We start from the raw sequence: 55978 nt of genomic DNA on the forward strand, positions 1-55978 counted from the left end.
GGCCACCGTCGAGGCGATGGCCACCAGCCGGTCCATCGTGGATGGCATCGAGGCCGCCGGCCGTCCCGTGTACGGCGTGTCGACAGGTTTCGGGGCCCTGGCCAACACGTTCGTCGCCCCCGAGCGCCGAGCCGAGTTGCAGCACGCGCTGATCCGGTCACACGCCGCCGGGGTCGGCGCGCCGATGCCCCGGGAGGTGGTACGGGCGATGATGCTGCTGCGGGTCCGCTCGCTGGCGCTCGGCCATTCCGGGGTACGGCCGCTGGTCGCCGAGGCCCTGGTGGACCTGCTCAACCACGAGGTCACCCCCTGGGTACCCGAACACGGCTCGTTGGGTGCCTCCGGGGACCTGGCCCCGCTGGCGCACTGCGCGCTGGTGCTGCTCGGCGAGGGTTGGGTGCTCGGCCCGGACGGCGGGCGGATGCCTGCCGTCGACGCGTTGCGCCGGGCCGGCCTCGCCCCGGTGGAGCTGGCCGCCAAGGAAGGGCTGGCGTTGATCAACGGCACCGACGGCATGCTCGGCATGCTGCTGCTCGCCATCGACGACGCCGCCCACCTCTTCACCATGGCCGACGTCACCGCCGCGCTGGCGATCGAGGCGATGCTCGGCTCGGAACGGCCGTTCCTACCGGAACTGCACGCCATCCGTCCGCATCCCGGGCAGAGTGTCTCGGCGGCCAACATCCACCGGTTGTTGCAGGACTCGGCGGTGATGGACTCGCACCGCGACGACCTGGCCCACGCGGTGCAGGACGCCTACTCGATGCGCTGTGCGCCGCAGGTGGCCGGCGCGGCCCGGGACACCCTGGACTTCGTCCGGACGACCGCCGCCCGGGAACTGGTCTCGGTGGTGGACAACCCGGTGGTGCTGCCCGACGGTCGGGTCGAGTCGACCGGGAACTTCCACGGCGCGCCCCTGGGCTTCGCAGCGGACTTCCTGGCCATCGCCGCCGCCGAGGTCGGCGCGATCGCCGAGCGTCGGGTGGACCGGCTGCTCGACGTCACCCGGTCCCGGGACCTGCCGGCGTTTCTCTCCCCCGACGCCGGGGTCAACTCCGGGCTGATGATCGCGCAGTACACGGCCGCCGGGATCGTCGCCGAGAACCGCCGGCTGGCCGCACCGGCCTCGGTGGACTCGCTGCCCACAAGTGGCATGCAGGAGGACCACGTCTCGATGGGCTGGGCGGCGACCAAGAAGTTGCGTACGGTGCTGGACAACCTGACCAGCCTGCTCGCGGTGGAACTGCTCGCCGCCGTACGCGGATTGCAGTTGCGGGCGCCGCTGGCTCCGTCGCCGGCCGGGCGGGCGGCGATCGCCGCGCTCGGTGAGGCCGCCGGCGAGCCCGGTCCCGACGTCTTCCTCGCTCCGCTGATGGAGGCCGCCCGCGCCGTGCTGGCCGGCCGCGACCTCCGCACCGCGATCGAGCAGGAGGTCGGCACCCTCGGCTGACGCGAAGGCCGACGCCGAGGCGGGCGACTCAGGCGGCCGGCGGGAGCACCTTGGCGACCAGGGCGGCCAGCTCGCGCAGCGCCTTGCCACGGTGGCTGATCGCGTCCTTCTCCTGTGGGGTCAGCTCGGCGTTGGTGCGGTCCTGGCCTTCGCCGAGGAAGATCGGGTCGTAGCCGAACCCGCCGTCGCCGCGCGGGGCGCGCAGCAGCCGACCCGCCTGCCGGCCGTCGACCAGGTGTTCCTTACCTCCGGGCAGCACCAGCGCGACGGTGCAGACGAAGGAGGCGCCCCGGTGCTCGTCCGGCACGTCGCCGATCTGGTCGAGCACGAGTTGGAGGTTGGCCTGGTCGTCACCGTGCCGCCCGGCCCAGCGGGCGCTGAACACGCCGGGCATCCCGTTGAGCGCGTCGACCGCCAGCCCGGAGTCGTCGGCGATCGTCGGCAGCCCGGTACGCCGGCAGCCCTCCCGGGCCTTGATCAGCGCGTTCTCGCCGAAGGTCAGCCCGGTCTCCGGCAGCTCCGGGTACGCCTCGACGTCGTCGAGCCCGATCAGCGCCACCCGGTGCGCGCCCAGCGCCCCGTCCAGGATGCGCTGCAACTCGATCAGCTTCTTCTGGTTCCGCGTGGCGAGCAGCACCTTGTTCATGGGAGTAGCGCCTTCCGCTGGGCTTCGGCCAGGTCCAGACAGCCGACCACGGCCAGGTCGAGCAGGGCGTCGAGCTGTTCGCGGGCGAAGACGCCGGCCTCGCCGGTGCCCTGCACCTCGACGAAGTCGCCGGTGCCGGTGCAGACCACGTTCATGTCGACCTCGGCGGCTACGTCCTCGTCGTAGCACAGGTCCAGGCGCGGCTCGCCGGCAACGACGCCGACACTCACCGCCGACACCGATCGGTGCATCACCTTCTCCGGCTTCCCGGTCAGGGCCTTGCGGGCGGCGAGCCAGTTCACCGCGTCGTGCAGTGCCACGTAGGCGCCGGTGATCGCGGCGGTCCGGGTGCCGCCGTCGGCCTGCAGGACGTCGCAGTCGAGCACGATCGAGTTCTCGCCGAGCGCCTTGAGGTCGATCGCGGCGCGCAGGCTCCGGCCGATCAGCCGGGAGATCTCGTGGGTACGCCCACCGACCCGGCCCTTGACGCTCTCCCGGTCCGACCGGGTGTTGGTGGCCCGGGGCAGCATCGCGTACTCAGCGGTGACCCAGCCCAGCCCGGAACCACGACGCCAGCGCGGCACCCCCTCGGTGACGCTCGCGGTGCAGAGCACCCGGGTGCCGCCGAATTCCACAAGCACCGAGCCTTCGGGATGGGTGCTCCAACCGCGGGTCAGGGTCACCGGTCGAAGTTGGTCGGGTCGCCGCCCGTCAGGTCGCGCCATGCCTGCACCCTATGTGGTGCGCTGATCGAACCCTCCCCGGGTGTCCGTCGCACCCCCGGCCGGGCGGCCGGGATCAGCGATCGGCGTCGGCACCGTGCGCGCGGAGCAACCCGGCGACCGCCGCCGGCCAGCCGAACTGCTCCGCCCGGTCCCGGGCGGCGGCCCGCCGCCCGGCCTCGGGACGCGACAACAGCCGGCGGACCGCCCCCGCGATCGCCGCCGGGGTGCCGTCGGCGGCGAGCCCGCCCGAGCCGATCACCTCGGGCAGCGCGCTGGCCGCGTTGACCACCACCGGCGTACCGCAGGCCAACGCCTCCAGCCCGGCCAGACCGAAGGTCTCCACCGGGCCCGGGGCCAGGACCACATCGGCGCTGGCCAGCACCGCCGCGAGGGCGCGACGGTCAGGCAGGAACCCGGTGAAGGTGACCGGCAGGCCGGCCGCGCGCTGCCGCAGCGCGGTGCGACGCGGGCCGTCGCCGACCATCACCAGCACCGCCGGCACACCGGACCGGCGCAGCTGCGCCACCGCGTCGACGGCCAGTTCGGGCCGCTTCTCCACCGACAGCCGCGCGCAGTGCACCAGCAGCACCTCGCCCGGGTCCGCGTACCGGGCCCGGACCGCCGGGTCGGCGCGGCCAGGTTGGAAGGTGCCCAGATCGACGCCGAGCGGTACCAGGTCGACGTGCGGCACGCCGATACGGGCGAACTCCTCGGCCGCCCATCGGGTGGTGCAGACGATCCGGTCGTAGCGGCGGGCCGTGTCCGCGTTCAGCCGGTCGGCGAGCCGCCGCCCCAGCGTGGCGGGCACCCCCCAGGCACCCAGCAGGCCGCTGAGCGACTCGTGCGAGACCATCACCGACGGCACGCCGTTCGCCCGGGCCCAGTCGCCGGTCCAACGCAACGTCGATCGGTCGGACACCTCAAGCCGGTCGGGTGCGAGCGTGGTCAGCAGCCGGGCGAGCCGGCGTCGGGCGGTGAGCAGCCGGTAGCCGCCACTGTGCGGCAGCGGTGGGCCGGCCAGCGTGATCACCCGGCCCCACGGGTGTCGTTGGTCGTCGTCGCGTCGGCCGGGGACCACGAGCACCGGTTCGTGTCCGGCTGTGCGGTAGCCCTCGCCCAGGTGTTGCAGGGCGGTGCGCAGCCCGCCGGAGGTGCCGGTGACGAAGCTGGCCAGCCGGACGATCCGCAGTGGGCCGCCGGACGTACCCGCGACCTGCGTCGCGGTGGTGGTGGTCCAAGACGTGCTGGTGCCGTGCGGGTGGGTGCCGGTCACGACGCCGCCGGCAGGTCGACGGCGGGCGTGCTGGCGCGGGCGGCCCGGTAGTGCCCGACGAGTTCGTCGCCGACCGCCGCCCAACTGCGTCCCCGCACCGCGGCCCGGGCCGCGACGCCGTACGCCTGCCGGCGTGCCCCGTCGGCGGCCAGCCCGGCCACCGCTTCGGCGATCGCCATGTCGTCCTCGGGTGGCACCAGTACGCCGGTCTCCCCGGGGGTGACCAGATCGACCGGCCCGCCGCTGGCCGGCGCGACCACCGGCACCCCGCTGGCCAACGCCTCCTGGACGGTCTGGCCGAACGTCTCGTGCGGACCGGTGTGCACGAACAGGTCGAGACTGGCGTAGAGGCGGGCCAGGGCCTCGCCGTGCTGGACGCCGAGGAACCGCACGTTTGGCAGCTCCCGTTCGAGCTGGCGGCGGGCCGGGCCGTCACCGGCGACCACGACCCGGACACCGGGCAGGCGGGCGGTGGCGGCGAGCAGGTCGACCCGCTTCTCCGGGGCGAGTCGCCCGACGTAGCCGACCAGGATCTCGCCGCCGGGCGCGAAGGCCCGACGCAGGCTCGGGCAGCGCTTGTCCGGGTGGAACCGCTGGGCGTCGACGCCCCGGCCCCACAGCCAGATCCGCTGCACGCCGTGCGCGGCGAGATCCTCGGCCGCCCTGGTGGACGGGGCGAGGGTACGGCGGGCCGAATTGTGGATCTCCCGCAGCCGCCGCCAGGCCGCGGCCTCTCCCCAACCGACCCGGTATGCCCGGGCGTAGGCGGCGACGTCGGTCTGGTAGACGGCGACGGTGGGCAGCCCGTGCCGGGCCGCCAGCACCGCCGCCCGGGCCCCGAGAATGAACGGACTGGCCAGGTGGACCACGTCGGGCGCATGCTCCAGCAGCACCCCGGCCAGGCGGTTGTTGGTCGGCACGCCGAGCCGGAAGCCCTGGTAGCGCGGCAGCGGCACGCTCGGGATGCGAACCACCGGGTAGGGATACCGGTCGGTGGCGCGGCGCAGCGTCCCCGGCGGGGCGGGTGCGATCACCAACGGCTCGTGGCCGCGGGCGACAAGGTGCTCGGCGGCGCGCACGACCGAGTGTGCGACCCCGTTGACGTCGGGCGGGAACGACTCGGTCACCATGGCGATCCGCATGCCCTCACGGTGGTGGTGGCAGCGAAGGTCCAGGAGACGTCCAATTGACCGCCCGGCGAACAGTGCCGCACGAACCCGCGCCCGGCGGGTCAGACCTCGTAGGTGGCGCCGGGCCGGACCACTTCCAGCGGGCCGGCGTACGCGGCGGAGGCAGCCGCCACGGTGAGCGCCTCGCTGCCCCAGGCGGGGACCAGATGGGTCAGCAGCAGCCGCCCGACGTTGGCCTTGGCTGCCGCCTCGCCCGCCTCGCCGCCGGTGAGGTGCAGATCCGGCGGGTTGTCGACGCCGTCGAGGTAGCTGGCCTCGCAGAGGAAGACGTCGGCGTTCTGGGCCAGGCGCAGCAGCGCTTCGCAGGGTGCGGTGTCCGAGGAGTAGCAGAGCACCCGGCCGCCGTGCTCAAGGCGTACGCCGTAGGTCTCCACCGGATGCAGCACCCGGTCGACCGTGACGGTGAACGGCCCGATCGGGAAGGTGCCGGGTTGCAGCGCGTAGAACTGGTAGACGTCCTCGACGGTGCTGTCCTCCTGCCCGTACGCGGTGGCCAGCCGGTCCGGGGCGCCGGCCGGCGCGTAGACCGGCAACGGCGGGTACGGCCCGTCCGGGGCGTACCGCCGCACCACCACGTAGGTCGCGGCATCGAGGATGTGGTCGCAGTGCAGGTGGGTCAGGAGGATGGCGTCCGGGGCGTGCAGCCCCGCATAGCGTTGCAGGGTGGACAGTGAGCCCGAGCCGAAGTCGACCAGGAGCCGGAAGTCGTCGGCCTCGATCAGATAAGCCGAGCAGGGGGACTCTGGTCCGGGGAAGCTGCCCGCACAGCCCAGGACGGTCAGTCGCATCGAGTTGTCTCGCTGTCACGGTAGGTAGTGATCGTGCCGGCCGCCGCTCCGGCGGTGATCACTACCGACGCGTACGCCACGCTGGGCAGCCTACGCCCGCGCATGCAAGCGCAAGAATGATCTGCTGGAAGTTGTCATCAACGTGACACCGGTTTCGCCCGTCCGATCGACCACCCGTCACCGAAGTGGTCGGCTCGGGCAGACCGACGCGACGAGGGCCACCGGCAGCGCGCCGGTGGCCCTCGTCACATGCTCGATGGTGCCGCAGGTCAGGCCCAGAGCTGACCGTCAAGCGCCTCCTCCGCGTCGGCGAGCGTCCCGCCGTACGCCCCGGTGCTCAGATACTTCCAGCCGCCGTCACTGACCACGAACGCCACGTCGGCCCGGCGGCCGGCCCGCGCCGCCTCGTGCGCCACGGCGAGCGCCGCGTGCAGGACCGCGCCGGTGGAGAAGCCGACGAACAACCCCTCGACCTCCACCAGCTGCCGGGTACGCAGCACCGCGTCCCGGGTGCCGACGGAGAAGCGACGGTTCAGTACGGTCGCGTCGTAGAGCTCCGGGACGTACCCCTCGTCGATGTTGCGTAGCCCGTAGACCAGCTCGCCGTAGCGCGGCTCGGCGGCGACGATCTGGATGCCCTCGACCTTCTCCCGCAGGTAGCGCCCGGTGCCCATCAGGGTCCCCGTGGTGCCGAGCCCGGCCACGAAGTGGGTGATGGTCGGCAGGTCGTGCAGCAGCTCGGGCCCGGTCGTCTCGTAGTGCGCCCGGGCGTTCGCCTCGTTGCCGTACTGGAAGAGCATCACCCAGTCGGGGTGCTCGGTGGCGATCTGCTTGGCCGTGGCCACCGCCTGGTTGGAGCCGCCCGCCGCCGGCGAGAAGATGATCTCCGCGCCGTACATCCGCAGCAGCTGCACCCGTTCGGTGGAGACGTTCTCGGGCATCACACAGACCAGGCGGTACCCCCGCAGCTTGGCCACCATGGCCAGGGAGATGCCGGTGTTGCCGCTGGTCGGCTCAAGGATGGTGTCGCCGGGCCGGAGCCGGCCGGCGGCCTCGGCGGCCCGGACCATGAACAGGGCGGCCCGGTCCTTGATGCTGCCGGTGGGGTTCCGGTCCTCAAGCTTCGCCCAGAGCCGCACCGGCGGTGCGCCCTCGGGCACCGTCGGCGACAGTCGGGGCAGCCCCACCAGCGGTGTCCCGCCACAGGCGTCCAGCAGGCTGTCGTACCGCGTCATCGCGGCCGCCTCAGCTCGCGGTGACGCGCGTCCGGCCGTCGGCCGGCGCGGCCGCGACGTGCTGCGCCATCGCCGCCGCCGCGGCGAAGCCGAACGCGCCACCGGCCACCGCGGGCAGGATGGTCACGCTGTCGCCGTCGTTGAGCTTGGCGTCCAGCGCGCCGAGGAAGCGTACGTCCTCGTCGTTGACGTAGACGTTGACGAAGCGGTGCAGCGCGTCAGCCTCGGTGACCAGCCGGCCGCGCAGCCCGGCGTGCCGGGAGTCCAGGTCGGTGAGCAGGTCGTTGAGCGTGTCGCCGCTGCCCTCGACGACCTTCGCGCCGCCGGTGTAGCTGCGCAGGATGGTGGGGATGCGAACCTCGATGGCCATGGTGTCGTACTCCTCGATCGGGTGGACTGCTCGGTGACGGGGGAAAGGGCGTGCGGGGAGCTGAGGGTGATCAGCGGCCCGAACACTCGTAGTCGACCGTCGCCGGGCTCTGCCCGAACATGTATGACTGCACGGCGTGCGGATCCACCCCGGCGTCGAGGATCCGCACCGGCTCTTCGGTCACCACGCCATCCACGATGCGGAAGGAGCGGATCTCCTCCGTGTCGGGCTCGCGCGTGGAGACGAGCAGATAGTGCGCGCCGGGCTCGCCGGCGAAGGAGATGTCCGTCCGTGACGGGTACGCCTCGGTGGCGGTGTGCGAGTGGTAGATGACCACCGGTTCCTCGTCCCGGTCGTCCATCTCGCGCCACACCCGCAGGTGCTCCATCGAGTCGAACTCGTAGAAGGTCATCGAACGGGCGGCGTTCTCCATGGGGATGTGCCGGGTCGGCGTGTCACTGCCGACGGGACCGGCGACCACACCGCAGGCCTCGTCGGGGTGATCCCGACGGGCGTGGGCGACGATCGCGTCGACGATCGACCGGTCGATGCTCAGCACGTCGCCAAGGGTAGCGCCCGACTGCGGTCAACCGCGAGGCGGTGCCGGTCACAGTCAGTCGATCAAGGCGTTGAGCAGGGACTCCTGGAGATAGCCGAGATATGCGTAGACCGAAAGCTGGAACACTCGGCTGGAACTCGGGTCGTCGGCGACCGCGTCGTCGAGTTCCGCGCCCAGGTCCGTCCCGTCCTTGATCTCCAGCCGTACGCCCATCGCCAGCCGGGCGTCGTTGAGCGCGCGCAACCACGCCTCCGCCGCCTCGGCGTCCAGGCGTACCTCCCCGCCGCTGTCGCCGGGCAGCGCGGCCAGGATCGCGCCGGCCTGGTCGATCTTGGCGGTCTTCAGGTCGCCTTCGGTGTACCGGCGGAACTCCGCAGTGCCCACCGCGTCCTCCGGGTACGCCTCCGGGAAGAGCCGGCAGACAACCGGGTCAGAGTGGTCGAAACCGTCGGTGAGCAGGCCGACCACCTCGGAGGCGACCTTACGGAGCACACGCACCTCGTCCACCGCGAAGGTGGCGACGTACCGGTCACCGCGGCGGCGGAACATGCTCACGACCGGTCCACCGTCGCCCAGAGACCGTACGCATGCAGCTGCGAGGCGTCGTGCTCCATGCGTTCCCGGGCCCCGCTGGAGACCACCGCCTTGCCCTTGTGGTGCACGTCCAGCATGAGCTGCTCGGCCTTCTCCCGGCTGTACCCGAAAAGCTTCTGGAACACCCAGGTCACGTAGGTCATCAAGTTGACCGGGTCGTCCCACACGATCGTCACCCACGGTCGGTCAGCTGCCGGCACCTCATCGGTGTCCGGGGTCTCGACCGGTGCAACCTGCGGAGCCGCCATGCCCCCCATCGTGCCACCGGATCCGGGGAATCGAGGAACCGGAACGCCGGACCAACCCGGATCACCAGCCACGGCCCCGCCTACGCCCCGACTGGTCCTGTCCCGGACATGCGCGGATGCCCCACCGGCACCGCCGGTGGGGTGCGTGGCGGCCCGGTCAGGCGAGCAGGATGCCGTGTTCGGCAGCATCGGACAGCACCGTGCCGAGCGAGAGACGGACCGCCTCGAACCGACGGGCGACCTCCCGCGAAAGCTCCAACTCGATTTCCCGCAACGCCCGCTGCGCCCAGGCCCGCGCCGCGCTCGGGTCGTTGTTGCCGGGCGAACGCCAGTGCTGCCAGCAGCCTCCCGACAACGCCACGACCACTGGCGGAAGCACCGCGGTGCGGGGCGGTGCGGGGTACGCGGACAGCATGTCGATCGCCGCCGCACCGGTAAGCGAGGTCACGCCCGCCGCACTGGTGACGAGGAACGCCCGCTCCAACTCCTGCCCGGTGGGGTCGTCCAGCACGCTCCAGCGGACCGCCGTGTCGATGCGCCGACGGATCCCCTGGGGCAGCGGCGCGCCGAAGAGCCGACCGGCGGCGTCATCGACGAGTTCGCCGACGTGGTGGTCGCACTGGGCCGTGGCCAGCAGTGACAGCGCCGCCATCTCCCGGTCGAGCAGTTGGGGCAGACCGGCGCAACCGACGCCGAAGACGATCTCCTGCACCAGACGCATGTGCATGTTGGCCAGTTCCAGGGCGAGGTGCTGGCGGATGCTTCGGGCGGCGGTGCGGGCCTGCCGGTCGAGCTGCTCCGACCATTCGCCCGGTTCAGCCAGCACCGGCACCCGGCCGCGTTCACCCGGCAACTCGGGCGGCTCCAGACTGCCCCGCCGGAGTTCCTCGCCGGAGGCCCAGTCCACCAACGCCCGCCGCAGGTCGGCCTCGCCGCCGGTGACCATGGGGAACCAGCCGGCATCGGCCAACCCGGGCACGGCGGCGAGCAGCGCGGCCCGGTGTGCCTCGACGGTGACCGTCACCGGGTCGACCACCGAGTCGCCGGACTCCCCCGACCCCCGCACCGCCGCCGTGCCCTCGCCGGCCGCCCAGCCGTCGGCGCCCGGCGTGACCGCGAAGAAGACCCGGACCGGTGTCCCGGCGAGGTCGGACAGCAGAGTCAGCTCGGCGGCCGTGAACGACTGATCCGCCGCGATCACGAACAGGAGAGCGCCGGCCCGGCCCACCGCGTCACGCAGGACGCCGCAACCGGCCGGACCCAGCGTGGCGATGTCCGGCGTGTCGACAAGCACGAAGCGTTTCACCAACGGCTGGGGCAGGCTCAGCTCGACCCGGCGTGGCGGCCTGGCCAGCGCCGGCCCGGCTGCCGGCAGGTCGGGCCGGTACGAGTGCGGCGTACGGTAGCCGGGCACGTAGGCGGCCCGGGTGGGCTCGGCGCTGTGCCGTGCCACCAGCCAGCTGCCGCTCGGGACGGCGAGTAGTCCGGAGTCGAGTTCCAGCAGCGTGGCGAGCACACCGGTGCGGCCGGCGTCGGCGGGACCGGCCGCGACCACGGCGACCGGTTCGCGGGCACTGGTGCTGGACACGCCGAGCCGCTCCGGGAAGGGCCGGCGACCATGCGGCCCGGCCGCGTCATCGGGCGTACCGAGATGGTGGAGCGGGCCCGGCTTCATCAGGGGGCGGCCTCCGAGGCAGGGCGACCGGTGACCCGGCCGCAGTGAGCATCCGGTGTCGACACTCGGATTCCGGAAGGGTAAAGGCGCGAGCGTCGGGATCGGGGCGATTGCGATACTCAGCGGTAACTCTACAACTACTCAAGTTCGCCCTCGCGCGCTGCCGTGCGGGCCACAGTTCCGTCGATATGCTGCGCGAATGAGTCGGTGGAGCTTCGTGGGCCGGGCTGAGCAACTCGACCGTCTCCGGATGGCGGTGGCTGGCGTCCGTGGCCGGGGGATCCTCTTCACCGGCAGCGCCGGCATCGGCAAGAGCCGGCTGTTGCACGAAGGTGTCGACACGCTGCCCGGTGAGAAGTACGCGGTCTGGCGGATCGCGGCCAGCGCCACCACCTCCGCCATGGCCTTCGGCGGACTGGTCCAGGTGCTCCCGGAGCAGCCGCCGGGTCTGTCCCCGGCCGGCATCCTGCGCTGGGCCGTCGACGTGTTGCAGCAGCAGGCCGCTGGCCGGCGGATCGTCCTCGCGGTCGATGACGCGCACCTGCTCGATCCGCCGTCGGCCGCACTGGTGCACCTGGTGGCCCGCGCCGAGAACGCCTCGGTGGTCGGCACCCTGCGCGACGGGGAGCAGATCCCCCTGCCGATCCGCGCACTGTGGACGGACGGTCTGGTCGAGCGGGCCGAGCTGGGCCCGATGACGCCGGACGAAACGGCCGCCATGCTCACCGCCATCGTCGGTGGCCAGGTGGACAGCGGCTCCACCGACCGCCTGGGTCGGCTCAGTGCCGGCAATCCGCTGCTGCTGCGCGAGCTGGTGCACGCGGCCACCAACAGCGGCGAACTCGTCGAGAAGTACGGCGTCTGGACCTGGACGGGGCGGCTGGAGCTGGCACCCAGCCTGACCGAGCTGATCGACATCCGGATCGGCCAGCTCACTCCCGGGGTACGGGCGGTGGTCGAGCTGGTCGCGTTCGGCGAGCCGCTCGGCCTGCGGCTGCTGCACCAGGCCGTGGAACAGCACGACGTGGAGTACGCCGAGGAACGCGGACTGATCACCATGGTGGAGTCCGACCGGCGGCTCGACGTCCGCCTGGCGCACCCGCTCTACGGCGAGGTGGTACGCCGGCAGTGCCCGGTGAGCCGGACCCGTCGGTTGCAGGCGCACCTGGCGGACCTGCTGGAGAAGGTCGGCAAACGGCGGCGGGAGGATCTGCTGCGGGTGGCGCGGTGGCGGCTGGCCTCCGGCACCGCGCAGGACCCGGCCATGCTGATCGCCGCGGCTGGTGAGGCGTTCGCTCGTTACGACGTACCCCTGGCGACCCGGTTGGCCCGCGCGGCGCTCGACGCCGGCGGCGGGTTCGACGCGGCCGAACTGCTCGCGACCATCCTGATGTTCGCCGACCGGCCGGCCGAGGCGCTCGGCGTGCTCGACGCCGTCGCCACCGACGCCGGCCAGGAGGAACGTCTCAGCCGGTGGCTGACCGTACGCGGCATGGTCAGCTACTGGGGGATGAGTCAGGCGTCCACAGTGGAGGAGATCGCCGCCGAGGGCACGAAGCTGACCGACGCCGCCGCTCAGGCCCGGGTCCGCGCCTTCGAGGCGATCATGCGGCTGCACCGGCTGGACGCGCCGGCCGCGCTACGGCTCGCGCAGGGCGTGCTGGACCGGCCGGCGGCCAGTGTCGCCGCCCGCGAGCTGGCCCGCTGCACGATCGCACATCTGCAAGCCGTGCAGGGACAGCTGTGCCGCAGTGCGACCGCGGTCGACCTGGTGCAGGCGAAGGTGGCCAGCTGGCGGGCCGACATGCCGTACCTGCAACTGGCGGTGGAGCTGGCCCGGGGTACCCGACTGGCCCTCTCGGGCGATCTCGCCGGCATCGACGCGCTGGTCGCCGACGAGTTCGCCGACCTCGCCGACGCGGGTGACTTCCGGCTCGGCACCGGCTACCTGGCGATCCTGCGGGCGTACGCGGCGCGGCTGCGCGGGCGCAGTGACGCCGCGTTGCAGGCCGCGCTCAGTGCCTGTGCGGTCCTGGCGACCAGCCGGGTGTACGCGGGACTGGCACAGTCGGAACGGGCTCAGGCCGCCGCGCTGCGCGGCGACGCCCGGCAGGCCGTCGAGGCGATGGCCGAGGCCGATCGGCTCCACTCGCCGAGTATGGGTGTGCTGTACCCGTGGCTGGAGCAGGCCCGGGCGGCGACGCTGGCGGCCGGCGGTGACCTCTCTGCAGCGGTGGGCCGGCTGCACGGCCTGGTGGACCGGCTGCGTGCCGACGGCTTCGCCGGACACGAGGCACTTGTGCTGCATGACCTGGTGCGGCTGGGCAAAGCCGGGGCGCAGACCGGGCCGAGGTGTTCCGACGGCAGCCGCCGTACCGTCGCGCAGCGCTTGACGGAGCTGTCCGAGCAGGTCGACGGGGAGTTGCCGCCGCTGCTGGCCCGGCATGCCCGGGCGTCTGCCGACGGCCTGCCGGAGGGATTGCTCAACGCGGCCGACGGCTTCGCGGAGCGCGGGCTCGACCTGCTGGCCGCCGAGGCTGCGGCGGGGGCCGTGCACCTGCTGCGTCAGCGCCGCGCGCCCGATGTCGGGCACGCTCGGCAACGGCTCGGCGCGCTGCTCGCCAGGTGTGACATGGTGCACACTCCGGCGCTACAGGCGGCCACGCCGACGCTCACCGACCGGGAGTGGCAGGTGGCTCGGCTCGCGGCGGTCGGCGGCACCAGTCGCGCCATCGCCGAGCAGCTGTTTCTCTCCGCCCGCACGGTGGAGAACCACCTGCAACGCGTGTACACCAAGCTCGGCGTGACCAGCCGGGCGGAGCTGCGGGTGGCCCTCGGCACGATCCCGGGGCACGACGGCACGACAGCGATGTGAACCCTACTCTGAGGGGGTGCACACCTCTCGTCCCGCGCTGCTGACCGATCACTACGAGCTGACCATGGTCAGCGCCGCCCTGCGAGACGGCACGGCTGACCGGCGCTGCGTGTTCGAGGTGTTCAGCCGTCGGCTTCCCGCCGGCCGCCGGTACGGCGTGGTCGCCGGCACCGCACGCCTGGTCGAGCTGATCCGCGAGTTCCGCTTCGACCCGGCCGACATCGAGTTCCTGCGCCGCACCGGCGTGGTGGACGAACCGGGTGCCGAATGGTTGTCCGGGTACCGGTTCACCGGCGAGATCGACGGGTACGCCGAGGGGGAGCTCTTCTTCCCCGGCTCACCGATCCTGACCGTCTCCGGCAGCTTCGCCGAGTGCGTGGTGCTGGAGACGCTTGTGCTGTCGGTGCTCAACCACGACTGCGCGGTGGCTGCCGCCGCGGCGCGGATGGTCACCGCCGCCCGCGGCCGGGCCCTGATCGAGATGGGGTCACGGCGGGCGCACGAGGAGGCGGCGGTCGCGGCAGCCCGGGCGGCCTACCTGGCCGGCTTCCGCTTCACCTCCAACCTGGCCGCCGGCCAGCGGTACGGCATACCCACCGCCGGCACCGCCGCGCACGCCTTCACCCTGCTGCACGACGACGAGCGGGCCGCGTTCGCCTCGCAGGTCGCCACGCTGGGCAAGGACACCACGCTGCTTGTCGACACGTACGACATCAGTCAGGGCATCCGTAACGCGATCGAGGTGGCCGGCCCGGAGCTGCGGGCGGTTCGGATCGACTCCGGGGACCTGGCCGTGATCGCCCAGCAGTCGCGGCAGCTGCTGGACTCGCTCGGCGCCACCGAAACGAAGATCATCGTCTCGGGCGACCTCGACGAGTACGCCATCGCGGCGTTGGCCGCCGAACCGGTGGACATGTACGGCGCCGGCACCGCCGTGGTGACCGGCTCCGGCGCGCCTACCGCCGGGCTGGTCTACAAGCTGGTCGAGGTCGAGGGCCGTCCGGTGGTCAAGCGGTCCGAGCAGAAGGCCACCATCGGCGGACGCAAGGTCGCCGTCCGTCGGCACAAGCCGACCGGCACGGCCACCGAGGAGATCGTCGTACCGCAGGGGGTGCCGGACCATCGCCCCAACGACCGGCTGCTGCAACGCTCGTACGTCGTGGATGGTGAGCCGGTGGCCCTGCCGACGCTCGACGAGTCGCGGGAGCACCTGCGGCAGTGCCTGATCTCGATCCCGTGGGAGGGTCTCAAGCTTTCCGCGGGCGACCCGGCCATCCCGGTCACCGTGGTACCCGCCGAGTGAGAGGAGTGGAGTCGGTGAGCAACGCGCTGATCATCGTGGACGTGCAGAAGGACTTCTGCGAGGGCGGCTCGCTGGCCGTGGCCGGCGGGGCGGGAGTCGCGGCCGGGATCTCCCGGCTGCTGGCCGCCGAGCCGGACCGTTGGGATCACGTCGTGGCGACGAAGGACTACCACATCGACCCGGGCACGCACTTCGCCGACTCACCGGACTACGTGAGCACCTGGCCCCGGCACTGCGTGGTCGGCACCCCCGGCTCCGAGTTCCACCCGGAGCTGGCCACCGACCGGATCGAGGCGATCTTTCACAAGGGCGAGTACGCCGCCGCGTACTCCGGCTTCGAGGGGCGCGCCGACGACGGCGAGGGTCTGGCCGAATGGTTGCGGCAGCGTGGCGTGGAGCGGGTGGACGTGGTCGGTATCGCCACCGACCACTGCGTGCGGGCCACCGCGCTGGACGCCGCCCAGGAGGGTTTCGCCACCACCGTGCTGCTGGACCTGACGGCGGCCGTCGCGCCGGACACCACCGACGTCGCGCTGCGCGCCTTCGAGGGGGCCGGGATCACCACATTCGGTGCCCCTGTGATCAAAGCCGCATGAGCCGTTAATTCGTTGGCAGCCGTAGCTCTGCCGGTCGAGGATGTCCGGCGGAGGTACGGACCGACGTGAACATGAAGCCTTACCGGGAGGCACTCGCCCTGCCCGGTCTGCGGTCGCTGCTGCTCGTCGCGGTGCTGGCGCGGGTTCCGCTGACCGCCACCGGCGTCACGCTCACGTTCTACGTCGTGCAGGACCTCGGGCGCGGCTACGGTGCGGCTGGTCTGGTCGGCGCGGCGATCACCGTCGGCGCGGCGGTCGGTGGACCGCTGCTCGGCCGGCTGGTGGACCGTCGTGGCCTGCGGCCCGTGCTGGTTCTCACCGCCGTGGCCGAGGCCGTCTTCTGGTCGACCGCACCGATGTTGTCGTACTACCTGCTGCTGCCGGCCGCTTTCCTGGCCGGTCTGCTGGCGCTGCCGATCTTCTCGGTGATCCGGCAGTCCATCGCCGCGCTGGTGCCGCCGGAGAAGCGCCGACCGGCGTACGCGCTGGACTCCATGTCGGTGGAGCTGTCGTTCATGATCGGTCCGGCCCTGGCCACGGTGGGGGTCACCACCATCTCGGCCCGCCTCACGCTCTACCTCGTCGGCGTCGGCATCGTCGCCGCCGGAGTGGTGCTGTGGCTGCTCAACCCGCCGGTACGCAGCGCCGCCGAGGCGTCGACCGGGCCGCAGCCGCGGGTCGCCCGACGGCAGTGGCTCACCTCGCGGCTGGTGGCCGTGTTCGCGGTCAGCGCCGCCGCGACCCTGGTGCTCGGCGGCACCGACGTGGCGGTCATCGCCGTGCTGCGGGAGAACGGCGACGCCGGTTTCACCGGTGCGGTGCTCTCCGTCTGGGCGGTGGCCTCGCTGCTGGGCGGGTTCGCCTACGGCGCGGTCCGCCGCTCGTTCTCGCCGGTGGCGCTGATGGGCCTGTTGAGCCTCTGCACCATTCCCGTCGGGCTGGGCGGTTCCCACTGGTGGCTGCTCTGCCTGGCGTTGATCCCGGCGGGGGCACTCTGCGCGCCGACCATCGCGGCCACCTCCGACACCGTCAGTCGGCTCGCCCCGGCCGGCGTCCGCGGTGAGGCGATGGGCCTGCACGGCTCGGCTGTCACCGTCGGCATCGCCGTGGGTGCCCCGCTTGCCGGCGCGGTCATCGACGCCTCGGCTCCGCTGTGGGGGTTCGCGGTCACCGGCGCGATCGGTGCCCTGGTGGCCCTCGCGGTGCTGCCGATCGAGCTGCGCCACCGCCGCACGGACAGCGCGGCCACCACCCGGCCCGGCGACGAGCACACCGCGACCGCCCTCACCCCGTCCGCCCCCTGACCCCACCCCGACGCAGCGCGATCCCGTGCCTCGCCGTCGCCCCACCACGCTCCCGGCCCCGCCGTCCCCACCTCGGTCCGGATCGCCGCTGCCCGGACCACGTCGCCGCTCCCGCCCCAAACGTTGGGTAACCGTCCACGCCACCACACCCTCTCCCCTGCGCTCCCTTTGCTCTGCTTCAACCCACGCAATGGAATACGCTCCGTGTCACACCGGCCGACGCACCCTTTGTCCGGCCGCCACATCCCAGCAGGTCAGCTGCTACTTCGTGGGTTGAAGCAGAGCAAAGGGCGGCAGGGGTAAGAGGTCGACCTCGGCCAAGGCATCGCGCAGAGTGAGGTCCGCACCGAAGGGTGCTCATCACCGAAAGTGACGGCGTGATGGTGGTGCGGATGAGGTTGCGGAGCTGGCACCAGCCACCAACCACGGCAGCCGGGCAGGCACGGCGGCCGGCGGACCGGCAGCGGGGAGTGGGCAGTACGAGACGGGCGCCGACCCCCGGCATGGGGATCGGCGCCCGGCGTACGACGCGGTGGGTCAGCGGCGGTCGGTGTCGCTGGCCACGTCCTCGGTGTAGCTGGCACCACCGTCGGATTCGCTGGTCAGCGGCTTGGAACCACCCTCGGGCGGTCCGGCGAGGGTCTGCCCGGCAGCCAGCTCGGGGAACTTGTGGTCGAAGGCCGGCCGCTCGGAGCGGATCCGGGGCATCCGGTCGAAGTTGCGCAGCGGCGGCGGCGAGCTGGTCGCCCATTCGAGCGAGTTGCCGTGGCCCCACGGGTCGTCGACCTCGACCACCGGGCCGGCCTTGTACGACTTCCAGCAGTTGTAGAGGAACGGCAGCGTCGAGATACCGGTGATGAACGCGCCGATCGTCGAGATCATGTTCAGCGTGGTGAATCCGTCGTCGGGCAGGTAGTCGGCGTACCGCCGAGGCATGCCCTCGTTACCCAACCAGTGCTGGATGAGGAACGTGGTGTGGAAACCGATCATCGTGAGCCAGAAGTGAATCTTGGCGAGCCGCTCGTCGAGCATCCGGCCGAACATCTTCGGGAACCAGAAGTAGATCCCGGCGAAGACCGCGAAGACGATCGTGCCGAAGAGCACGTAGTGGAAGTGCGCCACGACGAAGTAGGAGTCGTGCAGGTGGAAGTCCAGCGGCGGGGCGGCCAGCAGCACCCCGGTCAGGCCACCGAAGAGGAAGGTGACCAGGAAGCCGATGGAGAACAGCATCGGTGACTCGAAGCTGATCTGCCCCCGCCACATGGTGCCGATCCAGTTGAAGAACTTCATGCCGGTGGGCACGGCGATCAGATAGCTCAGGAAACTGAAGAACGGCAGCAGCACCTGACCGGTGGCGAACATGTGGTGCGCCCAGACGCTCATCGACAGACCGGCGATGGCGATGGTGGCGGCGACCAGGCCCTTGTAGCCGAAGATCGGCTTGCGGGAGAAGACCGGGATGATCTCGCTGATGATGCCGAAGAACGGCAGCGCGATGATGTAGACCTCGGGGTGACCGAAGAACCAGAACAGGTGCTGCCACAGCATCGGCCCGCCGGTCTCCGGGCTGTAGACGTGCGCACCCAGCAGCCGGTCGGCGGCCAGCGCGAACAGCGCGGCGGCCAACAGCGGGAAGACCAGGATCACCAGGAGGCTGGTGACCAGCATGTTCCAGGTGAAGATCGGCATCCGGAACATGGTCATGCCCGGCGCGCGCAGGGTCAGGATCGTGGTGATCAGGTTGACCGCGCCGAGGATGGTGCCCAGACCGGAGATGGCCAGACCGACCACCCACATGTTGGCGCCGACGCCCGGGGCGTGCTCGCTGGTGCTCAGCGGCGTGTACGCGGTCCAGCCGAAGTCGGCTGCTCCACCGGGGGTGAGGAAGCCGGCGGTGGCCATGGTGCCGCCGAACAGGTACAGCCAGTAGGCGAAGCTGTTCAGCCGCGGGAAGGAGACGTCGGGCGCACCGATCTGGATGGGCACGACGTAGTTGCCGAAGGCGAACACGATGGGCGTCGCGAAGAACAGCAGCATGATCGTGCCGTGCATCGTGAACAGCTGGTTGTACTGCTCCGGCGACAGGAACTGCAGCCCGGGCCGGGCCAGCTCGGCCCGCATGATCAGGGCCATCAGGCCACCGATCATGAAGAACACGAACGCGGTGACCATGTACATGATCCCGATCTGCTTCGCGTCCGTGGTCCGCAGCAGCCGCGCGATGGCCGACCCCTTGACCGGCTCCCGGACCGGCCAGGGCCGGGTCACGACCGGCTTGGGTGCGACGGTGGTCACGAGTGGCCTCCGGTTCTGGGTTGTCCCGCTCGGCACGCGCTGACTCGGCGGGCCGTCATCCGCAAGGAGGATAGTCCCCGGCAGGTGACAGCACCGCGTGGGGTCGCCCGGGGGTGGATCACAGCGGGCCGAGAAGCAGCCGGTAGTGCTCCCCGAAGATGCGGTCGCCGCGCCCGCGCAGCAGCGGGTCGCGGAGCGCCGGCGGCACGTCGCGGGTGCGGTTGCGGTCCCGGGTCCGGTCCTGCACCCATCGGGTACGCGGGCGACGGCGGCTCTCGTACGCGGTAAGTGCCGCCTCGACGCTGCCCGCCGCGTGCAGCGACTCGGCGAGCACCACGGCGTCCTCCAGGGCCATCGCGGCGCCCTGGGACAGGGTCGGCGCGGTGGCGTGGGCGGCGTCGCCGACCAGCACCACCCGCCCCCGGAACCAACGCCCGAGCTCGACCTCGTCGGTGGTGGTGGCGTGCACCCCGTCGAGCGCGTCGAGCACCTCCGGCACCGGTCCGCCGTACTCGCCGAAAAGCTCGCGCAACCGGCCCAGCGGGTCGGCCGGCAGGTCGGTGCCGGCCTCGTCGGCGTAGCAGTGCAACCGGCCGGCGCCGATCGGCACCACGAGGAAGCCGCAGCGCTGCCCGAGCAGGGCGGTCCACTCGTCGACCGGCGGACCGTCACGTACGACGCCGCGGTAGACCACCTGCCCGGCGGGGCGGGGCGGTCCGCCGAGCGCGGCCAGCGCCCGGATCGAGGAACGCGGCCCGTCGGCACCGATCACCAGGTCGTACTCGGTCCGGGTGCCGTCGACGAAGGTGACGCCGACGGCGGACGGCAGCAGGTCGATGGTGCGTACCTCCGCGCCGTGCCGGACCGCGCCGCCGGCACCGCTGAGCAACACGCGGTGCAGGTCGGAGCGGGCCAGCGCCCGGCACTCGCCAACCTCGGCCCAGAGCGCGTCGAGGTCGACCTCGCACAGCGGCGCACCTGTCGAGTCGAGGAAGCGCTGCCGGTGGATGACTTTTCCGTACGGGCGGACCGGGTCGTCGAGGTCGAGCCGGCGCAGTGCGCGGGCCGCGTTGCCGGGCAGGTAGAGCCCGGCGTCGGTGAGGTCGTGCGGCGGCGCCTTGTCGGTGAGGTCCGGCCGAAAGCCCGCCAGGCGCAGCGCCCGGGCCACGGCCAGCCCGGCGATGCCCGCGCCGACGACGAGGATGCGCAGGGGGGAGCCACGCATGGGGGTGTACGCCTCCGGAGGGGTTCGGCACGCGTTGAAGGCAAGAGACTACTCGGCGCAATCGGCACACACCAGAGGCAACCGGCCCACCTCCGACACCCCTCGGCATCCCCGGATCCGCCCGTCGGCGTCGGCCACCAGCCGCCCGGAGTCGACGGATGCCCGACCGTGGCGTACGTGACACATGTAGCAATTGACATCAATCACCCGCGCCGGTTGCGTCCTTTGTTTCAAGGATGTAAATGTGACGATGAGCATGGGAGCGCTCCCGTAACTATCGACGGCGCGATCCCCACCGCTCCGTCCGCATCCGTCCCGGCGTCCGGGTGACGCCGCAGCGCTAGGAGCATCATGAGACGTACCTTGCGGGCCATCGTGGCCGTCGGGCTGGCCGCCGCCGGCTCGATCGTCGCCGTGGCCCTCGGCGGGACCGCCTCCGCCGACACCCAGATCTGCGAGCAGTACGGCTCGACAGTGATCCAGAACCGGTACGTGGTGCAGAACAACCGCTGGGGCACGACCGCCCAGCAGTGCATCAACGTCACCAACAATGGCTTCGAGATCATCACCCAGAACGGCAGCAGCCCGACCAACGGCGCGCCGACGGCGTACCCGTCGGTCTTCCTCGGCTGCCACTACACCAACTGCTCCCCCGGCACCAACCTGCCGATCCAGGTCAGCCAGATCAGCAGCGCGACCAGCAGCATCAACTACCGGTACGTGAGCAACGGGATCTACAACGCCTCGTACGACATCTGGCTCGACCCGTCGCCCAAGCGGGACGGCGTGAACCAGATGGAGATCATGATCTGGTTCAACCGGCAGGGCCCGATCCAGCCGATCGGCTCCCCGGTCGGCAACGCCAACATCGACGGGCGCAACTGGGAGGTCTGGCGGGGCAGCAACGGCTCCAACAACGTCATCTCGTACGTCGCCCCGTCGGCCATCAGCAGCGCAAACCTGAACCTGCTGGCGTTCATCAACGACACCCGCAACCGGGGCGCGATCACCAACTCCTGGTACCTGACCAGCATCCAGGCCGGTTTCGAGCCCTGGCAGGGCGGTGTCGGGCTGGCCGTGACGAACTTCTCGGCCGCGGTCAACGGTGGCGGCAACAACAACCCGCCGCCCACCACCACCCCGCCGCCCTCCGGCAGCGGCGCCTGCGCGGTGAAGTACACGGCCAACTCGTGGAACAACGGCTTCACCGCCGACGTGCAGATCACCAACACCGGCGCCAGCACGATCAACGGCTGGACGCTTGCCTACTCGTTGCCGTCCGGGCAGCAGGTGACCAACTCCTGGAACGCCACGGTGAGCCAGAGCGGCTCCTCGGTGACCGCCCGCAACGTCGGCCACAACGGCACCATTTCGCCCGGCGGCACGGCCAGCTTCGGCTACCAGGGCACGCTCAGCGGGTCCTACTCCAACCCCACCGCCTTCACCCTCAACGGCACCACCTGCTCCCGCTCCTGACGACCGCGACCGTCGGCTGACCGGCACGACATGCGGCAACTCGGGCTCTCCCGACGTGGTGAGAGCCCGAGTTGCCGCATGTCGCGACAGCTCCGCGCCGCGGGGCGTCGCCCGGCCCGGGTCAGGAGCCGAGGGCGTCGATGTCGCGCATCTCCTCGGCGGTCAGCGAGAAGCCGAAGATGTCCGCGTTGGCGCGGATCCGCTCCGGCGTCACCGACTTGGGGATCGCCACGATCTCGTGGTCGAGGTGCCAGCGCAGCACCACCTGGGCGGGCGAGACGTTGTGTGCGCCAGCGATCCGGGTCAGCACCGGGTCGGACAGGTCGGTGGTCTTGAACGGGCTGTAGCCCTCCAGCACCACCCCCCGGTCCCGGTGCTCGGCGTGCCGCTGCCGGTCGTAGAGCCGCGGTCCCCACTTGATCTGGTTGACCGCCGGGTTCTCCTCGGTCGCCTGGATCAGCTCGTCGATCTGGGCGGTGCTGAAGTTGCTGACCCCGACCGCCCGGGCCAGCTTCGCGTCGCGGGCGGCGAGCATCTCCCGCCAGACCGGGATCAGGTCACCGGGGTTGTTCGGCGGCCAGTGGACCAGCCACAGGTCCACGTAGTCGACGTCGAGGGCACGCAGGCTCTCCTCGATCGTCTCCCGTTCCCGGCCGACCCGCTCGGGTGGGAGCTTGGTGGTGATGAAGACGTCCTCCCGGCGCAGCCCGCTCTCCCGGATCGCCCGGCCGACCTCCTCCTCGTTGCCGTACATGGTGGCGGTGTCGATGTGCCGGTAGCCGGCGTCGAGCGCGGCGAGGACGGCCTTGTAGCCCTCTTCGCCGGTCGCCTGCCAGGTGCCGAAGCCGAGCAGCGGTATCCGGACGTCACCGGGGAGAACTGCGGTGGGGTGGTCACTGTGGTTCATGTCGACCGTTCTACCCCCGATGACGCTGGGCATGCCCGAGATCGGGCGCGTCGAGTCCCGCCGCCGGGCGCGTCGGCGCGATTTGCCGGAGAATGCGGGACGTGGCTGACCGGCTGGAGGAGTACCGGCGCAAGCGGGACGCCGCGCGTACCCCGGAACCGGTGCCGGCCGGGCGTCCCCGGCGTTCCCGGGGCGGCGACCGCGCCCGGTTCGTCATCCAGCAGCACCACGCCCGCAGCCTGCACTGGGATCTGCGGCTGGAACGCGACGGCGTGCTCGTCTCCTGGGCGGTGCCGCGTGGGCTGCCCCGTGATCAGGGGCGCAACCACCTCGCCGTGCACACCGAGGACCACCCCATGGAGTATCTCGACTTCTCCGGTGAGATCCCGGCCGGCGAGTACGGCGGCGGCCGAATGCTCATCCACGACCGGGGCACCTACCGCTGCGAGAAGTGGCAGGACCGTGAGGTGGTGGTCGAGCTGCAAGGCAAGCGGACCACCGGACGGTACGTGCTTTTCGCCACCGGCGGGCGCGACGGCCGGGACTGGATGGTGCGACGCACCGACCCGCCACCGCCGGGCTGGACCGCCATGCCCGATCTGGTCGCGCCGATGCGTCCCACGCCGGCCGGCCGGCTCCCCACCGATCAGGCCGCCTGGGGGTACGAGCTGCGCTGGGACGGGATACGCGCGGTGGCGTACGTCTCCGGCGGACGGCTGCGGCTGATCTCCGACACCGGTGAGGAGATCACCGGTGGATATCCGTGGCTGCGGCCGATGGCCGAGGCGCTGGCACCGACGGAGGTCGTGCTGGACGGCGTCCTGGTCCGCATCGATAGCGCCGGGAAGGTCCGGCCGGCGCGGGGTGGGCGCAGCACCGTCGATGCCCAGTACCTGCTTGTCGACCTGCTCTGGTTGGAGGGGGTGAGCAGCCTGGAGTTGCCGTACCCGCAGCGACGGGAGTTGCTCGACTCGCTGGCGTTGGCCGGGCCGCACTGGCAGACTCCGCCCTGGTTCCCCGGCGCCGGTGCCGAAACCATGCGTGCGGCGCGCGAACAGGGCCTGCCCGGGGTGGTGGCGAAGCGCCTCGACTCCGCCTACGAGCCGGGTCGCCGCAGCCGCGCGTGGCGCAGCGTGGACGCGAGCTGAGACGGCGAGGAGTGGCGTGTATCTGACCCACCTCGAATGCCCGCGCTGCGGCCGGGAACACGACGCTGACGTACCGCAGAACCTCTGCGAATGCGGCTCGCCGCTGCTGGCGCGCTACGACCTCGCAGCGGCGGCGCGGGTGATCGAGCCGGAGCGGTTCGGGTTGCGCGCGGCCGATCTGTGGCGTTACCGGGAGCTGTTGCCGGTGGCCGACCCACGGCACGTCACCACCCTCGGCGAGGGATGGACGCCGATGCTGCGCGCGCCGGCGTACGGCGCGGACATCGGCGTCGACGACCTGCTGGTCAAGGACGAGGGGCTGACCCCGACCGGCTCGTTCAAGGCGCGTGGTGCGGCCGTCGGCGTGAGTCGGGCCCGGGAACTGGGCATCCGGCGGATCGCCATGCCGACCAACGGCAACGCGGGCGCGGCATGGGCCACCTACGCGACCCGGGCGGGGCTGGGCGCCACCATCGTGATGCCGCTGTCCGCGCCGACCATCTGCCGTCGGGAATGCGTGGCCGCCGGTGCCGACCTGCGCCTGGTCGACGGCCTGATCGGCGACGCCGGGCGCCAGGTGGCCGCGCTGGTCGCGGCCTCCGAGGGCAGCGTCTTCGACGCCGGCACGCTGCGCGAGCCGTACCGCCTCGAGGGCAAGAAGACGATGGGGTACGAGATCGTCGAGCAGTTGGGTTGGCAGGTGCCCGACGTCATCATCTATCCGACCGGCGGTGGCGTGGGGCTGATCGGCATCCACAAGGCCCTCGGCGAGCTGCGGGAGTTGGGCTGGGTCGAGGACAAGCTGCCCCGTCTGGTGGCGGTGCAGGCCACCGGTTGCGCGCCGATCGTGCGGGCGTTCGCCGCCGGGGACGACCGGGCACATCCGTGGGAGGACGCCCACACTGTGGCGTTCGGCATCACCGTTCCGGCACCGTTGGGCGACGAGTTGATTCTCGCCGCGCTGCGCGCCACCGCCGGCACCGCGATCGCGGTGGACGACACCGAGATCCTGACCGACCTGCGGGACTTCGCCGCCCGGGAGGGCCTGCTGCTCTGCCCCGAGGGGGCCGCCTGCCTGACGGCCGCGCGTCGGCTGCGGGCCGGTGGCTGGATCCGGGCAGGTGAACGCGTCGTCGTGCTGAACACCGGCGCTGGCGTGAAGTATCCGGAGACGATCGACGTCTCCGGCGTACCGGTGCTGCCGCGTTGACGAGCGGTGGCGCACCGGGGTCGATGCGGAACGTCGCGGACGTCACTCGCCGGTGGGGTCGGTCAGCCGCCACGCGGCGTTGACCTGACCGATGTGGGACAACGCCTGCGGCGTGTTGCCCAGGTGCGCCCCCGTGGCCGGATCGATCTGCTCGCTGAACAGCCCCACGTCGTTGGCGTACCCGGTGACCTGCTCGAACAGCCGGGCGGCCCGTTCCCGTTCGCCCGCCAGCACCAGGCACTCCACCAGCCAGAACGAGCAGAGCACGAAGCCGGCCGGGTCGTCGGCCCAGCGGTGGATCAATCCGTCGGCACCGCCGAGCTCCCGCTCGACCGCTTCGATGGTGGCCCACATCCGTGGATCGGTGGCCGGCAGGAACCCCACCACCGGCAGGTACAGGGCCGCCGCGTCCAGGTCCGGCGACCCGAAGGCAGCGGTGAAGACGCCCCGGCGCTCATCGAAACCGTCGCGGAGCACTGTGGCCCGGATCTCGTCCCGGATGCCGGCCCACCGCCGCACGTCCGCCTGCTCCCCCAACTGCGGGGCCAGCCGCACCGCCCGGTCCATCGCCACCCAGCAGAGCACCTTGGACGACAGGTAGTGCCGCTCCCGGTCGCGCGGTTCCCAGATTCCCCGGTCGGGCAGCCGCCAGGTGGTCGCCACCTGCTCGGCGAGGCCGAGCACCATGTCGCGCAGCTCGGCGGGGAGCTGCTCGCCGAGGTAATCGTGCAACCGCCAGACCGCCGAGATGACCTCACCCGGCACGTCGAGCTGCCGCTGGAGCCAGGCGTCGTTGCCGGCGCGTACCGGTCCGTTTCCGGCGTACCCGATGAGGTGGGGACAGACGTGCTCGGAGACGTCCCGTTCCCCTTCCAGCCCGAACAGCACGGGCACCGGATCGGAGCCGATCCGGCCGATCGAGCGGGCGGCCCACTCGAACAGGCGGGAAGACTCCGTCGGGCAGGCCGCCACCCACAGTGCCCGCATCGTCATGGCGAAGTCCCGCAGCCAGCAGAAGCGGTAGTCGTAGTTGCGGTCGGTGCCGAACTCTTCCGGCAGCGAGGTGGTCGGCGCCGCGGCGACCGCGCCGCTGCGGGCGTACGTGAGGCCGGTGAGGACCGTGGCGCTGTGCCGTACCACCTCGGGATAGCACCCCTCGTACCGGTGGCTCTCGCGGTACGCCTCCCAGGCCAGCACCGTGTCCGCCAGGGTGGAGACCGGGTCCAGCCGGGCCGGCGGTTCGCCGTACGCCGGCGCGTAGGCCAGATCGAAACCGAGCACCTGCCCCGCGTCGACGGCGAACGTCTGCCGCACCCCGTCCTGTTCGGCGCGTAGGGGCAGCCCGGCGCAGCGCAGCACCAACGCCACCGACCCGGCCATGGCCGCCACCGAGCCGTCGGGCAACTCCCTCAGGTACGGGGTGAGCAGGCCGTACTCCGGTCGCGGGCGGTAGTCCAAGGTCATCGGCACTCGGCCGGACAGTCCCTCGACGACGCGCAGCAGCACGGCCGGGGAGCGCATGCCGAACTCGTGGGCGCGGGCGCCCACCTCGGCGGCGAGGGCGTCGGTGACGACCACGCTGCCCTCCGCGGTGTGGTGCACGGTACGCAGCACCAGCGTGTCCGGCTGGTACGAGCGCTGCACCCGGTGCCCGGCCTGTCCCACGGCCACCGGTGCCAGTTTCCAGTGACCGCCGTTCGGGTCGAGCAGCCGACCGAAGACCGAGGGCGAGTCGAACCGGTTCGGGCACCACCAGTCGATCGAGCCGGCCCGGCTGACCAACGCGCCCGAACGGCAGTCGGAGAGGTACCCGTAGTCGGAAATCGCCGGCTGCTCCATGCCGGTCGGCGTACCCGGGATTCCGGGCCTCATCACGCCGCCTCGCCGGTCTCCGCCGCCCAGGGCGGAGACCGGCGAGGGCGGAGGACTCAGGAGGTGGGAGGTTCGTCCTTCCCGGCGGCCTCGGCGGCGTCAGCCTCCTCCTTGGTGCGGTGCACGGCCTGGTCGGCGTGCTCCGGCGGCCCGTACACGGTGTAGAGCACCAGCGGGTTGGGCCCGGTGTTGACGAAGTTGTGGCGGGTGCCGGCCGGTACGACCACCAGGTCACCCTGTACCACCTCGCGCTTCTCCCCGGCCACTCGCGCCTCACCGGTGCCGCTGACGAAGGTCAGGATCTGGTCGATGTCCTCATGGACCTCCTCACCGATCTCGCCGCCCGGCGGGATCGTCATGATCACCAATTGGGTGTGGTTCCCGGTCCACAGCACCCGCCGGAAGTCCGGGCTCTTCTCGGCGACGGTAGCGATAGTGAAGTGCTCCATGCCCCGACACATACCCCATTGCGGACCGGTCCACGCCGCGCTTCGCAGATGGTGGAATTGGCCACCGCCCCGCGGTTTGGACTGGCGCAGATCGGGGATCGACACCAGCGACCGGTGCGACCCCGGTCATGCCAGGTCCCCGCTGACGTACCGCCGTACGGCTGCGGCGGTGGGAGACGGCCGAGCGCGGCGCGGTTTCGACCCTCGGGTCAACGGCGCCGCGCGCTCGTGTGCGGCGGGCGGTTGCTCAGGAGAGCACGGCCAGGTGGAAGGGACGGTCGGCGGCCGACCCGACACCGTCGAAGGTGGTCACGAAGACGGCGTTCGGAATGCCGGTACGACCCGCGACCGCGATCTGCCCGGCCGGAGCAAGGCCGGTGCTCCCTGGCAGTCCGACGGTGCCGACCAGGCTGGCGCCGGTCACGTCCTGGTCGAAGACCACCTGGTACATCCCGGTCCGCAACCGGTTGGCCGCCGCCGCGCCCAGCCCTCGGACCAGGTGACCGTCGGCGTCGACCACGGCGAAGAGGACTCTCGCGGTCGATGGCATGCCGCCGCCGGCGCAGGTGGTGTGTTCGGCCTCGGCGTGGGCCGTGGCCTCGTCCCCCGGCACCGGCTGCGGTGCGCCTCTGCTCCTGGCTCTCGCGCTGGACATCGGACTCCTTCCCGAACCGGCCGAGCGGCCCTGGCGTGTTGAGTTGGTTGCGGTGCCTAAAGGGGGATCAGCGCCGATCAGCCCCCTTTGTGCCTCGAACGTATGTCGCGTTCCCTGTCGGCAGCCAGGCGATAGACTGTCCGATACGGGACATTTGATCTGTTGATCATGCCATTGACCTGCGGTGATACCTGAACGCTCAGTCGTCGTCGAGGTCGACGGTGGGCACCCCGCCCGCGCATCGCACGGACAGCTCGTACTCGCCGCTCGGCCCGACGAACGTGACGTCCGCGTCGTCGTCCGGGCCACGATCGACGTCGTCGACCCGGTAACCCGGTCGCGCGCTCCAGGAAACCAGGTAGACCCCGCCCGGCACGCACTCGGCAACCGCGCTGCCGCCCACCGTGGAGAAGCCGCGCCGGTTGCCCGGCTCCGTGCCCGGGTCGCCCGGCGACACCGGGCTCGACGGCGACCCGTCCGGGCCGGCACCGCTCGGCCCGGCGCCGGGCGACGGGGTACCCGTCGGCGCGCCACCGGGGGATCCGGTCCCGGCCGGGACCGGATCGGCGAGCGCGCGGGCGATCTCCTCCTGGCTGCGGACCCCACCGGGCGTCCCGGTGAGACTCTCACCCACCAACCGGATCGCGGCGAGCCCGATCAGGGTGGCGACGACCGCGGTGGCCAGCCATCCGGCCACGGCGAGCAAGGTTCGACGGCCCATCACCCGACTATCCCCGATCACCGGTTGGGGCTACCTTCGGGCAACGCTAAGGGACGGTTAACGAAACCGGCCCACGCCGATCGCCGGGGATACCCTGCCTGCTGTGGCCCGCCTGCTGCTGATCGAGGACGACCTGACCATCCGCGCCCCGCTGGTGCGGGCGCTGCGCGAGCGGGGACACGCCGTGGCCGCCGCCTCTACCGCGATGACCGGGCTGCGCGACGCCCTTGACGACCGCCCCGATCTGGTCGTACTCGACCTCGGGCTGCCCGACCTGGACGGCCGCGAGCTGCTGCGGATGCTGCGGGCTGTCAGCGTCGTCCCGGTCATCGTGGCCACCGCCCGCGACGACGAGCGGGAAATCGTCCAGGTGCTCGACGCGGGGGCCGACGACTACGTGGTCAAGCCGTTCACCGCCGCCCAACTCGACGCGCGGGTACGCGCGGTGCTACGTCGCGGACCAGGTGGACCGACGGAGGATCCAACGGTGGTGGTCGGTGGGCTGCGCATCGACCCCCGCTCCCGGCAGGTCAGCCTCGACGGCGCGCCGGTCGAGCTGACCCCGCGCGAGTTCGACCTGTTGCGGCATCTGGCCAGCCGGGTCGGTGAGGTGGTGACCAAGCGGGAGTTGCTGACCGAGGTGTGGCAGATCCCGTACGGCGGGGCGGACAAGACCGTTGACGTGCATCTGTCCTGGCTGCGCCGCAAGCTCGGCGAGAGCGCCCAGCAGCCGCGCTACCTGCACACGGTACGCGGAGTCGGGGTGCGGCTGGTCGCTCCGGAGGTCGGCGGGTGAGGGCGCGCCTGGCGCTGCTGGTGGCCGCGGTAAGCGTCCTCATCGTGATCGCTTTCCTGGTGCCGCTGGCGTTGCTGCTGCGTACCGCCGCCGAGGACCGGGCGACGGTACGGGCCACCGCCGACGCGCAGAGCCTCGCTCCCGTGGTGGGCGCCGCCGACGCGGAGACCGTACGGCTGACCGTCGAACAGCTCGCCGCCGAGTCGGCCCGGCCGGTCAGCGTGTTCCTGCCGGACGGCACGGTGCTCGGCTCGAACGCCACCCGCACCCCGGCGGTGGAGTTGGCCGAACGCGGGCAGAGCCTCACCGCCGAGACGGCCGACGGCCGGGAGGTGGTAATCGCGGTGCAGGGCCGCACGGACGGCACCACCGTGATCCGCACCGTGGTGCCGCGGGCGGAGATGACCGCCGGCGTGGGTCGTGCCTGGCTGGTGCTCGCCCTGCTCGGAGCGCTGCTGGTGCTGATCGCCCTGGCCGTCGCCGACCGTCTGGCCCGCACGCTGGTCCGCCCGATCAGCGAGCTCTCGGAGGTCTCGCACCGGTTGGCCAACGCCGAGCTGGACGCGCGGGTGAGCCCGTCGGGGCCGGTCGAGTTGCGCGAGGTGGGTGGCGCCCTCAACCACCTCGCCGGCCGGATTCAGGAGTTGCTGGTGCACGAGCGGGAACAGGTGGCCGATCTGTCGCACCGGCTGCGTACGCCGCTGACCGCCCTGCGGCTGGAGGCCGAGTCGCTGCGCGACCCGCAGGACGCCGCCCGGGTGATCGACGCGGTGGACGGCCTTGAGCGGGCGGTCACCGGTCTGATCCGGCAGGCCCGCTGGCGTACGCCCACCGATGGCACGGTGATCGCCGACGCCGCGACCACCGTGGCGGACCGGGTCGCCTTCTGGTCGGTGCTGGCGGAGGAGACCGGCCGCGCGGTCGATCTCGACCTGGCACCCGGCCCGGTTCCGGTCGCCGTCGCCGCCGACGAGCTGGCCGCCGCGCTGGACGCCCTGCTCGGCAACGTCTTCGCGCACACCCCGGACGGCACCCCCTTCGCCGTCCGGCTCCGTGCCGTCGGCGACCAGGTGGTCCTGACGGTCACCGACGAAGGCCCCGGCATCACGGCCGACCTGGTACGCCGAGGGGCGAGCCAGGCCGGCTCGACCGGACTCGGGCTCGACATCGCCCGCCGGGCGGCCCAGGCCAGCGGCGGCCGACTGGCCCTGGGCGAGCGCACCGGCGGCGGCGCAGAAGTGGAACTCTGGCTCGGCCGCGCGTAACCCCCGCCGCGCCCGACCTGGCCCGCCCCGCCGCGCCCGCCGACCTGGCCCCGCCCGTGAGCAGGTCCGATGTTAACCGGGGCTTAGGGTTCGGACAGCGCGCTGCTATCGCGGCACGGCCGATCCTCGATGCAACAACCGAGGAGAGGTGTAGACGATGAAGCGCAACCCCCTGATCCTGGCGTCGGTCGGCGGCGCGGCGGCGGTGCTCGCGGCGGCCGGGGTGTTCCTCGGCGTCGCGGCGGCGGACGACAATCCGGCACGGCAGACGACCCTGACCGCCGCGACCGGCGCCCCGACGACCGCGGCTGTTCCCGCCGACCCCACCGGCCCCGCGACCGCCGACCCGAGCGGCACCACCACTGCCGACCCGAGCAGCGCCGCATCCACCGTTCCGGTGCAGACCCAGTCGGCGACGGAGGGTGATGCGGTAAGCCGGGAGCGGGCCGGTGAGATCGCTCTGGCGCAGGCCGGTGGTGGACAGATCACCGAGACCGACCGGGACGAGGAGAACGGCCGGGCCGTCTGGGAGGTCGAAATCGTCAACGGCGGCACCGAGCACGAGATCGACGTCGACCGGCAGTCCGGTGAGGTCGTCAAGGCCGAGCAGGAGCCGGTGGACGACGACCGGGACGACGATGACGACCAGGACGACGATGACGACGACGATGACGACCGGGACGACGACTGACCCGGTCGGCGGGCCGTAGCCGGCTCGATCAGCGCCCCGGAGCGGCACCCGCCGCTCCGGGGCGCCGGCGTTCACGCCTCGGCACGGTGGAGCCAGGCCAGCAGGTCCGGCGGCGCCAGGGCGGCGACCCGGGAGCGGTAGTGGGCGCGCGCCGCTGCGTCCAGCAGTTCGTCGCCCTGACCGGACCGACCGCTGCGGAAGAAGGCGCTGCGTTCCTTCAGCACGCCGGCGGCGTCGGGCGCGAGCCGGTCGGCGCGGTCCCGCATCCGGTCGAAGGTGGCCGCTTCCACCAGGTCCGGTCCGGGCGGTTCGAGGTCCAGGCGTTCGGCCAGGTGTCGCATCTGCCCGGTCAGGTCGGCCCGAAGGTCGTCGTAGTGGACGAGGTGCACGTTCGGCTGGTGCCGGCGGGCCCAGGCGTCGCGTAGATGCCACATGAAACCCGGCAGTGAATCCAGTTCGGCGCGTGGATCCGGATTCGCGTCGATCCAGCGTACGAGCGCCTGCTCGACCGACGGACGAGGGCTCTCCGGCTCCGGTGTCGCGGGCTGGCCGGTCAGCTCGGCGAGCCGGGCGCGATTCAGATTGGCACTCTGGTGGTGCAGCGAGACCGCCGCGTCGAGCGGATGGCGGGCCACCACCACGTAGTGCACCCGGGGATCAATCGGTACCCCGTCGAGCGGAGTGTGGGTCTTGATGAAGCGGCGGTGCCGCTGGGCGGCCAGCCGCGCGTACACCCGCTCCTGCGGCTCGACCAGCCAGTCGAGCCAGGGTGACAGCTCGGTCAGCGGTGCCGGCAGTTCCGGCGTACGCAACACCAGCAGAGCGCAGATCATCTGCATCCAGGTCGTCCCGCTCTTGGAGCGGGTGCTGATCACGATGTCCCCGGGACGGAAGGGGAAGTCCTCCCAGCGGGCGCTGTCCTCGTCGGCGGACCGGTACCGGGTCGGTGCGTCAGACACCACGCGAGGATAGTCAGGCAGTTGACACCTGTCCGGCGATTTCCCGCTGCTCCGCTCTGGGTGGTGGGTAATCGTCTGGCTACATTGAATTATGATGCCCGCCCCCGGAGGACGGGCGGAGGAGCCGGTCTACCGTCCTGTCCTCACCGCACGGCGCGGGGAGCTGGAGGCGCTCGGCCACCTCGACGACGCCCTCGCCCCGATGCTCAGCCCGATCCTGCAACTGTCCGAAGTCGACAAAACTGTCATCGGCCCGCTGACCCGACTGCCCCCCGGGCTGCTTCCCGCCGTCGACATCGGTGTCCTACCCGACACCACGGCATCCGCGTTGGCCTGCCGGGGCGTACCGCTGGTGCCGGTGATCGGCCTGACGGACGGTGAGCGGCGGTTGGCGGCGCTCGGTGCCACGGCTCGCGCGCAGACCCAACGGGGCGTGGTACGCCTGCGGCTACGCCAGGATCGGGCCGGCCCCGACGCCACCACCACGGCCGTGGAGCGGATCGGCAGACACGCACGGCTGGCCCCTGAGCAGTGTGATCTGGTGCTCGACTGTGGTGACGTGTGCTGCCCGGCCGACGTTCGGCTGGCCGAGCCCCGGGTCCGGCGGATGCTGGACTGGACCCGCCGGCACGCCTGGCGTTCGGTGAGCGTGGTGGCCGGCGGCATGCCGCCGGCCCTGTCCCGCCTGCCCATCGACGAGCCGGTCCGGGTGGATCGCTGGGACTGGCTGCTCTGGCAGCGACTGGCCGACCTGGGTGTCACCTTCGGCGACTACGGCGTGGCCTCGGCCGCTGCCCAGCCGGCCGTCGACCGGCACCTCACGGTCCCCTACACCGGCGACGGCGCCTGGTTGATCCACCGCTGGTCGCGCCGCCGCGGGCAGGGCGACCAGCGGATCGCCGACCTGTGTCGCACGCTGGTGTCGGGCCCGCACTGGCCGGCCACGGGCGCGAGCTTCTCCTGGGGCGATCAGGAGATCGCGCGCCGAGCGAGGCGGGGTGCCGGGGCCGGCTCGGCTACCAACTGGATGGCGTGGAGCACCTCACACCATCTGGCCCACGTACTGAACGCGCTGGCCCGAGCTACTCCTTCTCGGTGAACCCGAACTGCACGACACCCTCGTCGTCGACGGTCGCGTCGACCGAGGCATCACCGAGCAGGTCGGCCGCATCGGAATCGAGGAAGATCCGGGCGCCCTGGTTGTCGACCACGTGGTCGCCCTCGATCGGCGCGGGCACCAACTCGACGGTGAGCGAGCCGGCGGTGGTGTCCGCGGCGATGCGTACGCCGCCGCCCTCGGAGACGTCCTGCTGCGCGGCAAGATCACGGATCACCAGGACGGCATTGTCGGTCATCGTGAGCATGGTGGGACTCCTCGTGGGTTTCTGGGCTCCCAGGCGGTGCCACCCACCGCCACATCGGGGCAGCTCAAGGCCCCTCCAGGCCCCAACGTTGCCCGCTGTCGAGGCGTCCGTCAAATAGAGCGATGTCAGCGCGACACAAGGCATGACGGCCGGTTGTACGGGTATTCGAGTGGGTTACGGCTCCTTACGCCGCTCAGGCCGGAGGCCGGGGCGGCAGCGGGGCAGCGGGATCACCGCGCTCGATCAACGCGGCGATGTCGGCGTCGTGCAGACCGCGTAGCGCGAGCACCCGGGTGCCCCACCGATGCAGTCGGCATGGGTGCGGGCTGGCGTCGTTGCGGCAGACCGTGCCGCCCGACCAGCGTCGTGGCGCGTGCACCACGACAGCCCGCACGGCGAACTGGGCATCCTCGGCGGTCACGTACGGCGGCAGCGGGATCTCCCGCAACCCCACCCCGGACCGCTCACCGGTGGGCGGAGCGGGACGGACGGTACTGCTGCTGCTGTTCATCGGCCTGGCCTCCACACAGGACGGTCGAACACGGACAGCAGGACGTTACGACCCGGTGGACCCGGGGTGACGGACAAACTGTCCCGTGGGCTCAGCCGGTCGCCGTCTGCGCCCGCAGCGCCGCCGCGGTCCGGCCGGGGTCATAGCCCGGTCCCACCCCGTCGAAGATGATCGCCGAGGCGTCGATGTGACGGGTACGCAGCGGCAGGATCTCCTGGTAGGCCGGCGAGTCGTACCAGGCGTGAGCCTGCTGCCGGTCGGGAAACTCGAGGATGACCACGCTGCCCGGCCACTCACCCTCGCGTACGTCCACCTCCGGACCGTGCACCACGAACCGGCCGCCGTACGGCTCCAGCGTGGCCTGGATCCGCTCCAGGTAGGTCAGAATATCCTCGTTGACCTGCGGGTTCCGCAGGTGCGCCAACGCGAAAGCGGGCATTGCTCGTCCTCCCCGGGTCGTCTCCGTCGTGTGGGACGGTCGCCGACCAGGCTACTGCCGAAGCGGGCCACCGGCCGGGCAACGACCGGCCGGCGGCCCCGCTCAGCCGAGCGCCGCGGTGAGCCGGGCGATCTGTGCTGCCTCCGTGAGCGTGCTGCCCTGACCCCGGACGTAGCGCCCGGTGCAGAAGAGCGTCACCCGGTAACCGCCCACAAGCGTGGCCACGCTGGAGCCGTCGCAGTTCGGGCCGCCGGCGAGCCGCATCGTCACCAACTCCCTAGCCTCGACCGCGGCATCGGTGAGGTTGCTGCCGAAGCTGTCGGTGTAGCGGCCCGGGCAGTAGATCGACACGCTGCGCCCACCGACCAACGAGCCCACAGTCGACCCGCTGCACCGCTCGCCGTAGGTGAGGTAGAGCTGGTACAGGCGCAGCGCCTCCAGGTTGGCCTCGGTGAGCGTGGTGCCGAAACCGTCGAAGTGCCCCGCAGCACCACAGTAGATCTTCACCCGATGACCCCCGACGAGCGCCTGGGTCGACGCGGTGGAACAGCTGGCGGCCATCGCCGGTCCCGCCGGAACCACAAGCGCGACAAGGGTCAGCGCGGTCGCGACGAGCGCGGCCTGGATGGTACGGAACATCGGACATCATCCTCCGTCAGTCGGGGACAGGGGTATGGACGGCCAGTGCGCACCTGGCCGTACGAACCATTAGAGACGCCGGCCACGGGGAGACGGAGCCTGATTCACATAGAAGACAGAGAATTCATGTCTTCGCCATGACGGCTTCAGCCCCGGATATCGAAGCCCAGCGCCCGGGCCAGGGTCGCCGCCTGCATCACGTCGATGACCGTCCCGGCCCGGTGCACCGTGGCCGGATCCAGCCCGGCCAGATCACTGCCGCGCAGGTCCGCACCGGAGAGCCGGGCGCCGCGCCACTGCACGTCGGACAGGTCGCACCCGGTCAGCGACGCGCCCGTCAGGTCGGCCCCGGACAGGTCGGTCTCCCGCATCCGCACGCCGGTGAAGCGCGCGCCGCGCAGGTCGCCACCGGCGAGGGTGAGGAACGACCAGTCACCTCCGGTCACCGTCAACGGCCGCAGATCACAGCGGTCGAAGGTGCTGCCCAGCAGCTTGCAGCCGGTGAACTCCGCCTCGAAGAGGTTGCACCGGACGAAGGCGCACCGGGTGAAGGCCGAGTCGGCGTGCCGGGAGACGTTGAACGCCACGTCGCCGAAGGTGCAGCCCTCGAAGACCGCGCCCTGACTGGTCGCCTCGGTGAGATCCACCCGGTGGAAGGTGCAGTTGACGAAGTGCCGGTCGGCCAGGTCCTCGGCGTACCAGTCCTCGTCGTGGAAGGTGACGTCCTCAGTCGGCTCCGGCATGTCCCGCAGGCTAACCAGTGACCCCGACAACATGCCTTCCCGCCGCGCGTACCGGCCGGTAGGTTCGCTGAGGTGAGCATGGCACCCAGCATCGAGCCGGAGCAGGTCGGATTCGACCCGACGCGGCTGGCCCGGATCGACGAACACTTCGCCGGCTACGTCGACGCCGGCCGGCTCGCCGGCTGGCAGGCGGTGGTCACCCGGCGCGGCGAGATCGCGCACAGTTCGACGTACGGGCTGCGGGACCGCGAGGCGGGCACGCCGGTGCAGCCGGACACCCTCTGGCGGATCTACTCGATGACCAAGCCGATCACCTCGGTCGCGGCGATGATGCTGTGGGAGGAGGGCCGCTTCGAGCTGACCGACGAGATCGGGCGCTGGCTGCCCGAGTTCGCCGACATGCGGGTCTACTCGAAGGGTTCGACGCTCAAGCCGTACACCGTGCCGGCGATCGAGCCGATCCGGATCTGGCACCTGCTCACCCACACCGCCGGGTTGACCTACGGCTTCATGCAGACGTCGGTGGTCGACGGGTTGTACCGGGCCGCCGGCTACGACCTCTACCCACCGGCCGAGGTCGACCTGGCCGACGCCTGCCGGGTCTTCGGTGAGCTGCCGCTGCTGTTCCAGCCCGGTACCGCCTGGGGCTACTCGGTCGCCACCGACGTGCTCGGCCGGCTGATCGAGGTGGTCTCCGGGCAGAGCCTGGACACCTTCCTGACCGAACGGATCCTGCGTCCGCTGGGCATGGGCGACACCCGTTGGCACGTCGACGGCGCCGACGCCGAGCGGCTGGCCGCCCTGTACGTGCCGGATCCGGCGTCCGGTCGCGCGGTGCGGCACGACGCGCTGGGCGCGCTGGCGTACGAGAAGCCGGTGCTGCTCTCCGGCGGCGGTGGGCTGATCTCGTCGGCCGCCGACTACCACCGCTTCACCCAACTGCTGCTGCGCGGCGGCGAACTGGACGGCACGCGTCTGCTCGGTCCCCGCACGGTGCGCTTCATGGCTCGCAACCACCTGCCCGGCGGGCAGGACCTGGGCACGCTGTCCACCGGCGGGTTCGCCGAGACCAACCTGGACGGCATCGGGTTCGGCCTCGGCTTCGCGGTCGTCGACGACCCGGTGCCGAGCCGGGTGCCGAGCAGCGTTGGCGAGTACTACTGGGGCGGCGTGGCCAGCACCGCGTTCTGGGTCGACCCGGTCGAGGAGATCACCGCCATGTTCTTCACCCAGCTGATGCCGTCGAGCACCTGGCCCATCCGGCCGCAGCTACGCCAACTGGTCTACTCGGCACTTGTCGACTGAGCCGTTCCGCCGACACCCACCCGACCGAATCCCTAGCCTGGGAGGCGTGGTCAACATCGTCGTGTTCGGTGCGGCCGGCACCGCGGGTTCCCGGATCGTCAGGGAGGCGTTCAACCGAGGGCACCGGGTGGTGGCTGCGGTACGCCGCCCCGAGGCGGACGCGTCGTACCTGCCGGCCGGGGTTCGGGTCGTCACCGGTGACGCGACGAGTGAGCGGAGTGTGCGGGAACTGGCGCCGGAGGCGGACGCGCTTGTGGTGGCGATCGGCGGCGGCGACCGTACGCTGTGGCCCGACGCGGCGCGGACCCTGCTCGCCGCGTTGCGCGGAATGCCGGCGGCACCTCGGGTGATCCACATCGGCGGCGGCGCCACCCTGCTCAACCCGGCGGGTGGCCGGCTGCTGGACGACCCGGACTTTCCCGACGAGTACCGCGACTCCGCGTTGGGGCAGGCGGAGGCCCTGGACCTCTACCGCTCCTCGGCCGACGGGGTGACCTGGACGTACGTCAGCCCGCCGCCGCTTGAGTTCCACCCGGGCGAGCGCACCGGCCGATACCGCACCGGCACCGACCAGCCGGTGACCGACGCGCAGGGCCGCAGCGTGCTCAGCTACGAGGACCTGGCGGTCGCGGTGGTCGACGAGATCGAGAACGGGCGCTTCCGGAACATGCGCTTCACCGCCGCCTACTGATCTCTGATCTTGAGCGCCGGCAGCCCGCCGGATAGATTCGAGTCTCTGTGACCCGGGGCGTCACACCCCTGACGCGCGGGTCGGACCTCGAATCAGGAGGGCGCCGTCTTGGCCTCGCTCGACGACACCGTGACAACCCCGCACGAATCGTCCCGCACCACCGGATCAGGTTCGCTCAACCGGCGACGGATGTTGACCGTCGCACTCGGTGGCGCCGCCGCCGTGACGCTGCCCGCCCCCGCCTGGGCGGCCGCCGACCGGCGTCCGGGCGCGCACCGGCCCCCGACCCTCACCCCCCACGACCGGATCGTCGTCGCGCAGCTGTCGGCAGAGCGTGCCCTGCAACACCTGAAGGTGCTCTCCGAGGACATCGGCCCACGCATCGGCGGCACCGACTCGGAGCGCCGGGCGGCGCACTACATCGCCGGCCAGCTCGACCGGCTGCGCTACGACACCACGCTGCAACCCTTCCCGGTCGCCGACAAGTTCCTCGCCCAGCTCAGCTCGCCGGCCGGGCTGCCTCGGGACCTGAACTGGCAGGTCGGCGCGAGCGGACAGGCCGCGTTGGACACCAGGATCACCGCGCCCGTGGTCGATGTCGGCGCGGGTACGCCCGGCGACTACCCGGCCGACGTCAGTGGCCGGATCGTACTTGTGGACTATGTCGCGGCCCAGCGCGAACAGCTCGCCGCCACCGCCGTGGCGGCCGGGGCGGCAGCCGTGGTCTTCCTGCCGGCCGACCTGGTGGCACCCCGTCGCGCGTCGGCGTTCTCTCCCACCCTGCCCGGCTCCGCCGCCGAGCCGCTGCCGATCCCGGTCGTCGGGGTGGCTCAGGCGCAGAAGCACCGGCTGCGTGCGTTGCTGGCGGCCGGGCCACTCACCCTGACCGTCGCCACCACCGCCCATCGGGGGTTGACCTCGCACAACGTGTTTGGTGAGCGACGTGGTCGGGCGGGCCGCAACGGCCCGGTCGTCATGGTCAGCGCCCACTACGACTCGGTCATCGGTGCGCCGGGTGCCAACGACGACGGCTCGGGCACCGTGCTCTGCCTGGAACTGGCCCGGGTGTTGAAGGCGGTGCCGATCAACGCCACGGTGCGGTTCGCCCTGTGGGGCTCGGAGGAGCAGGGGTTGATCGGTTCGCGCTACTACGTGGCTCAACTGCCCCAGCCCGAGCGGGACCGGATCCTCGCCGTCTACCAGAACGACATGGTCGCCACCAGCTGGGACCCGGCGACCCGGTACTGGTTGTTGTCGTTCACCGGCGAGAGCAACCGGGCCACCGACGAGGTCTCCGCCGCCGCCCGGCGGCTCGGCTACGAGCCGCGGATCTCACCGGTGACCCAGCGCGGCGCCAGCGACCACCAGTCTTTCCAGGAGGTCGGCATCGCCAGCGCGAACTTCTCCTGGCGCGGCGAGGAGTCACCGGCGTTGCTGGAGCCGCCGTACCACAGCCCCGAGGACACCATCGCCAAGAACATCAGCCTGGAACGGCTCCAGGTCTCGATGGAACTGATCGGCTGCGCCGCGTACGCGACGGCTCGGCGCTGAACCCCGGCGGGGCGCGGCACTTCGCCGCGCCCCGCCCGGGTCAGTCGGCCAGTCGAGCCGGAAAGCCGCCGGTCGCCACCGGCCCCCACCCGGTGATGGTGATCCTGATCAACGACTTGCCCTGCCGCCGCATCGCCGCCCGGTACTCATCCCAGTCCGGATGCTCACCGGAGATGCTGCGGAAGTACTCCACAAGCGGTTCGAGGGCTTCGGGCAGGTCCAGCACCTCGGCGGTGCCGTCGACCTGCACCCACGGGCCGTTCCAGTCGTCGGAGAGCACACAGGCCGACACGCGGGGGTCGCGGCGGACGTTGGCGACCTTCGCGCGCTCCGGATAGCTGGAGATCACCAGCCGGCCCTCGGTGTCCAACCCGGCGGCGACCGGCGAGGACTGCGGCCGGCCGTCGGCGCGGGTGGTCATCAGCACCACCCGGTGCCGGGGGCGGAGAAACTCGACAAGTTCGTCCCGGTCGACCCGGGTGTTACGAGCGATCATGCGTGCCATCGCTCGTTTCTACCAGCACTCAGGCGTGCTGACCGGCGGACGGCTGGCTGGGTACGCGGGGGCGCAGCGAGGGTCGCCAGGCCCGGCCGTTGGCGTAGATGATCCGGAAGCCCAGGTACGAGGCGAGCGGCGCCCAGTGCGCCGAGCCCATCCGCAGCTCGGCGGCGTTGTGCCGGCGGCCGTTGGCGAGCACGTCGAGCAGGACGGTCTCGAACGCCGCTGACTCGACCCAGTCCACCTCGCGGGTGAAGCCGCAGATCAATGCGGCGCCGGTGACGTCGAGAAAGTCCCGCAGCACCGGCTCGGGGGCGCGCAGCACCGAGCAGCTGCCGAAGTAGAGACGGCGCCCCTCGCAGCGTCCAGCCATCAGGTCGGCCACCTCGGTGAGTTCGACCGAGTGCCAGTCGGTGAGGCACAACCGGTTCGGTTCGCCGTGCATGGCGAAGAAGCCGAGCCGATGGTCGGCGTACTGCTTCAGCAGCCAACGGTCGATGAAGTAGAACAGCTCGTCCCGGGTGGCCGCGTCCTTGTGAATGAAGCGGACCTTGCCCAGCCGTTCGAGCAGTTCCAGGGTGGGCAGCACGGACCCGCGCTCGTTGAGATCCCGGTGCCACTGGCCCTCGACGCAGAAGATGCCACCACGCGCCACGCCCACCTCCCCGTCCTCGCCGGCGCTGACGTTACCGGGCCGGTCGACCGGGAGAACATCACCCTCCGTGTCACCGGTTGCGGCATTCCGCACTGAAGTGGCTTCTCTACCGCCCCTAGGTACCGATTGCCGGATTCATAAACGGGCCCAATTCCCAGCCAATGCTCAGGTACGGTGAATTGCGAGGACAATTCTCGTTTATCCCCTCCAATCGGCTGCCCCGGTGCGAGGGTGGATCCACGGGACAGCCCGGTCGAAGTCCCGGAGGCCATCCCATTCACTCTCCTATCGGGAGGACTTCTGTGCGCGTACACACCTTGAAACGGGCAGTCGTCGCCCTCGCCCTGGCCCTGCCGGGCGCCGCGATCGCCTCGGTGGTCGCCGCGCCAGCGGCCCATGCCGACGGCTGCTACACCTGGGACCGCAACCTCTACCAGGGTCGCTCCGGCAGCGACGTGCGGGAGCTGCAACTACGGATAGCCGGCTGGGCCGGCAACAACAACGTCGTGGAGCTGGACGGACGGTTCGGCCCGAAGACCGCCGCCGCGGTTCGCCGCTTCCAGTCCGCGTACGGCCTCCGGGTCGACGGGATCGCCGGCCCGCAGACGTTCCGGAAGCTGTACCAGCTCCAGGACAACAACTGCACGCCCCGGCACTTCGCCTACCGCGAGATGGACGACGGCTGCGGCGGCAGCGGATGGGACGGCGGCCCGCTGAGCACCACCCAGACGCGGCAGAACGCGCTGCGCACCATGTGGAAGCTGGAGGCGCTGCGCAAGAGCCTCGGCGACCAGCCGCTGATCGTCACCAGCGGGTTCCGCAGCCGCACCTGCAACAACCGGGTGGGCGGGGCGTCGGACAGCCAGCACCTCTACGGCAACGCCGCCGACCTCATCTCGAACGACAGGTCGCTGTGCCAGATCGCCCGCCAGGCCCGCAACCACGGCTTCAGCGGCATCATCGGGCCCGGCGTCTCCGGCCACAACACCCACGTCCACGTGGACTCGCGGCGGGAGAACAACCAGGACCGCAGCGCGAACAACACCTACTGGGCGGCGCCCAACTGCGGAATTCCCGCCGGGAACCGCTGATCGCAGCATGCATCGCGACGCCGGCCCGGGCGCGGGCGGGGAATGACCCCGCGCTCCGGGCCGGCGTCGTACCGCCGACGGGCGAGCCCGCTCAGCTCGCCCGCGGCCAGCGCGGCGCGGTGGCGGGGGGTGCCACCGGCCGGCCGGAGCCGGGCGCCCGCACACCGGTACGCCCAACCGGGGCGGCCACCCGGGGCGCCGGGCCACGCGCCGGGTATCCGGCGGCGCGCTCGGGTCGCCCGGGATGCCCGGCGGCCCGCGGCGGGTAACCGGCGGCCCGGTCGGTGCCCGCCGGACGCGCGGCGGGGGTACGTCCCGCCGACGGGCCGTTGATCAGGAACGGGAACGGCACGTGCACGAACGGATTGCCGTGCCGAATGAGGGCGTCGAGCTGTCGCTCGTTGAGCCCGTGGTTCAGCAGTACCTTCCGACCCCAACGATGCAGCCGGCAGGGGAACCGGGCACCATCGTTGCGGCACAGCGCCCCGGACGGCCACTCCTCGGCCGCGTGCACGACCACCGCCCGGACAGCCAGCCGGACGTCCTCAGGGGTCAACGGCGTCGGGACCGGCAACTCGCCCAGAATCTGATCGATGGGATCCGTCGACTGCTCATCAACTCGCACGGCAGACCTCCCGCAGCTCCGGTAGCGGTGCGCTTGAGCACCGCACCTCGGGCAGTGGTACGGCCACCGGAGCGGGATGGTTCAAACCGGTTTCAGACCAGCCCGGCGTCGTGTACGAGCAGGGCCACCTGCACCCGGTTGTTGAGTCCGAGGCGGGTCAGCAGCCGGGAGACGTACGCCTTGACGGTGGCCACGCTCATGAACAGCTCGGCGGCGATCTCGGCGTTGGTGCGTCCCCGGCCGAGCGCCACGGCGACGGCGCGTTCCCGCTCGGTCAGGCCCCCGATCAGCCGCGCGGCCCGGTCCCGCCGTGGGTCTGCCGCCGGTCCGGCCGTCACGTGCTCGATGAGGGTCCGGGTGACCGTCGGCGACAGGGTCGCCTCGCCGGCCGCCACCCGGCGCACCGCCCGCACGATCTCCACCGGTGGCGTGTCCTTCAGCAGGAACCCGCCGGCACCGGCTCGCAGCGCCCGCAGCACGTGCTCGTCGGCGTCGAACGTGGTAAGCACGAGCACCTCCGGCGGGTGGGGCAGCCCGCGCAGCGCCTCGGTGGCGGCCAGCCCGTCCAGCCTGGGCATCCGGATGTCCATCAGCACCACGTCCGGCCGGCACGCGGCGACGGCCCGGACGACCTCGCTTCCGTCGGCGGCCTCGCCGACCACCTTCAGGTCGGGCGTACCGCCGAGGATCATCGACAGACCGGCACGTACCAGCGCGTCATCGTCCACGATCAGGATCCGCACCGGGCGCTCCTCGCCGGAAGCGGCAGCGCCACCGCCCTCGGCGGCGGCCGGCACCGGGCCCGTCACGTCGCCGGCCACGGCAACCACGCGGCCAACCGGAAGTCACCCTGGTCGTCGCAGCCGTGCTCCAACCGCCCACCGGCGAGACTGACCCGCTCGGCGATGCCGACCAGGCCGGTGCCGGTGCCGGGGATGGCCGTCCCGGGCAACTCACCCACCGGCCTGCGGTTACGGATCTCCACGCGCAGCCCGTCACCTGGCGCTCCGTTGAGGCCGACTGTGACGGCGGCACCGTGGGCGTGCTTGCGGGCGTTGGTGAGCCCCTCCTGCACGATGCGGTAGACGCTGCGCCCCACGGCCACCGGCAGCCGGTCCGGCGCGGCGACCCGATTCCGCAGGTCGACACGGGTGCCGGCCGCCCGCGACTCGGCGATCAGGGCGGGTAGATCGTCGAGAGTCGGTTGGGGGCGTTCCGGGTCGTCGGGCAGCGAGGTCTCGGCCCGCAGCACGCCGATCACCTCGCGCAGGTCCTGAAGGGCGGCGTGCGCGCTGTCCCGGATCACCCCGGCCGCCCGGGCCACCTCCGGTGCGGGCGCGTCGGGGCGGAACTCCAACGCCCCGGCGTGCAGGCTGAGCAGGGAGATCCGGTGGGCGAGCACGTCGTGCATCTCCCGGGCGATGCGGGTGCGCTCCAACTGCCGCGCCTGGGTGACCCGCAGCTGCTGCTCGGCCTCGGCCCGCTCGGCGCGCTCGCGCAACGACAGCACCAGTTGCCGGCGCGCCCGCACGAACATCCCCCAGGCCAGCACCAGCAGGGTGATCACCACGCCCCAGATGGTGTCTATCCAGTACGGGCTGCCGGCATTGGGACGCAGCAGGGCGAAGAAGAAGTTGGTGAAGAGCCCGGCTCCGGTGACGGCCAGGGCGACCGCCGTCCGACGGTGCACCACCACCGTGAAGTAGATGATCAACAGGGCGATGCTGGAGGCGACGGAGAACATCGCCAACGGCAGCGTCGCCAGGGCCACCCCCACCGGCCAGCGACGCCGCAGCCAGAGCGCCGCCGCGCAGAGCTGGCCGAAGAGGGCGTCGGCCGCGATCATCCAGTCGTAAGGCAGCCGGTCGGCGAAGGTCGGGTTCGGGGAGGCGGCGTCGAAGGTGGCCAGCACCACCCAGGCCAGGGAGACGAGGAACGCGAGGCTGTCGACCAGCCAGTCGCGGGGGGTCCGCCGCGGTCGGCGGCCCACCCCAGGGTCCAGCGCCCCGGGCAGCAGACCCGGGTGATCGAGTACGACGGCGCTGGTCACAGGCGCAATGGTAGGCAGCCCGGCGGGCACCGGACCAGCAACCAAAGTCGAGACCTCAGCATCGACCTTGGTCTGCGCGGGGCAGACCGATGGCCGCTGCGGATGGCCGGCCGGCTCGGGCAGGCTCACCGCATGATCGCCGTACAGCAGCTCACCAAACGGTACGGGCGGCACACCGCCGTCGAGGACGTGTCGTTCCACTGCGAACCGGGCACCGTCACCGGTTTCCTGGGCCCCAACGGGGCCGGCAAGTCCACCACCATGCGCATGATCTGCGGGCTCACCCCGCCGACCGCCGGCACCGCCACCGTCGACGGTAGGCCGTACCGGCAGCTGCCCAACCCGGGCCGGACGGTCGGGGTGTTGCTGGACGCCTCCGCCCAGCACGCCGGGCGGACCGGCCGGGAGGCACTGGCCGTGGCGGCGGCGACGATGGGCGTCGACCGACGCCGGGTCGGCGAGCTGCTCGACCGGGTGGGTCTGGGCCCGACGGCCGCCCGACGGCGGGTGCGGGCGTACTCGCTGGGTATGCGTCAGCGGCTCGGCCTGGCGCACGCGCTGCTGGGTGACCCCCGGGTGCTGATCCTGGACGAGCCGGCCAACGGCCTGGACCCGGAAGGCATCTTCTGGATGCGCGGCCTGCTCCGGGACTTCGCCGACCGGGGCGGCACCGTGCTGCTCTCCTCTCATCTGCTGCGCGAGGTGGAGGCGGTCGCGGACCGGCTGGTGGTTATCGGGGGTGGCCGGATCGTGGCCCAGGGAGACAAGGACGAGTTGCTGGCCGGCGACGGCGCGGTCGTGCGGGCCCGCGACGGCGCGGCGTTGCGGGCCGCGATGCATCGGGCCGGCCTGACGGTCAGTGAGGGCTCCGACGGGCTGCTGGTTGGTGCCGACACCGAGACCGTCGGGCAGGTCGCCCTGGCCGCCGGGGTGGCCCTCACCGAGCTGCGTCCGGCCGGCGGCGGTCTGGAGCAGTTGTTCCTCACCCTGACCGCCACCGCACCCGGCCCGGTCGTGCCCGCCACCACCATCGCCGAACCGACCGGGGAGGTCGTCCGATGACCACCGTCACCACCGCGCCCGAGACCGCCGCCGCGGACCACCGCCGGGTAGAGCACCGACCGTCGCTGGCCCGGCTGACCGGCGTGGAGCTGCGCAAACTCGTCGACACCCGGGCGGGTCGCTGGCTGCTGATCACCATCGGCCTGGTCAGCGCCGTCATCGTCACCCTCCAACTGGTGTACGCGCCGGACGACGAGCAGACCTTCGCCAACTTCTTCACCCCGTCGCTGGTGCCGGTGGGCTTCCTGCTGCCGGTGCTGGGCATCCTGTCGATCACCAGCGAGTGGTCCCAACGCACCGCGTTGACCACCTTCGCGCTGGTGCCCCGGCGGGAACGGGTGATCGCGGCGAAGCTCGTCGCGGTGGTGCTGGCCGCGCTGGCGTCGGTGCTGACCAGTCTCGCGGTGGCCGCCGTCGGCACGCTTGTCTCCTCGGCGACCGGCGGTGCGGGAAGCTGGCAGTTCGACCGGATGCTGCTCCTGCACGCCGCCGTGTTCCAGGTGGCCACCGCGCTGATCGGGGCCGGCTTCGGTCTGCTGCTGCTGCACAGCCCGCTGGCCATCGTGGTCTACCTGGTGCTACCGATCGTGTGGTCGGTCCTGGGCGAGCTGGTCCGGCCGCTGCACCGCGTCGCCGGTTGGCTGGACACCAACCTGACGATGGAGCCGCTGTTCACCGCCGAGGTGACCGCTGGACAATGGCAACGACTCGCGGTGTCGCTGTTGGTGTGGCTGGTCGTGCCGCTGGTCGCCGGGCTGGTCCGGACCATGCGGCGGGAGGTTACGTGAGGGCGTACGGGACGCCGACCGTGGTCAGCGGTGGCATCACCGAGCTGGTCGTGCTCTGGGGCGGGATCCCGCTGGTCGGCGGCGTGCTCGGTGGGTTGCTGGTGGCCGGGGCGGGTTGGGTGGCCGACCTGCCCTGGGCTCCGGCGCAGGGCCTGTTCCGGGCGGTCGACGGCCTGCCCGACCGGTACGCACTACCCGGTGGGGTGGGTGTCGGCATCCTGGTCGGGCTGGTGATCGCCGCCGTCGGCACCGCCGAGCGGGTACGGGTGACCGTGTCCGGCACCGAGGTGCGGCTGCGTCAGGGCAGCTCCGAACGGGAGATCAACCGGCGGGACACCCGGGTGGTCTACCTGGACGGCAAGAACCTGGTGCTGCTCGACGCCGACGACGCCGAGCTGGCCCGGCAGTCGAGTGACCTGCCGGCCAAGCAGCTGGCCGAAGCCTTCCGGGAGCACGGCTGGCCGTGGGCGGAGGCGGATCCGCACCGCGAGGCGTACCGGCTCTGGGTGCCTGACCTGCCCGGCTTGCCGGCGGGCGCGGAGGCGCTGCTGCGGGCCCGGCGGGAGGCGCTGGAACACGACCGGGGCGGCGAGGCCAAGGAGCTGCGCGCCGAGTTGTCCCGCTACGGCGTGGTGGTCCGCGACGACGGCAAGCGACAGCAGTTTCGGCTTACCCGCCGCGCCACACTGCCCGACTGACCCGGGCGGGCCGAACCCCGAGACAAAGGTCCGGCCCGCCGGGCTGTTGGCCGGCTACCTCCAGTGGTGACCGTGACCGTGCTTGTGGCCGTGCTTCCCCTTGCCCTTGCCGGGGGTCGTCACGCCGTTCACCTTCGAGGTGTCGTACGCGAACGTGATCACGGCGGTGGCGATGGCGTCGGCGTTGACGTCGAGCGCGAAGACGTTCACGTTGCCCTGGAGCCGGTACTTCTTGCTCAACGCCTGGTAGATGGCGGCGTCGGCGCCGTCGGCGACCGGCGTACGGCTGTCGCAGGCCTGGTGGTAGCAGGGGTCGTAGGAGACCCCGGCCAGCCCACCGAAGAGCGCGACCTCGGCCTCCGTCTTGACTCCTTCAGCGCCGGTGAACAGGCCACCGGCCGGGATGTCCACGCCGGCGGCGATGAATGCCCCGTAGTCCGAGCGGCCGGTGAAGTCGGACGGCACGGTGGGCAGCTTGCGGGAGGCGAAGAACTTCTCGAACACCTTCTCGATCTCCGCCGAGCCCTCCGGACCCGGGCCGGAGCCCTGCTCGGCGGAGTCGTCGCCGTCGTACACCCCGAACACGTAGTTCGGCGAACCGACCATGTCGAAGTTGAGGTAGAGGGCGATGTCGGCGATCTGCTGCTCGGTCAGGCTGTCCACGTAGTACTGCGAACCGACCAGACCTGCCTCCTCCGCGCCCCACCAGGCGAAGCGGACGGCGTTCTTCGGCTTCACCTTCGCCATCTGCAACGCCACCTCAAGCAGCGCCGCGCTGCCGGTGCCGTTGTCGTTGTAACCCGGCCCGGCCGGATCGGAGTCGAGGTGCGCGCCGGCCATGACCACGTTGTCGGTGCGGCCGTGCCGGGTCTGCGCGAAGACGTTCTCGGTGCTGCGGATCTCCGAGGTGGTGTCGGCCTCGATCCGTACCGCCAGGCCGGCGGTGGCGGCGAACTGCTCACCGCTGTAGTACGACACGGAGACGGCCGGGATGCCGACGGGTGTGCCGAGGGTGCCGGCGAACAGGTCGTAGCGATCCGCGTTGGCCTCCGGCGTACCGTTGCCCTGGTTCATGATGATCGCGCCGACGGCACCGGCGGCCTCGGCGTTGACCACCTTGTCGCCGAAGGCGCAGGTGCCCCGCTGCATCAGCGCGACCTTGCCGGCCACGTCGACGGCGTCGAAGTCGCTGGCCTCGCAGCCGGAGGACGAGGCGCGCGGTGGGTCGAGGGCGAGGTCGACCGGGACGACCGTCGCCTCCGCCATGCCGGCGCCGGAGTAGTCCATCAGCTCGTAGTCGACGCCGTCGGTGTACGTGGTCGGGCTCGGTGCCACCTGGGCGAACGACGAGCCGAACTCCTCGTAGAACGCGAAGTCGAACTGCTGCCGGGTCACCTGGTAACCGGCCTTCTTCAACAGCTTGGCCACGTAGTCGGCGCTGGCGTCGTAACCCGGGGTGCCGGAGGCGCGGGTGTCGGCGTTGGCGTCGGCGATGGCTTGGAAGGTGTCGAGGTGCTTGAGCACCCCCTTGACCGTCACCGCCTTTGTCAGCTTCTTGGCCGAGTTGTTGTTCGGGCTGGCCAGCGCCGGGCTTACCAGCGCTGTCGTACCCAGGAGCGTGCCGGCTGCGATGGCGGCGAGCACTTTCCTGCCGGAGAAAGGCACCACGATGTGCCACGTCCTTCCTCTGTGGATGTCCGGCTCCCCTACCCCCGTGCGCCGGACGTCCCGCCATCCTGATACATCTCGATGCCGTCGCACAGGGCCTGATCAGCCGGTACGCATCGACGTTCGGTCGCTACGCCGATCGGTGCCCAGCCGACAGCCGGGTGCGGCTGCCGATCGGTGCCCGGCCGGCAGCCGCACCCGCTCACCGCACCAGGGCGGCGGTGAGCGCCGTAGCGACGACGACGGAGCCGATTGTCGCCGCTACCCGCAGCCACGGCCGGGCCGCACCGTTCAGCGGCAGGGCTCGCCAGCGCTGGACGACCAGGGCCAGCCCGACGCCGGAGGCCACCAGCCCGAGCGGCCAGATCCATCCGGGCACAGCCGACCAGTCACCGAGCTGGCGACCCAGGGCCGGGTAGACCAGCGCCCAGACGCCTCCCGACAGGACGGTGAGCCGGTCCGCCACGGGGCGCCGCGCGGTGCCGATCAGGGTCAGGCCGCCGATGAAGGTGAACAGCAGCCCGATCCCGATTCCGATCCAGATCGGTCGAGCCGGCGAGGCGGTGCCGGCCTCCTCACGGGGTACCCCGAGCAGCCGCAGCCCGACGGGCTCCACTCCCATGTCGGTGTTGCCGAGCACCACCACGCCCCGGCCGGTGGCCCGGTCGAAGCCGACGTACGAGGAGAAGCCACTGGTGGCACCGTTGTGCCAGGTGATCTCGTGGTCGCCGTAGCGGGTGGTGAGCCAGCCGTATCCGATGCGGGTGCGGTCGGTGTCGTCGAAGCGCGGGTCGCGGGCGTCGATGCCGGGCGCGGTGCCGGCGGCGGTGGCCGCGACGAGTCGCGCGAGATCCTCCACCGTGGACCAGTAGCCCAGGCCGGCGGGGGCGTATCCGGTGCCGATCCACGGGTCCGGGGTGCGACCACTGCTGATAGTGCCCTCCGCGCGCTCGGCGGGCAGCGCTTCCGAGCCGGTGACCTGAACGGTCGCGGTCATGCCCAGCGGGGTCAGCAGCTCCCGGTCGAGCAGCTCGGGATAGCCGAGGCCGGCGTCGGCCGCGAGAGCCTGGCCGAGCACCGCCATACCGAGGTTGGAGTAGCTGACTTCGCCCCGGCCGTCGCCGGGTGTCTGGTCGTTCGCCGCGGCGCGGACCCGGTCGACGTCCTGGCCGGCGTACGGGTTGCCGGCCGCGTAGTTGGCCCAGAACGTGCGAGCCCAGTCGCTGACCGAACTGAGCACGATCCGGGGCAGCCCGGCGCGGTGGCTGGCCAGTTCGGCCAGGGTCACCTCCCGGGCGGCACCGGTGATCGCCGGCCAGGTCGCGCCGAGGGTGTCGTCGGGGCGTACCGCGCCCGCGCCGGCCTGGTGGGCCAGCAGCATGCCGGTGAGCACCTTGGGCACCGATCCGATCTCGAACGGGGTGTCCGACTCGACCGGGTTGCCGTCGCGGTCGCGGTCGCCGAGGCCGGCGGTGCGGATCTGACCGTCGTCGATCAGGGCGACGGCGAGCCCACGGTAGCCGCCGGGGTCGTCCACGGCGGCCCGGGTGGCGGCGGCGAGGTCGGCGTCGCCGGTGGTCTGTGCGGTCAGCCGGGGCTCCCGGGGCATGACGCCGAGCCCGACCAGGCCGGCGACCACCCCGGCGACGAGAACGATGACGGGCGTCTTGTGCATGACGTGCTCCTTTCCGTTCCGGCGGAGCCGGGGCTGGGCCGTGCGCCTCGATCCGGCTGGGTGATGGCCCGCTGCGGCCGGCGGGCGGGTGGTGGCGGAGGTGCGGTCAACGACCGGCGGCGGTGAGGATCGCCAGCAACGGCACCACCCGTTCGGCGGGGACGGCGTACCGGCCCCGGCCGGCGCTGCGCAGCCAGCCGGCGGCGGTGAGCTGGCGCAGGTGGTGGTGCAGCTGGCCGGTGGTGCCGAGATCCTCGATCCCGGCCAGCTCGGCGGTGCCCTGCCGGCCGCCGAGGATCTCCCGCAACAGGCGCAGGCGTACCGGGTGGGCCAGGGCGGACAGGACGGCCGGTAGGTCGGCCCAGTCGTCGGCCAGCAGGTCCTCGACGCCGCGGCCGTACTGCCAGTCGTAGTGCTGCCCGCCGAGGCGGACGGTGCCGGTGTAGAGCACGGCGCCGGCGTTGTCGGCGGGCAGTCGCTGCTTGAGCCCGTCGAGCGCCCAGAAGACCCCCTCCGGCGGCGGCGTCGGCCGGTCCGCGCCGCCGAGCCGCTCCACCAGCCCGGCGACCTGCGCCTCCAGCGCCGCCAACCGCTCCTGCACACTCGCCATCATTCGATAGTACGAGCTTACGTATTTACGTGCAAGCCGAGGATGATCGACTTTCCGCCGGACGGCCCGCTACCGTCAGTCGTCTTGGGGAGGTACGTCGATGTACGTCGTGTCCGTGATCAACTACAAGGGTGGGGTCGGCAAGACCACGGTGACCGCCAACCTCGGTGCCGAACTGGCCAACCGGGGGATGAAGGTGCTGCTCATCGACCTCGACCCGCAGGCAAGTCTGACCTTCGGCTTCTACGACCCGGACGACTGGCGGGAGCGGCTGCGCGACAGCCGGACCGTGAAGCGGTGGTACGACGGCCTCCGCGAGGGCAGCCCGTCGGTCACCCTCGGTGAACTTGTGGTCTCGCCCGGCCCGGCGAACGCCCGGCTCACCGGCGCCGGCCGGCTCGACCTGATCGCGTCGCATCTGCAACTTGTGGACATCGACCTGGCCCTGGCCCGCAGCGTCGCCGGTGGCGAGGAGTACGACGCCGAACTGTTCCGGGTCCGTGGTTCGCTCGCCGAGGGGCTGCTCGCCGACGGGCTCGACCCGTACGACATGGTGCTGATCGACTGTCCGCCGAACTTCAACGTGGTCACCCAGTCGGCCATCATCGCCAGCGACCACCTGGTCATCCCGGCCCGGGCCGACTACCTGTCCACCCTCGGCATCGACTACCTGCACGGCAACGTGCGGGAGCTGGTCGAGCAGTACAACGCCGACGCCCGCCGGTTCGCGACCGTACGCCGGCACCAGAAGGTCGCTCCCGGCGTGGCCGGCGTGGTCTTCACGATGGTCCAGTTGCTGTCGCAGCAGCCCATCGCCACCCACCAGAGCTACATGGACCAGGTCCGCAATCTGGGCCTGCCGGTCTTCCCCACCGCCCTGCGGGAGAACGTCACGCTCTACGCGACGAACACCCCGCGCGGCGTGCCGGTGGTGCTGCGCGACCGCGTCACGGTCCCCGCCGTACGCGATGAACTGCGCCGCCTCGCCACCGAGTTCCTCGACCATCTCCAGCCGGACCGGCAACCGCAGCGCAGCGAAGGGCCGGCATGACCAGCCGGGGCGTGACCGACGCCGTCGACCGGCTGGCGACGATGACCAGCCGCGCCGACGGCACCGCGTACCTCTCCCCCTGGCCGCTTCGCGACCTGCGCGACCTGGCCACGGAGCTGGGATTGCGCGGCGTCGGCGGGCTACGCAAGGCGGACCTGGTCGAGCGGCTGGTCGAGCACACCATCGGCTACCGCCTCACCTCCACCGCGCTGCGCCGCCGCTGATCCAGCGTCAGGGGTTGACCTCGAGTGCGCTCGAAGACGCAGGCTGGTGCCGCGTCCACTGGTTCGGGCGCACGAGAGGAGTTTCCATGCGGTACCGCACGATCGGCAGCGACCCGCGTACCCGGCGCGAGGTCAGCGTGCTCAGCCTCGGGGCGATGCTGTTCGGCACGAAGACCGACGAGGCCACCGCCTACGCGATCCTCGACCGGTTCGTCGAGGCCGGCGGCACCTTCATCGACACATCGGACAACTACGCGTTCTGGATGACCGGCGGGCAGGGCGGCGAGAGCGAGGAACTGCTCGGTCGGTGGCGGCGCAGCCGGGGCATCGGCGACGAGATCGTCATCGCCACGAAGCTCGGTGCCCGGCCGCTGGCCCCCGGCACCAGCTACCTGGACAACCCGGAAGGGTTGTCGGCCAAGGTGATCCGGGAGTCCGCCGAGCGCAGCCGGGAACGTCTCGGCATGGACCGGCTGGACCTGCTCTACGCCCACATCGAAGACCACAAGGTGCCGCTGAGGGAGACCGTGGAGGGCTTCGCCGAGCTGGTCGCCGAGGGCGCCGTGGGGCTGCTCGGCGCGAGCAACCACCGCACCTGGCGGGTGGAGCGAGCCAGAGCACTTGCCGCTGCGGCCGGTCTGCCCGGGTACGAGGTGCTCCAGTACCACCGCAGCTACCTGCCGGCTCGGCTGGACGGGCCGACCGACCTCGACCCCGACGGCAACGTGGGCGCCGTCGGCGGCGAGCTGCTCAGCTACCTGCGGGCCGAGCCCGGCATGACCCTGGTGTCGTACGGGTCGCTGCTGTGGGGCGCCTACGTCCGCGACGACAAGCCGTTGGGGCCGGAGTACGACCTGCCGAGCGCCCCGGTGCGGCTGGCCGCGCTGCGTGAGGTGGCGGAGCAGACCGGCGCGACGGTCAACCAGGTCGTGCTGGCCTGGCTGATCGACGGCGAGATCCCCACCATCCCGCTGGTGGGAGTCTCCTCGGTGGCGCAGCTGGACGAGAGCCTCGCCGCCGTGGACCTGGAACTGACGCCCGAGCAACGGCACCGGCTCGACACCGCCTGGTAACGGGGGCCGGCAGCGCGACGGGTCGCACTGCTGGTGGGTGGTACGCGTACCGGTGCCGTGGGCGTCGAGACGGCCGCCGCTAGATCTGATCTAGCGGCGGCCGTTCGCTGTCTCGCGCCTCTGGGGTGAGCCGACCACTCCCGGCGGCCGGCGTCGTTGTAGCTGGCGGGCGGCCACGGAACGGAGCATTCTGTCGTACCCGTGGGGTGTGGTGGGTCGCCGGGTCGCGGCGGCCCGGCTCATCGGCGTGACGAATGGAAGGAAACTTCGCAATCATGAGTAGACGCACCACCGGCCTCGCCATCGAGGCCGAGGGTCTGACCCGGTCGTTCGGCGAGACCCGCGCGCTCGCCGGCATCGACCTTCAGGTTCCGGCCGGCGCCGTGTACGGACTGCTCGGTCCGAACGGGGCCGGCAAGACCACCGCGGTACGTGTGCTGGCCACCCTGTTGCGCCCGGACGGCGGGCAGGCCCGGGTGTTCGGTCACGACGTGGTCGCCGAGGCCGACGCGGTACGTGCCCGAGTCAGCCTGACCGGCCAGTACGCCTCGGTGGACGAGGACCTGACCGGCACGGAGAATCTCATCCTGCTGGGCCGGCTGCTCGGCCTGCCCAAGTCCGCCGCCCGGCAACGGGCGGAGCAGTTGCTCACCGCGTTCGGGTTGACCGAGGCGGCCGGTCGGCAGGTGAAGAAGTACTCGGGCGGCATGCGGCGACGCATCGACATCGCGGCGAGCATCCTCAACACCCCCGATCTGCTCTTTCTCGACGAGCCGACGACCGGGTTGGATCCCCGCAGCCGCAACCAGGTGTGGGAGATCGTCCGGGCGGTGGTCGCGCACGGCACGACCGTGCTGCTGACCACGCAGTACCTCGACGAGGCCGACAAACTGGCCAGCCGGATCGCGGTGGTCGACCACGGCCGGGTGATCGCGGAGGGCACCCCGGGCGAGTTGAAGTCGTCGGTCGGTTCCGGCACGGTCCACCTGCGGCTGCGCAACGCCGACCAGCGCCCCGAGGCCGAACGGCTGTTGCAGGCGACACTGAGCGTGCCGGTCCAGTTGGAGGCCGACCCGGTGGCCATCACCGCCCGCGTCGGCGGTGACGGCAGCGAGCTGGACGCCAGCTCGCAGGCCGCCCGGGCACTGAGTGAGTTGTCCCGGGCCGGGATCGTGGTCGATGACTTCTCCCTCGGCCAGCCGAGCCTGGACGAGGTCTTCCTGGCCCTGACCGACCACCCCGCCGTGCCGGCCACCGACGAGCGGGACGACGAACTGGAGGCAGCCCGATGAGCAGCGACACCGCCACCTCGACCGGCCGGGCGCCGACGGTCTTCGTACCCTCCTCCGAGGCGCTCGCGACGGTCCTCGCACCGGGCGCGCGACCGCCCCGGCCGAGCCCGCTGTCGGCGTCGCTCACCTTCAGCTGGCGCGCCCTGCTGAAGATCAAGCACGTGCCGGAGCAACTGTTCGACGTGACCGCGTTCCCGATCATCATGGTGCTGATGTTCACGTACCTGTTCGGTGGCGCGCTCGCCGACAGTCCCCGTGACTACCTGCAGTTCTTCCTGCCGGGCGTCATGGTGACAAGCGTCGTGATGATCACCATGTACACCGGGGTCGGGTTGAACACCGACATCGAGAAGGGCGTCTTCGACCGGTTCCGGACACTGCCGGTATGGCGACCCGCCGCGCTGGTCGGCATGATCGTCGGCGACGTGCTGCGCTACGTCCTCGCCGCGCTGGTGATCCTCAGCGTCGGGCTGGTGCTCGGCTTCCGCCCCGACGGTGGCGTGCTCGGCGTCCTCGCCGGGATCGGCCTGCTTGTGGTCTTCTCCTTCGCGTTCTCCTGGGTGTGGACGTTCTTCGGGCTGATCCTGCGCAGCGAGAAGTCGGTGATGGGGGTCAGCATGATGGTGCTGTTCCCGCTGACGTTCCTGAGCAACGTGTTCGTCGACCCGTCCACCATGCCCGGCTGGCTCCAGGCATTCGTCAAGGCCAACCCGATCACGCACCTGGTCTCGTCGGTACGCGCGGCCATGGCCGGCACGACCGACGCCTCGGCGATGATGTGGATCGTCCTCTGGAGCGCCGCCTTCATCGCGGTCTTCGGCACCCTGACCATGTACCGCTACAACCGCCGCTAACCCACCCACCCCTACCGACCTCGTTGATCATGAGGTCAGCGGCACTGATGGAGCGAATTCGCCACTGACCTCATGATCAACCCATCGGAAGGCGGGTTAGAGGTGCCAGGGGACAGGGGTGGGTGGGAGGTAGCGGCAGGCGGTGCCGGTGGAGACCGTGGCCCGCAGGTGGGTGGCGAGGGGTGGGTGCCGCTGGTCGAGCCGCCGCAGCGTGTCGCGGATGCGGGCGGTGACCGTCTTGCGGGCACGTTCCGCCTCGTCACCGAGCCGACGGGTACGACCGGCCAGCCCGGCGGCGGCCCGCAACTGGGCGATCAACG

Annotated in this window: 57 protein-coding genes (2 of these 57 only partly in view); 24 read left to right on the forward strand and 33 right to left on the reverse strand. The window is 71.7% G+C overall.

The annotated features are described in order from the left end of the window. Positions 1-1450, forward strand: partial view of a histidine ammonia-lyase gene (gene hutH / locus Vse01_RS11525; RefSeq protein ID WP_093401911.1) — the 3' portion only. The gene continues 86 nt to the left of window position 1, outside the view; 1450 of the gene's 1536 nt are visible here — the last part of the coding sequence; its start codon lies off the left edge, out of view; it ends in the stop codon at positions 1448-1450. Positions 1451-1478: 28 nt separating this feature from the next. Here the strand turns inward: hutH and rdgB are convergent, their stop codons facing one another. From rdgB to Vse01_RS11580, 11 genes are all read right to left on the reverse strand, one after another. Next, on the reverse strand, positions 1479-2096 hold the full coding sequence (rdgB, locus tag Vse01_RS11530; protein ID WP_093401912.1) for an RdgB/HAM1 family non-canonical purine NTP pyrophosphatase: 618 nt from the start codon (positions 2094-2096) through the stop codon (positions 1479-1481). Further along, positions 2093-2821: a ribonuclease PH gene (gene rph / locus Vse01_RS11535; protein WP_093401913.1), complete on the reverse strand. Its 729-nt coding sequence runs from the start codon at positions 2819-2821 to the stop codon at positions 2093-2095. The genes rdgB and rph overlap by 4 nt, the downstream gene beginning before the upstream one ends. A gap of 73 nt (positions 2822-2894) precedes the next feature. Further along, positions 2895-4094 carry a glycosyltransferase gene (locus Vse01_RS11540; protein ID WP_507762949.1) on the reverse strand — a complete coding sequence of 400 codons (1200 nt, stop codon included), beginning with the start codon at positions 4092-4094 and terminating at the stop codon, positions 2895-2897. Then, entirely contained in the window at positions 4091-5236 is a 1146-nt protein-coding gene (locus tag Vse01_RS11545) for a glycosyltransferase family 4 protein (RefSeq protein WP_093401914.1), read from the reverse strand. The genes Vse01_RS11540 and Vse01_RS11545 overlap by 4 nt, the downstream gene beginning before the upstream one ends. A gap of 89 nt (positions 5237-5325) precedes the next feature. Then, positions 5326-6072 carry an MBL fold metallo-hydrolase gene (locus tag Vse01_RS11550; protein WP_093401915.1) on the reverse strand — a complete coding sequence of 249 codons (747 nt, stop codon included), beginning with the start codon at positions 6070-6072 and terminating at the stop codon, positions 5326-5328. A 269-nt stretch (positions 6073-6341) separates the two neighbouring features. Then, complete coding sequence (locus Vse01_RS11555) at positions 6342-7307, reverse strand: PLP-dependent cysteine synthase family protein (protein ID WP_093401916.1); 966 nt, start codon at positions 7305-7307, stop codon at positions 6342-6344. Between the two features lie 10 nt (positions 7308-7317). Continuing rightward, positions 7318-7677 carry a MoaD/ThiS family protein gene (locus tag Vse01_RS11560; RefSeq protein WP_093401917.1) on the reverse strand — a complete coding sequence of 120 codons (360 nt, stop codon included), beginning with the start codon at positions 7675-7677 and terminating at the stop codon, positions 7318-7320. A gap of 70 nt (positions 7678-7747) precedes the next feature. Further along, complete coding sequence (locus Vse01_RS11565) at positions 7748-8236, reverse strand: M67 family metallopeptidase (RefSeq protein WP_093401918.1); 489 nt, start codon at positions 8234-8236, stop codon at positions 7748-7750. A gap of 54 nt (positions 8237-8290) precedes the next feature. Beyond that, positions 8291-8785 carry a DUF2017 domain-containing protein gene (locus Vse01_RS11570; protein WP_170863311.1) on the reverse strand — a complete coding sequence of 165 codons (495 nt, stop codon included), beginning with the start codon at positions 8783-8785 and terminating at the stop codon, positions 8291-8293. A gap of 2 nt (positions 8786-8787) precedes the next feature. Beyond that, complete coding sequence (clpS, locus tag Vse01_RS11575; RefSeq protein ID WP_093401920.1) at positions 8788-9078, reverse strand: ATP-dependent Clp protease adapter ClpS; 291 nt, start codon at positions 9076-9078, stop codon at positions 8788-8790. Positions 9079-9235: 157 nt separating this feature from the next. After that, positions 9236-10666, reverse strand: coding sequence for a P-loop NTPase family protein (locus Vse01_RS11580; protein ID WP_232511042.1), 1431 nt, complete (start codon positions 10664-10666; stop codon positions 9236-9238). A 286-nt stretch (positions 10667-10952) separates the two neighbouring features. Here Vse01_RS11580 and Vse01_RS11585 point away from each other — a divergent pair, with 286 nt between their 5' ends. The 4 genes from Vse01_RS11585 to Vse01_RS11600 all read left to right on the forward strand — a co-directional run bounded on the left by Vse01_RS11585 (position 10953) and on the right by Vse01_RS11600 (position 16831). Then, positions 10953-13628 carry a LuxR C-terminal-related transcriptional regulator gene (locus Vse01_RS11585; RefSeq protein WP_093401922.1) on the forward strand — a complete coding sequence of 892 codons (2676 nt, stop codon included), beginning with the start codon at positions 10953-10955 and terminating at the stop codon, positions 13626-13628. Between the two features lie 16 nt (positions 13629-13644). Then, positions 13645-14931, forward strand: a complete 1287-nt coding sequence (locus Vse01_RS11590) for a nicotinate phosphoribosyltransferase (RefSeq protein ID WP_093401923.1) — start codon at positions 13645-13647, stop codon at positions 14929-14931. A gap of 14 nt (positions 14932-14945) precedes the next feature. Then, the gene (locus Vse01_RS11595) at positions 14946-15527 is read left to right on the forward strand and encodes an isochorismatase family protein (RefSeq protein WP_093402052.1); all 582 of its coding nucleotides are present in this window, start codon (positions 14946-14948) and stop codon (positions 15525-15527) included. Positions 15528-15598: 71 nt separating this feature from the next. Next, the gene (locus tag Vse01_RS11600) at positions 15599-16831 is read left to right on the forward strand and encodes an MFS transporter (RefSeq protein WP_093402053.1); all 1233 of its coding nucleotides are present in this window, start codon (positions 15599-15601) and stop codon (positions 16829-16831) included. A 537-nt stretch (positions 16832-17368) separates the two neighbouring features. Here the strand turns inward: Vse01_RS11600 and ctaD are convergent. Together ctaD and Vse01_RS11610 are read right to left on the reverse strand one after the other, a co-directional pair. After that, on the reverse strand, positions 17369-19126 hold the full coding sequence (ctaD, locus tag Vse01_RS11605) for an aa3-type cytochrome oxidase subunit I (protein ID WP_093401924.1): 1758 nt from the start codon (positions 19124-19126) through the stop codon (positions 17369-17371). A 118-nt stretch (positions 19127-19244) separates the two neighbouring features. Then, positions 19245-20351 (reverse strand): FAD-dependent monooxygenase, encoded by a 1107-nt coding sequence (locus tag Vse01_RS11610; RefSeq protein ID WP_093401925.1) that lies wholly within the window; start codon positions 20349-20351, stop codon positions 19245-19247. 351 nt (positions 20352-20702) lie between these two features. Here Vse01_RS11610 and Vse01_RS11615 point away from each other — a divergent pair, with 351 nt between their 5' ends. Beyond that, entirely contained in the window at positions 20703-21827 is a 1125-nt protein-coding gene (locus Vse01_RS11615; protein ID WP_093401926.1) for a glycoside hydrolase family 12 protein, read from the forward strand. Positions 21828-21948: 121 nt separating this feature from the next. Here Vse01_RS11615 and Vse01_RS11620 read toward each other — a convergent pair whose 3' ends face one another. Next, on the reverse strand, positions 21949-22734 hold the full coding sequence (locus Vse01_RS11620; protein ID WP_093401927.1) for an aldo/keto reductase: 786 nt from the start codon (positions 22732-22734) through the stop codon (positions 21949-21951). A gap of 101 nt (positions 22735-22835) precedes the next feature. Between Vse01_RS11620 and Vse01_RS11625 the strand changes: the two genes are divergently transcribed. Continuing rightward, positions 22836-23882 carry a DNA polymerase ligase N-terminal domain-containing protein gene (locus Vse01_RS11625; protein ID WP_093402054.1) on the forward strand — a complete coding sequence of 349 codons (1047 nt, stop codon included), beginning with the start codon at positions 22836-22838 and terminating at the stop codon, positions 23880-23882. A gap of 16 nt (positions 23883-23898) precedes the next feature. Beyond that, the gene (locus tag Vse01_RS11630; protein WP_093401928.1) at positions 23899-25092 is read left to right on the forward strand and encodes a threonine synthase; all 1194 of its coding nucleotides are present in this window, start codon (positions 23899-23901) and stop codon (positions 25090-25092) included. Positions 25093-25134: 42 nt separating this feature from the next. On the opposite strand, the gene Vse01_RS11635 is transcribed toward Vse01_RS11630, so the two are convergent. The 4 genes from Vse01_RS11635 to Vse01_RS11650 all read right to left on the reverse strand — a co-directional run bounded on the left by Vse01_RS11635 (position 25135) and on the right by Vse01_RS11650 (position 28789). Continuing rightward, positions 25135-26931, reverse strand: a complete 1797-nt coding sequence (locus Vse01_RS11635; protein ID WP_093401929.1) for a glycoside hydrolase family 15 protein — start codon at positions 26929-26931, stop codon at positions 25135-25137. A gap of 89 nt (positions 26932-27020) precedes the next feature. After that, on the reverse strand, positions 27021-27425 hold the full coding sequence (locus Vse01_RS11640; RefSeq protein ID WP_170863296.1) for a cupin domain-containing protein: 405 nt from the start codon (positions 27423-27425) through the stop codon (positions 27021-27023). A 235-nt stretch (positions 27426-27660) separates the two neighbouring features. Further along, positions 27661-28068 carry a hypothetical protein gene (locus Vse01_RS11645; protein ID WP_093401931.1) on the reverse strand — a complete coding sequence of 136 codons (408 nt, stop codon included), beginning with the start codon at positions 28066-28068 and terminating at the stop codon, positions 27661-27663. Between the two features lie 199 nt (positions 28069-28267). Further along, positions 28268-28789, reverse strand: coding sequence for a septum formation initiator (locus tag Vse01_RS11650; protein ID WP_093401932.1), 522 nt, complete (start codon positions 28787-28789; stop codon positions 28268-28270). Between the two features lie 103 nt (positions 28790-28892). Here Vse01_RS11650 and Vse01_RS11655 point away from each other — a divergent pair, with 103 nt between their 5' ends. The 3 genes from Vse01_RS11655 (at position 28893) to Vse01_RS11665 (ending at position 31541) form a co-directional block, all read left to right on the forward strand. Then, positions 28893-29585 carry a response regulator transcription factor gene (locus tag Vse01_RS11655; protein WP_093401933.1) on the forward strand — a complete coding sequence of 231 codons (693 nt, stop codon included), beginning with the start codon at positions 28893-28895 and terminating at the stop codon, positions 29583-29585. Beyond that, positions 29582-30850 (forward strand): sensor histidine kinase, encoded by a 1269-nt coding sequence (locus tag Vse01_RS11660; RefSeq protein WP_093401934.1) that lies wholly within the window; start codon positions 29582-29584, stop codon positions 30848-30850. The genes Vse01_RS11655 and Vse01_RS11660 overlap by 4 nt, the downstream gene beginning before the upstream one ends. A gap of 157 nt (positions 30851-31007) precedes the next feature. Next, positions 31008-31541 (forward strand): PepSY domain-containing protein, encoded by a 534-nt coding sequence (locus tag Vse01_RS11665; RefSeq protein WP_093401935.1) that lies wholly within the window; start codon positions 31008-31010, stop codon positions 31539-31541. A 71-nt stretch (positions 31542-31612) separates the two neighbouring features. On the opposite strand, the gene Vse01_RS11670 is transcribed toward Vse01_RS11665, so the two are convergent. Continuing rightward, complete coding sequence (locus tag Vse01_RS11670; protein WP_093402055.1) at positions 31613-32500, reverse strand: sulfotransferase domain-containing protein; 888 nt, start codon at positions 32498-32500, stop codon at positions 31613-31615. 94 nt (positions 32501-32594) lie between these two features. Between Vse01_RS11670 and Vse01_RS11675 the strand changes: the two genes are divergently transcribed. Beyond that, entirely contained in the window at positions 32595-33599 is a 1005-nt protein-coding gene (locus Vse01_RS11675; protein WP_232511043.1) for a beta family protein, read from the forward strand. On the opposite strand, the gene Vse01_RS11680 is transcribed toward Vse01_RS11675, so the two are convergent. The 5 genes from Vse01_RS11680 to Vse01_RS11700 all read right to left on the reverse strand — a co-directional run bounded on the left by Vse01_RS11680 (position 33583) and on the right by Vse01_RS11700 (position 36196). Then, positions 33583-33864 (reverse strand): adhesin, encoded by a 282-nt coding sequence (locus Vse01_RS11680; RefSeq protein WP_093401937.1) that lies wholly within the window; start codon positions 33862-33864, stop codon positions 33583-33585. The two genes, Vse01_RS11675 and Vse01_RS11680, sit on opposite strands and share 17 nt — an antisense overlap. Positions 33865-34057: 193 nt before the next feature. Beyond that, positions 34058-34375 (reverse strand): hypothetical protein, encoded by a 318-nt coding sequence (locus Vse01_RS11685; RefSeq protein WP_170863297.1) that lies wholly within the window; start codon positions 34373-34375, stop codon positions 34058-34060. Positions 34376-34466: 91 nt separating this feature from the next. Beyond that, complete coding sequence (locus tag Vse01_RS11690; RefSeq protein ID WP_093401938.1) at positions 34467-34814, reverse strand: DUF1330 domain-containing protein; 348 nt, start codon at positions 34812-34814, stop codon at positions 34467-34469. A gap of 102 nt (positions 34815-34916) precedes the next feature. Then, complete coding sequence (locus Vse01_RS11695) at positions 34917-35453, reverse strand: hypothetical protein (protein WP_093401939.1); 537 nt, start codon at positions 35451-35453, stop codon at positions 34917-34919. Between the two features lie 146 nt (positions 35454-35599). Then, complete coding sequence (locus tag Vse01_RS11700) at positions 35600-36196, reverse strand: pentapeptide repeat-containing protein (protein ID WP_093401940.1); 597 nt, start codon at positions 36194-36196, stop codon at positions 35600-35602. Between the two features lie 78 nt (positions 36197-36274). On the opposite strand from Vse01_RS11700, the gene Vse01_RS11705 reads away from it, so the two are divergent. The 3 genes from Vse01_RS11705 (at position 36275) to Vse01_RS11715 (ending at position 39743) form a co-directional block, all read left to right on the forward strand. Further along, the gene (locus Vse01_RS11705) at positions 36275-37501 is read left to right on the forward strand and encodes a serine hydrolase domain-containing protein (RefSeq protein ID WP_170863312.1); all 1227 of its coding nucleotides are present in this window, start codon (positions 36275-36277) and stop codon (positions 37499-37501) included. A gap of 46 nt (positions 37502-37547) precedes the next feature. Next, on the forward strand, positions 37548-38192 hold the full coding sequence (locus Vse01_RS11710; protein ID WP_093401942.1) for an NAD(P)-dependent oxidoreductase: 645 nt from the start codon (positions 37548-37550) through the stop codon (positions 38190-38192). A 108-nt stretch (positions 38193-38300) separates the two neighbouring features. Then, positions 38301-39743, forward strand: a complete 1443-nt coding sequence (locus tag Vse01_RS11715) for a M20/M25/M40 family metallo-hydrolase (RefSeq protein ID WP_232511044.1) — start codon at positions 38301-38303, stop codon at positions 39741-39743. A 40-nt stretch (positions 39744-39783) separates the two neighbouring features. Here the strand turns inward: Vse01_RS11715 and Vse01_RS11720 are convergent, their stop codons facing one another. Beyond that, positions 39784-40248: a PPOX class F420-dependent oxidoreductase gene (locus tag Vse01_RS11720; protein WP_093401943.1), complete on the reverse strand. Its 465-nt coding sequence runs from the start codon at positions 40246-40248 to the stop codon at positions 39784-39786. 19 nt (positions 40249-40267) lie between these two features. Continuing rightward, positions 40268-40897 carry a DUF6642 family protein gene (locus tag Vse01_RS11725; protein ID WP_093402058.1) on the reverse strand — a complete coding sequence of 210 codons (630 nt, stop codon included), beginning with the start codon at positions 40895-40897 and terminating at the stop codon, positions 40268-40270. A 302-nt stretch (positions 40898-41199) separates the two neighbouring features. On the opposite strand from Vse01_RS11725, the gene Vse01_RS11730 reads away from it, so the two are divergent. Continuing rightward, positions 41200-41988, forward strand: coding sequence for a D-Ala-D-Ala carboxypeptidase family metallohydrolase (locus tag Vse01_RS11730; RefSeq protein ID WP_093401944.1), 789 nt, complete (start codon positions 41200-41202; stop codon positions 41986-41988). A gap of 91 nt (positions 41989-42079) precedes the next feature. Here the strand turns inward: Vse01_RS11730 and Vse01_RS11735 are convergent, their stop codons facing one another. The 3 genes from Vse01_RS11735 to Vse01_RS11745 all read right to left on the reverse strand — a co-directional run bounded on the left by Vse01_RS11735 (position 42080) and on the right by Vse01_RS11745 (position 44663). Beyond that, the gene (locus Vse01_RS11735) at positions 42080-42613 is read right to left on the reverse strand and encodes a hypothetical protein (protein ID WP_093401945.1); all 534 of its coding nucleotides are present in this window, start codon (positions 42611-42613) and stop codon (positions 42080-42082) included. 92 nt (positions 42614-42705) lie between these two features. Beyond that, positions 42706-43410: a response regulator gene (locus Vse01_RS11740; RefSeq protein ID WP_093402059.1), complete on the reverse strand. Its 705-nt coding sequence runs from the start codon at positions 43408-43410 to the stop codon at positions 42706-42708. Positions 43411-43418: 8 nt separating this feature from the next. Beyond that, positions 43419-44663 carry a sensor histidine kinase gene (locus tag Vse01_RS11745; RefSeq protein ID WP_093401946.1) on the reverse strand — a complete coding sequence of 415 codons (1245 nt, stop codon included), beginning with the start codon at positions 44661-44663 and terminating at the stop codon, positions 43419-43421. A 132-nt stretch (positions 44664-44795) separates the two neighbouring features. Between Vse01_RS11745 and Vse01_RS11750 the strand changes: the two genes are divergently transcribed. Genes Vse01_RS11750 through Vse01_RS11760 form a run of 3 tightly spaced genes read left to right on the forward strand, consistent with a single transcriptional unit; the run spans position 44796 to position 47211 of the window. Next, positions 44796-45725 (forward strand): ABC transporter ATP-binding protein, encoded by a 930-nt coding sequence (locus tag Vse01_RS11750; protein WP_093402060.1) that lies wholly within the window; start codon positions 44796-44798, stop codon positions 45723-45725. Beyond that, positions 45722-46513, forward strand: coding sequence for an ABC transporter permease (locus Vse01_RS11755; protein WP_093401947.1), 792 nt, complete (start codon positions 45722-45724; stop codon positions 46511-46513). Before Vse01_RS11750 ends, Vse01_RS11755 begins: the two co-directional genes overlap by 4 nt. Next, positions 46510-47211 (forward strand): YqeB family protein, encoded by a 702-nt coding sequence (locus tag Vse01_RS11760; protein ID WP_093401948.1) that lies wholly within the window; start codon positions 46510-46512, stop codon positions 47209-47211. The genes Vse01_RS11755 and Vse01_RS11760 overlap by 4 nt, the downstream gene beginning before the upstream one ends. A 54-nt stretch (positions 47212-47265) precedes the next feature. On the opposite strand, the gene Vse01_RS29785 is transcribed toward Vse01_RS11760, so the two are convergent. The 3 genes from Vse01_RS29785 to Vse01_RS11775 form a co-directional block, all read right to left on the reverse strand. Continuing rightward, positions 47266-48879: a M28 family peptidase gene (locus Vse01_RS29785; protein WP_093401949.1), complete on the reverse strand. Its 1614-nt coding sequence runs from the start codon at positions 48877-48879 to the stop codon at positions 47266-47268. Positions 48880-49081: 202 nt separating this feature from the next. Continuing rightward, positions 49082-50554 carry a serine hydrolase domain-containing protein gene (locus tag Vse01_RS11770; protein WP_093401950.1) on the reverse strand — a complete coding sequence of 491 codons (1473 nt, stop codon included), beginning with the start codon at positions 50552-50554 and terminating at the stop codon, positions 49082-49084. A 106-nt stretch (positions 50555-50660) separates the two neighbouring features. Then, complete coding sequence (locus tag Vse01_RS11775) at positions 50661-51164, reverse strand: ArsR/SmtB family transcription factor (RefSeq protein ID WP_198413118.1); 504 nt, start codon at positions 51162-51164, stop codon at positions 50661-50663. 100 nt (positions 51165-51264) lie between these two features. On the opposite strand from Vse01_RS11775, the gene Vse01_RS11780 reads away from it, so the two are divergent. The 5 genes from Vse01_RS11780 to Vse01_RS11800 all read left to right on the forward strand — a co-directional run bounded on the left by Vse01_RS11780 (position 51265) and on the right by Vse01_RS11800 (position 55658). Beyond that, positions 51265-52215, forward strand: coding sequence for a ParA family protein (locus Vse01_RS11780; RefSeq protein ID WP_093401952.1), 951 nt, complete (start codon positions 51265-51267; stop codon positions 52213-52215). Continuing rightward, the gene (locus Vse01_RS11785) at positions 52212-52439 is read left to right on the forward strand and encodes a Rho termination factor N-terminal domain-containing protein (protein ID WP_093401953.1); all 228 of its coding nucleotides are present in this window, start codon (positions 52212-52214) and stop codon (positions 52437-52439) included. Before Vse01_RS11780 ends, Vse01_RS11785 begins: the two co-directional genes overlap by 4 nt. 86 nt (positions 52440-52525) lie before the next feature. Continuing rightward, positions 52526-53512, forward strand: a complete 987-nt coding sequence (locus tag Vse01_RS11790) for an aldo/keto reductase (protein ID WP_093401954.1) — start codon at positions 52526-52528, stop codon at positions 53510-53512. Between the two features lie 275 nt (positions 53513-53787). Next, positions 53788-54804, forward strand: coding sequence for an ATP-binding cassette domain-containing protein (locus Vse01_RS11795; protein ID WP_093401955.1), 1017 nt, complete (start codon positions 53788-53790; stop codon positions 54802-54804). Then, the gene (locus Vse01_RS11800) at positions 54801-55658 is read left to right on the forward strand and encodes an ABC transporter permease (protein WP_093401956.1); all 858 of its coding nucleotides are present in this window, start codon (positions 54801-54803) and stop codon (positions 55656-55658) included. Before Vse01_RS11795 ends, Vse01_RS11800 begins: the two co-directional genes overlap by 4 nt. 96 nt (positions 55659-55754) lie before the next feature. Here the strand turns inward: Vse01_RS11800 and Vse01_RS11805 are convergent, their stop codons facing one another. Further along, positions 55755-55978, reverse strand: partial view of an ATP-binding protein gene (locus Vse01_RS11805; RefSeq protein ID WP_444980316.1) — the final stretch only. The gene runs 3295 nt beyond the window's last position; the window shows 224 of its 3519 coding nt (coding positions 3296-3519); its start codon lies beyond the right edge, outside the window; it ends in the stop codon at positions 55755-55757.

This window comes from Micromonospora sediminimaris, assembly GCF_016863575.1.
Classification (GTDB): Bacteria; Actinomycetota; Actinomycetes; order Mycobacteriales; family Micromonosporaceae; genus Micromonospora; species Micromonospora sediminimaris.

Bases quoted from the DNA above. Each gene is read 5' to 3' on its own strand.
- rdgB (WP_093401912.1), bottom strand. From the start codon at position 2,096: ATGAACAAGGTGCTGCTCGCCACGCGGAACCAGAAGAAGCTGATCGAG.
- rph (WP_093401913.1), bottom strand. From the start codon at position 2,821: ATGGCGCGACCTGACGGGCGGCGACCCGACCAACTTCGACCGGTGACC.
- Vse01_RS11545 (WP_093401914.1), bottom strand. From the start codon at position 5,236: ATGCGGATCGCCATGGTGACCGAGTCGTTCCCGCCCGACGTCAACGGG.
- Vse01_RS11550 (WP_093401915.1), bottom strand. From the start codon at position 6,072: ATGCGACTGACCGTCCTGGGCTGTGCGGGCAGCTTCCCCGGACCAGAG.
- Vse01_RS11555 (WP_093401916.1), bottom strand. From the start codon at position 7,307: ATGACGCGGTACGACAGCCTGCTGGACGCCTGTGGCGGGACACCGCTG.
- Vse01_RS11560 (WP_093401917.1), bottom strand. From the start codon at position 7,677: ATGGCCATCGAGGTTCGCATCCCCACCATCCTGCGCAGCTACACCGGC.
- Vse01_RS11570 (WP_170863311.1), bottom strand. From the start codon at position 8,785: ATGTTCCGCCGCCGCGGTGACCGGTACGTCGCCACCTTCGCGGTGGAC.
- clpS (WP_093401920.1), bottom strand. From the start codon at position 9,078: ATGGCGGCTCCGCAGGTTGCACCGGTCGAGACCCCGGACACCGATGAG.
- Vse01_RS11585 (WP_093401922.1), top strand. From the start codon at position 10,953: ATGAGTCGGTGGAGCTTCGTGGGCCGGGCTGAGCAACTCGACCGTCTC.
- Vse01_RS11600 (WP_093402053.1), top strand. From the start codon at position 15,599: ATGAAGCCTTACCGGGAGGCACTCGCCCTGCCCGGTCTGCGGTCGCTG.
- Vse01_RS11610 (WP_093401925.1), bottom strand. From the start codon at position 20,351: ATGCGTGGCTCCCCCCTGCGCATCCTCGTCGTCGGCGCGGGCATCGCC.
- Vse01_RS11615 (WP_093401926.1), top strand. From the start codon at position 20,703: ATGAGACGTACCTTGCGGGCCATCGTGGCCGTCGGGCTGGCCGCCGCC.
- Vse01_RS11620 (WP_093401927.1), bottom strand. From the start codon at position 22,734: ATGAACCACAGTGACCACCCCACCGCAGTTCTCCCCGGTGACGTCCGG.
- Vse01_RS11635 (WP_093401929.1), bottom strand. From the start codon at position 26,931: ATGGAGCAGCCGGCGATTTCCGACTACGGGTACCTCTCCGACTGCCGT.
- Vse01_RS11640 (WP_170863296.1), bottom strand. From the start codon at position 27,425: ATGTGTCGGGGCATGGAGCACTTCACTATCGCTACCGTCGCCGAGAAG.
- Vse01_RS11645 (WP_093401931.1), bottom strand. From the start codon at position 28,068: ATGTCCAGCGCGAGAGCCAGGAGCAGAGGCGCACCGCAGCCGGTGCCG.
- Vse01_RS11650 (WP_093401932.1), bottom strand. From the start codon at position 28,789: ATGGGCCGTCGAACCTTGCTCGCCGTGGCCGGATGGCTGGCCACCGCG.
- Vse01_RS11665 (WP_093401935.1), top strand. From the start codon at position 31,008: ATGAAGCGCAACCCCCTGATCCTGGCGTCGGTCGGCGGCGCGGCGGCG.
- Vse01_RS11675 (WP_232511043.1), top strand. From the start codon at position 32,595: ATGCCCGCCCCCGGAGGACGGGCGGAGGAGCCGGTCTACCGTCCTGTC.
- Vse01_RS11680 (WP_093401937.1), bottom strand. From the start codon at position 33,864: ATGCTCACGATGACCGACAATGCCGTCCTGGTGATCCGTGATCTTGCC.
- Vse01_RS11685 (WP_170863297.1), bottom strand. From the start codon at position 34,375: ATGAACAGCAGCAGCAGTACCGTCCGTCCCGCTCCGCCCACCGGTGAG.
- Vse01_RS11690 (WP_093401938.1), bottom strand. From the start codon at position 34,814: ATGCCCGCTTTCGCGTTGGCGCACCTGCGGAACCCGCAGGTCAACGAG.
- Vse01_RS11695 (WP_093401939.1), bottom strand. From the start codon at position 35,453: ATGTTCCGTACCATCCAGGCCGCGCTCGTCGCGACCGCGCTGACCCTT.
- Vse01_RS11700 (WP_093401940.1), bottom strand. From the start codon at position 36,196: ATGCCGGAGCCGACTGAGGACGTCACCTTCCACGACGAGGACTGGTAC.
- Vse01_RS11705 (WP_170863312.1), top strand. From the start codon at position 36,275: ATGGCACCCAGCATCGAGCCGGAGCAGGTCGGATTCGACCCGACGCGG.
- Vse01_RS11720 (WP_093401943.1), bottom strand. From the start codon at position 40,248: ATGGCACGCATGATCGCTCGTAACACCCGGGTCGACCGGGACGAACTT.
- Vse01_RS11750 (WP_093402060.1), top strand. From the start codon at position 44,796: ATGATCGCCGTACAGCAGCTCACCAAACGGTACGGGCGGCACACCGCC.
- Vse01_RS11755 (WP_093401947.1), top strand. From the start codon at position 45,722: ATGACCACCGTCACCACCGCGCCCGAGACCGCCGCCGCGGACCACCGC.
- Vse01_RS11770 (WP_093401950.1), bottom strand. From the start codon at position 50,554: ATGCACAAGACGCCCGTCATCGTTCTCGTCGCCGGGGTGGTCGCCGGC.
- Vse01_RS11775 (WP_198413118.1), bottom strand. From the start codon at position 51,164: ATGGCGAGTGTGCAGGAGCGGTTGGCGGCGCTGGAGGCGCAGGTCGCC.
- Vse01_RS11780 (WP_093401952.1), top strand. From the start codon at position 51,265: ATGTACGTCGTGTCCGTGATCAACTACAAGGGTGGGGTCGGCAAGACC.
- Vse01_RS11785 (WP_093401953.1), top strand. From the start codon at position 52,212: ATGACCAGCCGGGGCGTGACCGACGCCGTCGACCGGCTGGCGACGATG.
- Vse01_RS11790 (WP_093401954.1), top strand. From the start codon at position 52,526: ATGCGGTACCGCACGATCGGCAGCGACCCGCGTACCCGGCGCGAGGTC.
- Vse01_RS11795 (WP_093401955.1), top strand. From the start codon at position 53,788: ATGAGTAGACGCACCACCGGCCTCGCCATCGAGGCCGAGGGTCTGACC.
- Vse01_RS11800 (WP_093401956.1), top strand. From the start codon at position 54,801: ATGAGCAGCGACACCGCCACCTCGACCGGCCGGGCGCCGACGGTCTTC.